Below are 54,106 nucleotides of genomic sequence, written 5' to 3'. Positions count from 1 at the left end.
CGTTCTTCCAACACATGCGTGTAGATTTGTGTTGTCGAAATGTCCGAATGACCGAGCAGTTCCTGCACGACGCGCAGGTCGGCGCCATTTGCGAGAAGATGGCTGGCAAAGGCGTGGCGCATAACATGCGGAGAGATCATCGAGGGCGTCAGGCCGGCACGGATGGCAATATCCTTAAGATCGCGGGCAAAGACCTGCCTCGGCAGATGGCCTTCCTTTGATGCGGCCGGGAAAAGCCAGGGGCTGTCGGGCACCGGTTCCTTGGCTGCGGCGTTTTCGGCCTCCTTCGCCCGGCCATAGGCCTTGAGTGCGGCAATTGCCGATTGGGACAGGGGCACGAGGCGCTCCTTGTTGCCCTTGCCGCGGATCATGAGGAAGCGACCTTCCTGCGCCAGCACCTTGGCGGGCAGGCAAACCAGCTCGCTGACACGCATGCCCGTCGCATAGAGAAGCTCCAGCAGGGCCAGCATGCGCATCCGCTGCATCTGATGCGCTCCCGGTTCGGCCGCTTCCTTCTCTGCCTGGGACAGCAGGCGGGTCACCTCGTCGACACCCATCGTCTTCGGCAGGGCGCGACCCTTCTTAGGCGCGTCGATGATGCCGGTGGGGTCGTCGGTGCGCAGGCCTTCGGCGTAGAGAAACTTGTAGAATTGCCGCATGGCGGAAAGCCGCCTTGCCTGCGAGGAGGGCTTGAAACCCTGTTTCGACAGACCGGAAAGATAGGCGCCGAGATCGCTCGAACCGGCATCCGTGATGCTGACGCTGCGCTCTGCCAGAAAACCGTGGAGGTCGTCGAGGTCGCGTTCATAGGATTGCAGCGTGTTGACTGCAGCGCCCCGTTCGGCGCTCATCATCTCCAGAAAGGCTTCGACATGGGCGCGCCCGAGATTTTTCATGGCGTCCTTTCCCGCGTCATGGCTTGACCGCGCCGGTTGGCGGAGGATTGACACGTTCGGGGGGAATACGAATGGTCACGTCGCGCGGCTGCGGCTCGACCAGGAGAACCAGCGCCCACATCGCCCCATAGATCGATCCGGCGATTACCGCGCAGATGATAAGGAAGCGGAAAAGGGTGGGCATTCAGCAGTCTCCTCGGTCCGTCATTTGCTCGGACATTACAATATAAGTTACGAACAACCTTTATCCGAAGGATATTGCGGACGAGTTTATGCCGCGGCGACTTGACGCTACCTGTGCATTTGACGATACCGTTTACAAACAAACTGTGAATGGGCCTATGACTGAACCAGTTCTGATCCTTGCCGAAAGCCTTAGAGACAGGGCGCGGAGCGCGTTGGGCCAGCGCAACCTCGTTTTGGTCGGCCTCATGGGCGCCGGCAAATCCTCGATCGGCAAGATTGTCGCGGGCCAGTTGAACATCCCGTTTGTCGATACCGATGCCGAGATCGAGCGCGTATCGCGGATGACGATTTCCGAGCTTTTCGCCTCCTATGGGGAGGATGAATTCCGGGCCTTGGAGGCGCGGGTCATGAAGCGGCTCCTAAAAGGTGGCCCGCGCGTGGTCTCGACAGGTGGCGGTGCCTTCATCAACGATCAAACCCGCCGGCACATCAAGCGCGGCGGCCTGTCGATCTGGCTGAAGGCCGATCTCGATGTTCTCTGGGAACGGGTCAACAAGCGCGATACAAGGCCGCTGCTGAAGACCGAGAACCCGAAACAGACCCTCGAAAATCTAATGAACGCGCGCTATCCGATCTATGCGGAAGCCGACCTTACGGTCCTGTCGCGCGACGTGAACAAGGACGCGATGGCGAAGGAGGTTCTTGCCGCCATCGTCGCCGGGAAACAGGAAAGCTTAGTTCCATGAATGCGATCACCTCCACTTCTGCCGAGCGCCTCGTTCACGTGCCGCTCGGCGAACGGGCCTACGATATCCTGATCGGCCCCGGCCTCATCGCAGGCGCAGGTAGGGAAATCGCCGCACGGCTGAAGGGGCGCAAGGCTGCAATCGTGACCGACGAGAATGTCGCGCCGCTTTATCTCGATGCACTGGTTGCGAGCCTGGAAGCAGCAGGGATTGCCGCGTCGAGCCTTGTTCTGCCGGCCGGCGAGAAGACCAAGAGCTTCGAACACCTGATGACGGTCTGCGATGCGGTTCTGGAAGCCCGCGTCGAGCGTAACGATGCCGTCATCGCGCTCGGCGGCGGCGTGATCGGCGATCTCGCCGGCTTTGCCGCCGGCGTTGTTCGGCGCGGCGTCCGTTTCGTGCAGGTGCCGACATCGTTGCTCTCCCAGGTCGACTCTTCCGTCGGCGGCAAGACCGGGATCAACACGCGTCACGGCAAGAACCTCGTCGGCGTATTCCACCAGCCGGATCTGGTGCTTGCCGACACCGACGTGCTGAACACATTGAGCGAGCGCGAATTCCGCGCCGGATATGCTGAGGTCGCCAAATACGGTTTGATCGACAAGCCGGAATTCTTCGCTTGGCTGGAAGCGAACTGGCAGCAGGTTTTTGCTGGAGGTGCTGCCCGCATCGAGGCGATCGCTGCAAGCTGCCAGGCAAAGGCGGATGTGGTCGTTGCCGATGAGCGCGAGACCGGACAGCGGGCGCTGCTCAATCTCGGCCATACGTTCGGCCACGCGCTGGAAGCCGCTACCGCCTATGACAGCAGCCGGCTGGTGCATGGCGAAGGCGTTTCGATCGGCATGGTGCTGGCGCATCAATTCTCGGCCCGGCTTAATCTTGCGAGCCCGGACGATGCCGGTCGCGTCGAGGCGCATCTGAAGGCGGTCGGTCTTCCGACGCGTATGGATCAGATACCGGGCGCGCTGCCGCCCGCCGAAGTGCTGATGGACGCGATCGCGCAGGACAAGAAGGTCAAGAGCGGCAAGCTCACCTTCATCCTGACGCGTGGCATCGGCCAGTCCTTCGTCGCCGATGACGTGCCTGCTTCCGAAGTCCTCAGCTTTCTCAGGGAAAAACATCCGAAATGACGCTCGAAGGCACAATTGCGGCTTTGATCGAATATTGGCCGGAGATCATTTCGATCGTCATCCTGGTGCTGCTGTCTGCCTTTTTCTCAGGTTCGGAGACGGCGTTGACCGCCGCGTCCCGGAGCCGCATCTACACGCTGGAAGCCAATGGTGACGAGCGGGCCAGCATTGTCCGGAAATTGATCGAGCGTCGCGACCGGCTGATCGGCGCGCTCTTGATCGGCAACAACCTCGCCAACATCCTGTCGTCTTCGATCGCGACCAGCCTGTTCCTCGGGCTCTTCGGCAATTCGGGCGTGGCGCTCGCCACCCTTGCGATGACGGTTATCCTCGTCATATTTGCGGAAGTGCTGCCGAAGAGCTGGGCGATCTCGACGCCCGATCGCTTCGCGCTCAATGTTGCAGGCACCGTCAATCTCTTCGTTGCCGTCGTTGGCCCGATATCGAGCTTCGTCAATGCCATCGTTCGCTGGCTGCTAGGCCTCTTCGGCATCAACCTTTCCAAGGAAGTGTCGATGCTTTCCGCGCACGAGGAGCTGCGCGGCGCCGTCGACCTGCTTCATCGCGAGGGATCTGTCGTCAAGGCCGACCGCGACCGGCTCGGCGGCGTTCTCGATCTCGGCGAGCTTGAGCTCTCGGACATCATGGTCCACCGCACCGCCATGCGCGCCATCAATGCCGACGATTCGCCTGAAGCGGTGGTGCGCAATATCCTCGAAAGCCCCTATACGCGCATGCCGCTCTGGCGGGGCACGATCGACAATATCATCGGCGTGATACATGCCAAGGACCTGTTGCGTGCGTTGGCCGAGCCGAATGTCGAGCCGGAAAACCTCGATATCGTCAAGATCGCGCAGAAGCCCTGGTTCGTGCCTGACAGCACCAATCTCGAGGACCAGCTCAACGCCTTCCTGCGCCGCAAGCAGCATTTCGCCGTCGTGGTCGACGAATATGGCGAAGTGCAGGGCATCGTGACGCTGGAGGATATCCTTGAGGAAATCGTCGGCGATATTTCCGACGAGCACGATCTCGATATCCAGGGTGTGCGCCAGGAAGCGGACGGCTCGATCGTGGTCGACGGCACGGTACCGATCCGCGACCTCAACCGCGCGCTCGACTGGGATCTGCCGGATGAGGAGGCGACCACCATTGCCGGCCTCGTCATTCACGAATCCATGACCATTCCCGAGGAACGGCAGGCCTTCACCTTCTATGGCAAGCGCTTCATCGTCATGAAGCGGGAAAAGAACCGAATCACCAAGCTGCGCATTCGTCCCGCCGATATGGAAGAGACGAAGGCGACGTAGCGCCTACCAGCGCGTCTGCTCGCCCGGTGCGGCCGGTTCGACCGCAAGCGCGTGCAGCCCCGCGTCGAGTTCCGGCTTCAGAAGCTCGGTGATCGCGCGATGGCGTGCGAGTCTTGGCATGCCGGTGAATTTCGCCGAAACGATCCTGACCCGCATGTGGGTTTCGCCTTCGCCCGTTATGTCGGGCTGATGCCCGGCATGCATGTGGCTTTCATTGATGACGGCCAGGCGTTCGGGCGCGAAGGCGTTGCGGAGTTTTTCCTCAATGCGGGATTGAAGTGTCATCGGCGGCACTCTCGTTGTTTTTGTCATTGGCGAAAACCGGGCACAAAGCCAGCAACATTCCCATTTGTCAATTCTTGTTGTGAAGCGCTCGCGGCCCCATAATTAGCGGCATGGGACTTGATTCAAAATATTTCGACCGCATCCGCACTCGCCGGAAGCGGGCGCCGGAAGCCGAGCAGGCCGCGCCGACGTGTCAGTGGGATGGCTGCGACAAGCCAGGGGTGCATCGTGCGCCCGTGGGACGGAATGCGGAAGGCCAGTTCTTCCTTTTCTGCTTCGAGCACGTGAAGGAATACAACAAGGGCTACAATTATTTTTCCGGCCTTTCGGACGGCGAGATCGCCCGCTACCAGAAGGAAGCGATTACCGGTCACCGGCCGACCTGGACCGTTGGCGTCAACAAGGCTGCCCGAAACAGCCCGCTTCAGTCAGACATCCGGTCGGGTTCGCATTCGCGTATTCGCGATCCGTTCGGCTTTGTCGCCGAGGGGCGTGGCAATGGGCCGCGCTTCGAGCCGCAGGCGCGCAAATTGAAGACACTCGAGGCGAAAGCCTTCGACACGATGGGCCTTGGCGCCAATGCGACCGCCAAGGACATCAAAACACGCTATAAAGAGCTGGTGAAGAAGCATCATCCTGACGCCAATGGCGGCGACCGTGGCTCGGAAGATCGCTTCCGTGAGGTCATCCAGGCGTACCAATTGTTGAAGCAGAACGGATTTTGCTAAACGGCGTCCTTGCTCTGCCGGTTAGATGAGGTATGGTCCAGATCGGCCAGGATTGCGAGGCAACCGAGGGGTAACCTTGTGCGTTCGCCTTTTCGATCCCGAGCCGACCTTCCGGACGTGGCGTTTCTTGTCCGGGACACTGTTTAGAATGCTCGGCAGTCCGGCTTTTGGCCGCATCGAGGTTTCGCTTCAGTCCCGGAGAAGAATCGCCAACGTCCCGACGTATCCGGTCGGGCGGACGACCGCCTGCGGGATACGGTTGCGAAACTGGATATGACAATACGGCCGGGTGGCGATCATCCGCCTTGGAGACATGATGAGCAAGATTGACCTTGATATTTCCGAATTGCCCGACACCACCGTTTCGGTACGGGAAGTCTTCGGGATCGATTCCGATATTCGCGTTCCGGCCTACAGCAAGGGCGATGCCTATGTCCCGGATTTCGATCCGGATTACCTTTTCGACCGCGAGACGACGCTCGCCATCCTGGCTGGTTTTGCCCATAACCGCCGCGTCATGATCTCCGGCTACCACGGCACCGGCAAGTCCTCGCATATCGAGCAGGTCGCAGCCCGCCTCAACTGGCCCTGCGTGCGTATCAACCTCGACAGCCATGTCAGCCGTATCGACCTCGTCGGCAAGGATGCGATCGTCGTCAAGGACGGTTTGCAGGTCACCGAATTCAAGGACGGCATCCTGCCCTGGGCCTACCAGCACAATGTCGCGCTCGTCTTCGACGAATACGATGCGGGCCGCCCGGACGTGATGTTCGTCATCCAGCGCGTGCTGGAATCCTCGGGCCGCCTGACGCTGCTCGACCAGAGCCGCGTCATCCGTCCTCACCCGGCCTTCCGCCTGTTTGCGACGGCCAACACGATCGGCCTCGGCGACACGACCGGCCTCTATCATGGCACGCAGCAGATCAACCAGGCGCAGATGGACCGCTGGTCGATCGTGACCACGCTGAACTATTTGCCGCATGATCACGAAGTGAACATCGTCGCCTCCAAGGTGAAGAGCTTCGGCAAGGACAAGAACGGCCGCGACACCGTCTCCAAGATGGTCCGTGTTGCCGATCTGACGCGCGCTGCCTTCATGAACGGCGATCTGTCGACCGTCATGAGCCCGCGTACCGTCATCACTTGGGCCGAGAATGCCGAAATCTTCGGCGATATCGCCTTTGCCTTCCGCGTCACCTTCCTCAACAAGTGCGATGAACTGGAGCGTCCCCTGGTCGCCGAGCACTACCAGCGCGCCTTCGGCGTGGAGCTGAAGGAAAGCGCCGCCAATATCGTTCTGGAAGCCTGAGAAGGCTGAAAGCAGATGGCAGGTCGCGGAGACAACTCGAAAGCTAAGCCGGGCGCACCGGTGGACATGGAGCCATTGCGCCGGGCGATTACCGGCTGCGTGCGCTCCATTGCCGGTGATTCCGAAGTGGAGGTGGCGTTCGCCAACGAACGCCCCGGCATGACGGGCGAGCGCATTCGCCTGCCCGAGCTCTCCAAGCGGCCAACGGCGCACGAGCTTGCGGTTACGCGCGGTCTCGGCGATTCCATGGCGCTCAGGCTCGCCTGCCATGACGATCGCGTCCACGCGACCATGGCACCGCAGGGTACGGACGCCCGGGTCATCTTCGACGCCGTCGAGCAGGCGCGTGTGGAATCGATCGGCGCGCTGCGCATGAGCGGCATGGCATCCAATCTCGCGGCGATGAATTCGGAGAAATATTCCAAGGCGAATTTCTCCGGCATCGAGCGGCAGGAAGATGCGCCTATCGGCGAAGCCATGGCCATGATCGTGCGCGAGAAGCTGACCGGCCAGAAGCCGCCGGCAAGTGCCGGCAAGGTGCTCGACCTCTGGCGGCCATTTATCGAGGACAAGGCCGGAAAGCAGCTGGACAATCTGACCGGCGCCATCAACGACCAGCAGAGCTTTGCCAAGGTCATCCGCAACATGCTGTCCGCCATGGAAATGGCGGAGGATTACGGCGACGACGATCTCGACGAGAACGAGGAAGAGACCTCGACCGACGAGGATCAGCCGCGCGGCGAGGAACAGGACCAGGAAGACGTCGAGGAAGATGCCGGCGATGATGCCGCTCCTGCCGAAGATAGCGAGCAGTCGGAAGAGCAGATGGAAGACGGCGAGCAGGACGGCGCCGAAATCTCCGACGACGATATGCAGGACGAGGGCGAGGACGATTCCGAGACGCCTGGCGAAACCCGCCGTCCGAACACGCCTTTCTCCGATTTCAACGAAAAGGTCGATTATCACGTTTACACCGAGGAATTCGACGAGACGATCACGGCGCAGGAGCTGTGCGACGCCGCCGAGCTCGAGCGCCTGCGCGCCTTCCTCGACAAGCAGCTGGCGCATCTGCAGGGAGCTGTCGGGCGTCTTGCCAACCGCCTGCAGCGCCGCCTGATGGCGCAGCAGAACCGGTCCTGGGATTTCGACCTGGAAGAGGGCTATCTCGACCCGGCGCGTCTGACGCGCATGATCATCGACCCGATGCAGGCGCTGTCCTTCAAGATGGAACGCGACACCCAGTTCCGCGATACGGTCGTGACGCTGCTGATCGACAATTCAGGTTCGATGCGCGGGCGGCCGATCACTGTCGCCGCCACCTGCGCCGATATTCTGGCCCGTACGCTCGAGCGTTGCGGTGTCAAGGTCGAGATCCTCGGATTTACGACCAAGGCCTGGAAGGGCGGTCAGGCGCGCGAGAAATGGCTCTCCGGCGGCAAGCCGCAGACGCCGGGCCGTCTCAACGACCTGCGCCACATCATCTACAAGTCGGCCGACCAGCCGTGGCGGCGTTCGCGCACCAATCTGGGCCTGATGATGCGCGAAGGCCTGCTCAAGGAAAATATCGACGGCGAGGCGCTGATCTGGGCGCATAACCGCCTGCTCGCCCGCCGCGAACAGCGCCGCATCCTGATGATGATTTCGGATGGTGCGCCGGTCGACGATTCGACGCTGTCGGTCAATCCGGGCAACTATCTCGAGCGGCACCTGCGCGCCGTCATCGAGCAGATCGAGACGCGCTCTCCGGTGGAACTGCTGGCGATCGGTATCGGCCATGACGTGACGCGCTATTATCGCCGCGCCGTGACGATCGTCGATGCCGATGAGCTGGCAGGCGCCATGACCGAGCAGCTGGCCTCGCTCTTCGAGGACCAGTCGAGCCTGCCTCGCGCCGGCCGCATGCGTCGCGCAGGCTGACGCCTCTACCGTATTTCTTCGCATCGGCCGCCCGGCCGATGCCCGATCCCGACGACATGCCGTTCAACTGGATGCAGGGCCTCCCATGAAGCGTCTTTGCCGCGTGACCATGCTGTTCGTCCTGCTCGCCGGCTGTGCATCGGCGACAACGGGGCCGGCGGGCGGCCCTGCTCCAATCCATGGGACTGTCATCTCGAAGTTTCGCGTCGGGTCCGACCAGACGATCTTCGGTTCGCTGGAATTTCTGGGCGGGCTGTCGCTCAGTTCGAGCAACCCGCTTTACGGTGCCGTCTCGGCGATCCGCTTCAGGCCGGACCAGCGTCATTTCATTTCCGTGCTGGATACCGGACATTGGCTGACCGGCGCGATCGAGCGCGATGCGGATGGCAAGCTGGCCGGGATTTCCGATGCCGCCATCACGCCGATGCAGGATCGCTTTGGCCAGACCCATGAGGGCAAGGGTGCCATGGACGCCGAAGGCGTGGCACTGCGCGATCATACCGTGCTTGTCAGCTTCGAAGAGTACCACCGCGTCGACGTCTATCCCGACCCGGGTTTCGAAACCTCACCGCCGACGAAGACATTGCCGATCTGGATTCCGAAAAATCAGCTTCGCGGCAATCAGAGCCTTGAGGCAGTCATGATCGCTCCACCGTCCAGCCCGCTCGCCGGATCCGCTGTCATCGTCACGGAACGAAGCCTGGACAAGGATGGCAACATGCTCGCTGCGATCCTGGACGGGCCGCAGGCAGGACGATTTGCCGTGCGGCACTACGACGATTTCGACGTCAGCGACGGCGTGTTCCTGCCTGACGGCGATCTATTGCTGCTCGAGCGTCGCTTCGATCTTGCCCACGGTATCGGCGTGCGCATCCTCCGCATCGCTGGCGGCGATATCAAGCCGGGCGTGCTGGTGGATGGAAAGATCATCTTCGAGGCCGATGGGAGCGACCAGATCGATAATCTGGAGGGGCTGGACGCCTTCCGCGCAGAGGACGGCACCATTCATCTCATCATAGTGTCGGACGACAACCACTCGATCCTGCAACGCAATCTGATGCTGGAATTCCGGCTGCGGGATGGATCGCCGGCAGCCAAGCCCGCGACGACCGCGAGCCTCAGCGTTCAACATTAGATTATGTTGGCAATATACGGGCAACGTGCCCGCAAAGTCGGAGAGCTACGTGTCATTTCCGGAAGAAAAGATATGGGACGAGATCAACAACGGCTGGTCACGCATGTCTTTCAAACAGCGCTTTCTTTGGGAGACGATGAAGCGTCTCCCCGAGGAATGGCAATTGCGGGGCTATGGGAAATGTTGGGTCGTGGCCATCATCGGCTCGACCGTCATCTATTATAACCAGTACGAGCACGGCTTTAATTTATCTCTTTGGGTCAAATACGGACACATCGAGCAATATCAGTCTCTGCAATATGGGCTTGAAGAAGCCGTCGAGCGCATGCTCAAGGTGATAGAAACTGGATATGATATCGGGCCGTGGGGCGGGCCTCCGATCCCCGGAAAGTATCCGGGATCATAACTTCAAACGCTCTTTTACTGCGTCAACCATGGCGAACAGAGACTTGCCGTAAGAGAGACGCAGGGCGACGTTGTGCAGTTGAGCCAAGCGGGCCGCAGCAGAGCGCTGGCGGCCCTTGGCTCGATCAGGCAGCCGGAACAGCCTGCATCGGCTTGAGCCGGTTCATCAGCGCGCCGTAGGGGATCAGCATGACGAAGCCGACGATCGTCTTGACGGCGAAGTCGCCGAGCGCCCAGGAGATCCAGCGCGGAGCTTCCGTCGAGAACATGCCGAGGAGTGGCGCCTGTTCCAGCGCGAAGGGGACGTTCGGGCCGAAGAAGACGAAGAAGGGTGCGAAGGCGAAGGAGAAGAACATGACAGTGTCCAGCGCCGTGCCGACCAGCGAGCCGACGAGCGGTGCGTGCCACCAGGCCTGACGGCGCAGGCGGTTGAACAGCGAGATATCGAGCAGCTGGCCGGCAAGATAGGCCGAGCCTGAAGCAATCGCGATACGCGGGTCAGATGTCACGAAGGAAAGGCCAACGCCGACGACGAAGCCGCAGAAAACCACCTTGCGGGCGGCCTTGGGGCCGAACTGGCGATTGGTGAGGTCGGTAACGAGGAAGGCGACCGGATAGGAGAAGGCGCCCCAGGTCAAGAGGTCGGAGAGGTTGACGCCCGATATCGTGATATCCAGCGGAAACTGGACCAGAAAATTGGAGGCGACGACGACGACCGTCATCAGGAAAACGTAGATAAGGGTATGGCGTAGGGTCAGCATTTTTTTATCCTGGGTGATGCCACCAGTTGGACGGAACGCGCCGCCTTCGAGCAATTCCAGCAAAGTGTGTAACGCTTTTGCGTTCGGAATTGCGACAATCGAAAGGATTGGCCGAAAGGATTGGCGCGCGGCTAAATTCAGGCAAAGCAAAAGGCCTGTCCGGAAGTTATCCGTGCAAGCCTTCGATGCCTCAGACGATGAAATGCAGGCGCTTAGGCAGCGACGGCAGCTTCAGCAGACTTCTTGACGATCTGGCGACGCAGCAGGCGAGCACGCATGGACAGCTCGTTTTCGCTTGCCTTGATCAGGAAAGCGTCGAGGCCACCGCGGTGCTCGACAGAGCGCAGGGCGTGCGCGGAAACGCGCAGACGATAACGCTGGCCGAGAACGTCAGAAATCAGCGTGACCTGGCAGAGGTTCGGAAGGAACCGACGCTTGGTCTTGTTGTTGGCGTGGCTGACATTATTGCCCACCAGGACGGCCTTGCCGGTCAATTCGCACATGCGGGACATGGGTACACCTATGTTCGTTTTTCTAAGCCACTGGATAGCCGTTCCGGGCAACACCCGGTTTGCAATCCAACAGGCCATGATTGGAAAGTTGCGGTTCTATAGTCAGAGGAGCCGCCCACGTCAAGCCAAACCTTGGCCAAACCTTGGACTTTCCCGCAATTCCGTCAAAAAGCTTGTGTTTCCTGCTTCTCGCAGCAAGCGTATAAAGCCCCTATATATGATGGCTGCCACCTCATAAAGGCTCGCCCATGTCTCGTTATCAAAAATGGATTCTGATTTCCGCTCTGGCAACCTTCGGGCCGACCCTTGGCCATGCGGAGGATTTGCATCATGAGACGCGGTATCGTGTGGCGCTCGCCGGATTTCCGATCGCGAGGGCAGATTTCCGCACCGAGGTGAAGGACAAGCATTTCACCATCCGTGGCGACATCGATTCCGCCGGTCTTGCCGATCTCGTCACGACCATCGAGGCGAAGGCGGATGTCTCCGGCACCGTCGGGCCGCAGAGACTGCAGGCCGCGCACTACACGCTCTACTACAAGAGCGGCCGCAAGCAGCATACCTATGACGTCGTCTACCAGGACGGCAACGTGACCTCGACCACCACGACGCCCGAACCAAAACGGCCGAAGAACTGGATACCGATCACGGAAGGAGACCTGCGGTCCGTCCTCGATCCGATCTCCGGGCTGATTTTTCCCGTGGGAACCAATATCTGCTCGCAAAATCTTCCGATCTATGACGGCGAGACACGAATGGATCTGAAGCTGTTTCCCAAGGGATCGCATCCCTTCTCGACGGATGGTTTCAGCGGCATAACCGTTTCCTGCGGCGTGCATTTCACGCCGAGATCGGGCTACAAGCAGAGCCGCGACGATTTCCAGTATCTGAGCAAGAGCGAAGGCATGGAGATCTGGTTTGCCAAGGCGGAAGCCATGAATGTCTACGCTCCGGTTTATGTCCGTGTCCCCACGAAGTATGGAACGGTGACGATAACCGCCGTGAAATATGGCAACGACTGAGGCTGAAAGTCTTCTTGGTCATTCCGTTTCCGGCCTGAGGGCAGGAACAGCATGAATCTTCGTGCGACGTTAATCGGATTTTCCGCCATTCTCATGTGGTCGTTCCTGGCGCTCTTTACCGCGGCCTCCGGGAGAATCCAGCCGTTTCAGCTTTCTGCGATCTGCTTTGCGATCGGCAGCCTGCCGGGCATCCTTGTGCTCGCGCTGAAACCTGAACGGCTGAAGCTTCTGCGGCAGCCCGTCAAGGTCTGGATATCAGGCATTCTCGGTCTTTTCGGCTATCATTTCCTCTATTTCACGGCGCTCAGAAATGCGCCGGCGGTCGAAGCCGGGCTCATCGCCTATCTCTGGCCGCTGCTGATCGTCGTCGGTTCGGCACTTCTGCCCGGCGAGCGGCTGCGCTGGTATCACGTGGCCGGGGCGGTCTTGGGTCTTGCCGGCACGGTTCTTATCGTCGGTCGCAACGGCTTTCATTTCGAGGGCGCCTATGGGCTCGGCTACGGAGCGGCCTTGCTCTGTGCTTTCACGTGGTCGGGCTATTCCCTGCTCACCCGGCGCTTCGATGCCGTCTCGACCGATGTCGTCACCGGTTTCTGTCTCGCGACATCTGTTCTTTCGCTTGCCTGCCATGTCGGGCTCGAGGCGACGATCTGGCCGGAAACGCCGTTCCAGTGGATCGCCATCGCCGGCCTCGGCCTGTTTCCGGTCGGTGCCGCATTCTATGCCTGGGACTACGGCGTCAAGAACGGAGACATCCAGATATTGGGTGCTGCGAGCTATGCCGCCCCGCTTCTGTCGACGATGATCCTGATGCTGTTCGGCTTTGCCGAGTCGAGCTGGGGGATCGCGATCGCCTGCCTGCTGGTGACCGGCGGGGCGGTCCTTGCCGCGCATCGCATGATCCTTCGCCGCTCGCCGGCCGAAGAGGCCGCTGCCGTAGCGGAGTGACTATTTAGTCGGCTACAGGCTTCCAGTCGGGCGCGGCCATTTCGAAGCTCGAGAACTGGAAGCCGGGCGATACGGTGCAGCCGACCAGCGTGAAATCGCCGAGCGTTTCCGCCGATTGCCACCAGTCGGCCGGGACAATCGCCTGTGGTCTCTCGCCGTTCAACAGGTTCGTTCCGAGCACGATCGTGTCGCTGGTTTCCCCGTCTGCGGAACGATGGAGCGCCAGGGGGGCGCCCGCATAATAGTGCCAGGCCTCGGCCGCATCGCGGACGCGGTGCCAATGCGACCGCTCGCCCTTCTGAAGCATGTAGTAGATCGCGGTCGAATGGCCGCGGTCGCCGCCATTCTCGTCCCGGAAAGTCTCGACATACCATCCGCCCTCGGGATGCGGCTGCATTGCGAGGGCCTGGATGATATCATCAGGCGTCAGATCAGGTTGAGGCATTGTGTCTTCCTGGGTGTCTTTCCGGTCCCGCTTCCTGCGATCGAGGCTTTGCGCTTAGAAATTGTCCTTGCGCTTGCGGATCTCGGCAAAGACTTCCTCGTTGCTGCGGCTTTCCATCAGCAGGTTGCGACGGATCGAGGGATCGGCGGCGCGCAGGAAGGGGTTGGTTTCCTTTTCAAGCGCAAGCGTCGTCGGAATGGTGAATTTTCCTTCCGCCCTCAGTACCTCGATATCGGCGGCGCGCGATTTCAGGCGCTCGTTGTCCGGATCGATGGTGACGGCGAAACGGGCGTTGGAAAGCGTATATTCGTGGCCGAAATAGATGGCGGTTTCATCCGGGAGGACTGCCAGCTTCTGCAGCGAATGCCACATGTCCGTGGCCGGACGTTCGAAGAGCCGGCCGCAACCCAGCGCAAAGAGCGTATCGGCGGAAAACAGCAGCTTGTCGTCTTCGAAATGGTAGCAGACATGGCCGGCAGTATGGCCGGGCGTTTCGATGACATTGACCGTGTGGCCGCCGAATTCAAAACTGTCGCCGTCGCCAACCGCGCGGTCGAGGCCGGGAATGGCCACGGCTTCGTTGACCGGCCCGATGATCACGCAGCCGAACTGCTCCTTCAATGCCAGATTGCCTTCGACATGATCGGTGTGATGATGGGTGGTCAGGATATGCGTGATGTCCCAGCCACGACGCGTCGCAGCCGCGAGTATGGGCGCTGCCTCAGGTGCGTCAATGCAGGCGGTGAGGCTCGTCTCCGGATCGTGCACCAGTACGCCGTAATTATCGGAGCGGCAGATAAAAACTTCTATTTCCAAAGGTTTCATGACTGAAATCATCCCATATCCCTAGTCGCTTCGGGCAAATGTAGAGGCTTCGGCCTTGAAGTCCAACTGCCTCCTGATAACATTTACCGCAATGCACGCCGATATCGTCGATCTCCGCCAGTTCTACCATTCCGAGCTCGGTCGCTTGGCCGAGCACTCTATCGTCATGGCTCTTTCGTCGATCTGGGCGCGGCTTCCGGAAGAGCGATTGGTAGGCCTTGGCTATTCCGTTCCCTATCTCGACCGCTTTCGCGTCGATACCGAGCGCACCTTCGCCTTCATGCCGGCCGGGCAGGGGGCGGTGAACTGGCCGATGGGGTCAGCCTCTTCGACGGCACTGATCTTCGACGAGGAACTGCCGCTGCCTGATTCTTCGATCGACCGTGTGCTGATGGTTCACTCGCTGGAATTCGCAGAAAGCCCACGCGAGACGCTGAAGGAGTTGTGGCGAGTGCTGGCACCGGGCGGGCGGCTTGTCATCGTGGTGCCGAACCGCCGCGGCGTCTGGGCACGGATGGAGCACACGCCTTTCGGCTCCGGCCGGCCCTATTCGCGCGGCCAGCTGACCCATCTGCTGCGCGAGACCAATTTCACCCCCGGCGCGACAGCTGAAGCGCTGTTCTTCCCGCCGTCCAAGCTGCGCGCCGTGCTAAGCCTTCGGCGCGCATTCGAGCGGGTAGGGCGCACGCTGTGGCCAGCCTTTTCAGGTGTTATTATTGTCGAGGCACAGAAACGGCTTTATCAGGGACTGCCGGTCGCGGTGCGCGCATCCCGACGCGTCTTCGTTCCGGTTCTTGCGCCGCGTGGCGTGCCGACGACGCGGTTGTGAAAGACCCCTCCCCAACCCCTCCCCACAAGGGGTAGGGGTTTGTCGGCCGCGCTGCCGAGGCCTTTGATAGAGCCGAGGCCGTGCCGCGAACCTTCTCCCCCTTTGCGGGGAGATGGCCGGCAGGCCAGAAGGGGTCTTTTGTATATGCAATTACCTCCAGCTAAATCCGCAAACCCTCGACAAAAGCGCGCTTCACCGCTATTGCGACAGAACTATTTCATCCCAAGGTCGATCCCATGAGCACTGACATGACCAAGCCTGTTCCGCGTTCCGGCATTCTCGATATCGCCGCCTATGTGCCGGGCAAGGAGCATGCGCCGGGCGTCGCTAGGGTGTTCAAGCTGTCCTCCAACGAAACACCGCTCGGCGCCAGCCCGAAGGCCATCGCAGCGGCGCGCGCTGCGGCCGATCATCTGGAGCGCTATCCGGACGGACAGGCGAAGGAATTGCGGCAGGCGATCGCCGACGTGCACGGTCTCAACCCAGCCAATATCATGTGCGGCAACGGCTCGGACGAACTGCTCGCCCTCTTGTGCCACGTCTATCTCGGAACCGGTGACGAAGCCATCGTCACCGAACACGGCTTTGCCATCTACAAGATTCAGGCCATGGGTGCCGGCGCGACGCCTGTAACCGTCAAGGAGAAGGATTGCACCGTCGATGTCGATGCGATCCTTGCCGCCGTTACCAAGAAGACCAAGATGGTCTTCATTGCCAATCCGGGCAATCCGACTGGCACCTATGTTCCGGTGAGCGAAATTCGCCGCCTCCAGGCAAGCCTGCCCAAGAACGTCATCCTGGTGCTCGACGCAGCCTATGCGGAATATGTGCGCCGGAACGACTATGAGGCGGGTATCGAACTGGTGTCCTCGAACGCCAATGTCGTGATGACCCGTACCTTCTCGAAGATCTATGGCCTTGCGGCCTTGCGTATCGGATGGATGTTCGCGCCGGCTGATATCATCGATGCGCTCAACCGCGTACGCGCTCCGTTCAACATGAATGCCGTGGCGATTGCGGCCGGTGCTGCCGCTATGCGCGACCAGGCTTTCACCGAGACGGCGGTAACCTACAATCTTCTCTGGATCGACAAGGTGACGAGCGCGCTTGAAGCGATCGGGCTCAAGGTGACCCCGTCGGTCGCGAATTTCGTCCTCGTCCATTTCCCGGATGCCGAGGGCAAGCGGGCGCCTGAAGCCGACGATTTCCTGACGAGCCGCGGTTATATCGTGCGCGCGGTGCGGGGCTACGGTTTCCCGAATGCATTGCGGATGAGCATCGGCACGGAAGAGGCCAATCGCGGCCTCATCGAGACGCTCGGCGAATTTATGGGACGGACGGCATGAGTGAGATCCAGTTCGACCGCATCTGCCTGATCGGCATCGGACTGATCGGCTCCTCGATCGCGCATGATCTGCGAAGGCTCGGCCTGACCGGGGAAATCATCGTCGCGGATCATGGCGCCGCAGCACTCAAGCGAGCGGAGGAACTCGGGCTCGGCGATCGCTATTTGGCATCTGCCGCCGACGCGGTCAGGGATGCCGATCTGGTCATCGTCTGCGTGCCCGTGGGCGCTTCCGAAAGCGTGGCGAAGGAAATCGCCGGCAGCCTGAAGCCGGGCGCTATTGTTACCGATGTCGGGTCCACCAAGGCGTCGGTCATTGCGCAGATGCAGCCGCATATGCCTGACAACGTCAATTTCATTCCCGGCCATCCGCTGGCGGGCACTGAAAAATCGGGACCGGATGCCGGTTTTCCGGGCCTCTTCGAGGGCCGCTGGTGCATCTTCACGCCCCTTCCCGGCACTAACGAGGATGCGCTTAGGAAACTTCGCCGTTTCTGGGAAACGCTCGGGTCCAAGGTCGATGAAATGGATGCGGAGCACCATGACAAGGTGCTGGCGATCGTCTCCCATCTGCCGCACCTCATCGCCTATAATATCGTCGGTACGGCCGACGATCTGGAAACGGTGACGGAATCGGAAGTCATCAAATATTCCGCCTCCGGTTTCCGCGACTTCACGCGTCTGGCCGCTTCCGACCCGACCATGTGGCGCGACGTCTGCCTGCACAATCGCGATGCCATCCTGGAAATGCTGGCGCGCTTTTCTGAAGATCTCGCATATCTGCAGCGCGCGATCCGTTGGGGCGAGGGCGACAAGATCTTCGACCTCTTCACCCGAACCCGCGCCATCCGCCGCTCGATCGTGCAGGCCGGTCAGGACGTGGACGCTCCGGACTTTGGTCGTCCTCACGGGCTGGAGAAGAAGTAGGATTCCAAGCCGCCACTAGGTTTGGCGGCAGGCGAATGAGGGGGCACGGTATAACAGTCAGGTTTACTAACCGATCCGTACCTCAAATCGGCGGGATCTGCCCGAGCGGAATGAAGCCGCTCAAGAAGACGTTGCCATGATCGGCCGTCAGGTCGACGGAGACCTTGTCGCCGCCGGCTGCGAGTGCCTTGAGGATCTTCGATGCTGAATCGATGATGTGCTTGGCGGCGGGGATGGTTTGCTTGAGGCTGTCGCGCCAGGGGCCGATCTGTTCGATCTCCAGCTTGAACTGGCCGGAGACCAGCCCCTGGTCGTCGATCGAGAACGGGCCGGACAGTGTCATGACGCGGCCATCGCCGATATCGGCAACGACGCGATGCAGAGTGCCCGATGCGCCCAGCAGGCCGCCCTTGTCGCTGCCGTCGAGAAGACCGGCCTTGTCGGCGAGCGTAATGTCGGCGCTGGCTGACAGCGTCGGCAGGGGCTGCGGAAAATCCTTGATGACGGTGTTGGATTTTTCGACGCCGACCGTTGCCTCGAGATTCGGGCCGTTCTGGCGGACATGAATTTCGGTGTGATCGGCTGACACATCGAAGTTCTGGCCGGTGAAGGATGAAGCGATACCGGCCTTCAGGCCCTCTATCACGGTCCGGCCTTCCTCGATGCCGTTGCCCTTGGTGATGAGGGTGGACTGCAGATCCTTCCACTCGGCCGACACGCTCAGGCCCTGTGCGGTGCGGATTTCGGCGGGCGAATTCAGATTCCAGCTGATGTTGCCCGGTGCGTAGACATGTGCCGATGCGTTGAGGTCATCGAAGGAGCCCGACACGCCGTTCACATGGTCGTCGATATCCACCTTGGAGCAGGAGAGGCCGATACGGAAGGGAAAGCCTTGCAGGGAAAGGTCGCTGCATTGCCCGGTAATGCCGGCCGCGTTCTTGTCTCCGAGCGCGCGCATCACATTGGTCTTCAGCGCGGCCGCCGCATAATACCAGCCGCCGGTATAGAGGGCCGCGATGATCACGATCAGCGCGATCCCGAACAGCCACATCCTTTTGCCCGTGCTGGATGTGCCGGTCTGGCTTGACGCTGCCATGATGTTCTCCAATGGTGAGTCGGTAGATTTCTTTTGATTTGGCTTTGGATATGGACGAATTTTGGGTGTTTGGCTACGGATCACTGATGTGGAATCCGGGATTTGACTTTGTGGAAAAATCCGAGGCCCTGATTTTCGGATATCGCCGCGCCCTCTGTGTCCACTCCTGGGTACATCGCGGCACGGAGGCGAGCCCCGGTCTCGTGCTCGGCCTCGATCGTGGCGGCTCCTGCCGGGGCATGGCCTTCCACGTGGCGCCGAAAAGCAAGGCCGCGGTGCTGGACTACCTGCGCGAGCGCGAACTTGTCACCAAGGTCTATCTTGAGCGCATGCTGCCGATCCGCCTGACCGGTGGGCGGCGCGTGACAGCCGTCGTCTATGTCGTCGACCGGAGCCACCGGCAATATGCTGGCGCGCTCGGTGCCGTCGATGCAGCGCGCATCGTCAATTTCGCCAAGGGGCAATCAGGCCCGAACGACGCCTATGTTTTCAATACGCTGGAGCATTTGCGGCAGATGGGCATCCGAGACCAATGGCTCGAAGATGTGGGCGACGAAATCGTGCGGATGCGCGAAGCCTCGTAGTCCGGAGCCTATACCGCCTTGGCAGCGATTTTCTGAGCATCGAGTTCGGCCAGGCGCTTGGTTGCCGTCGGCGGCACGGGGAGTTTCGGATTGTTGGCGATGGTTTCGACGAGAAGCTCGTCGCTTGCCTTCTCGGTTTCCTCGATCAGCTTTGCAAAGAAAGTGTCGGGATCCATGCCCGGCTGGAGCGGCGGCAGGATACGCACCTTGAGATGGCCGGGATAGCGCTGAAACGTCCGGCGCGGCCAGAAGAGGCCGGGATGCATGGCGACAGGCACGACCGGGATATTCAGATCGCGGTACATACGGGCGATGCCATATTTATAAATCGGCTCGGCGCCCGGCGGCCGGCGGGTGCCCTCCGGATAGATGATGAGTTGCCGGCCGTTTTTGAGCTCCTCCTGGGTGCGTTTCATCACCTCCACCATCACCTTGCCGCGGGCGCCGCGGTCGACCGGGATCATCCGCTGCTTCTTGGCATACCAGCCGAAAAGCGGGATCCACATCAGCTCGCGCTTGAGGATATAGGCGGGATCGTCAAGGTAGGGCAGGAGCGCAAAGGTGTCCCAGAAGGACTGATGCTTCGGGGCGAAGATGTAGCTGCCCTTGGGAAGGTTCTCCAGTCCCTCGATCTCGAAGGTCGTGCCGACGATGACCTTCATCAACCAGACGCTGGATGCCGCCCATGCTTTCGGGATAGCGTAGGCGGCTTTTCGCGGCATGAAGAAATAGATCGGGGAAAGCACGATCATGCGAATGATCAGATTGGCGTAGAAGGCGGTATTGAATAGGATCGAACGCACGGTATTCATGGAAGCTTCCCTGGCGCGCCGGACGCCCGGGCGCTTCACCGAGTGCCTACACGAAATCCGTGTCAATAAAAAGCGGACGCTTGTCGGAAGGGCATGAAAGTCAGATGTGGCTCTTGCCCGTTGCCTCGTCCGGCTCCTCCGATCGCAGGCCGACAGGACGCCCAAAGCCCGTCAGGTTTCTGGCCCCGGCGAGCAGCACCTTCGCATATTCGGAGAGGATGGTGCGCAGCGCATTCGGATCGGTGAACCATGCCTTCGTCTTGAGGTCGGAATTGACCACGGGATAGGGAATGAAATCGGTGGCCGGGTCGACATATTTCAGCTCGGCGATGCTGCGGGGCATATGATAGTTGTTGGTGACGACAAGCACGTGCTTGTAGCCATTGCTGTGAATCCAGCGCACCGCCTCGCGAGCATTGCCGATCGTGTCCAGGGCATCGTAGCCGATATCGACGCAGCAGGAGAAGAGGTTGGCAGGGCTTTGTGTCAGCCTGCGGATCTGCGTGCGGGTCGTGGTCGGATGGACGCCCGATATCAGCAGCCGGTTACCGGCCCCCTGGCGCAGCAATTCCACCGCCTGGTCGATACGCTGGTAGCCGCCGGTCAGGACCACGATCGCATCCGCCTTGGGATCGAGAGGCGGCTTCAATGTGGTGATCGAGTCGGCGAAATGCAGGAAGCCGCCAAAGAGTATGGCCATGAGGAGGATCGAGCCGAAGCCGCCCCAGCGAAGGATCCTGCGGAAGAGGCTGCGACGCGGCGAGCCGCCATTTTGGGATTGCTCCCGCAATGTCGGCGGCAGAGAAGTATTATGCGTCATCTGGCCCATGGTCATGAATCATCAGTAGCCGCAGATTGCGGCAAGGAACAGGCTGTTTGATGGCAAAACGCCATGGGTAAGACCGTCAGTTCGGGACACTGTCGGATCTTGCAGGATCAGACCTTATCAGGTCGATCTCGTAAATGGTTCGCATGACAGTAAACCGCGCCGTGACCGTCGTCAAAAGCGCGATGACGATCATCGTCACGAAGATGCCGACATAGCCGAGCGCGCCTACCGAAAAGGTGCCGAACAGGGCGGTCGCCTGGTCGGTTTGCGGCGTGGCGATAGTATGGCTCTGGACGATGCCGGCGCCGGCGAAGAACAGGGCGGCAAGCGCCGATCCCACGGCCGATCCCTTGAGGCTGATCTTCAGGAAATGCTTCTGGAATTCCGTGGCGACGAAAGAGCTTTCAGCGCCGACGAAATGCAAGACCTCGACGATATGGCGATTGCCTGACAGCGTACCGCGGGTGGCGAAGACCACCGTCAGAACCATCGCCGTGAAGACGAGGAGAAGGACGCCCGTGCCGATCATAACCGTCGTATGCGCCATGGAAACCAAGCGATCGACCCAGGTGCGATGGTCGTCCAGCGATGCCTGCGGAATGGAATCCTTGAGCAGCGCGCGCATCGCCTCGAAATCCGGCGGATGGGTCTCGTCGATGGTGATGATGACGAGGCGCGGCACCGGCAGTTCCTTCAGGTCCAGACCCGCCCCGAGCCACGGTTCGAGCAGACGTGCCGTCGCCGCCTCGTCGACGATCTGGCCGGTCTTGGTGCCGACGAAGCCGAGCGCGATGTCGCGCGCCTGCGTCAGGGCCTTCTCCATGTCGAGATTGTCGTCGGGCTTGATCTGGATGGTGATCTCGCGGGAAATCTGGCTTTCCCAGCTTGCCGCCGTCGAACGTACCATGCTGACGGCGCCGAGCGTCAGGCAGGCGAGAAACGCCATGATGGCGATTACCACCATCAGCGCATTGCCCTGGATGTTGGAGGGCGGAACGATAGGAGCGGTCGGGCGCACGCGCATTTCCGGCCGCTTCTTCTCGGGCGTACCACCTGCGGGTCGCCCGCTTCTTGCCGAGGCCGGATCAGTCATAGATATCCAGATGCCCCCCTGACAAAATCATGCGCCTGGCCTCGACCTGATCCATCAAGGTCAGATCGTGGGTGGCGATGACGACTGCGGTGCCCAGGCGGTTCAGCTCAAGAAAAAGATTGAGCAGCCGGCGGGCCATTGGAGGGTCGACATTCCCCGTCGGTTCATCGGCGAGCAGAATCTCCGGCCGGTCGATGAGTGCGCGGGCAATCGCCGCCCTCTGCTTCTCGCCGCCCGACAGCACCGGCGGCAAGACATTGATGCGCTCGCCGAGGCCGACCCATTTCAGGAGTTCCAGCACGTCAGTGCGATAGGAGCTTTCCTCCTTGCCCCGGACGCGCAGCGGGAGGGCGACATTCTCATAGGTCGTCAGATGTTCGAGAAGACGGAAATCCTGAAAGACGATGCCGACACGGCGGCGGAGCAGAGGCAGCTCGTTGCGCGGGATCGAGGCGATGTCGCGGCCGAACATGCGGATGAGCCCGCGCGTCGGCTGCAGCGACATGAAAAGCAGGCGCAGCAACGTCGTCTTGCCAGCGCCCGAGGGGCCGGTCAGGAACTGGAAGGATTTCTTCGGAATGTCGAAGGTCAGGTCCCGGAGGATTTCCGGGCCCATGCCGTAGCGCAAACCGACATTTTCGAAATGGATCAACGGGCCGTCCAGTCTGTGCGCGTTCTCGATAAGCCGACTTGTTAACCAAGTCCGTTAACAGTCGGTAAATTTTGCCGAAAGGACGTCCGGTTTACGGCGGTCTTTGCGAAGCATTAACCATTAAAATTTACTTCTGGGACGGATTCGTTTCAATGCCCAGATTTCGTCGGGGCGTGAAACCATGTGGACACCGAAGAGGACGTCGTCATGGGTGCATTCCGCTATCGCCAGCAGCAGACGGGATTGGTCTATGATCTTCTTCCGCCCGAGCGGATAACAGGTCAAAGATCGCACGGCTTCTTCGACCGAAAGCCTGATGTCACGGATGCGGAATTCGTGACCGTACTGCCGGTTCGCGGATCGGCCTTCTCGGCGAAGAATTTCAAAGCCAACCATTCCCATGTCGTTTCCAAGCCTCCCGCGTTTCCTCCGGCGATTGCGGCACTTGCGGTCTATCTGCGTATTGCCGAGCAGTGGCTGCAACGCGCTTCCGGTCGGGTCTTCGCCGTTCTCGTTGTCGCAATGTTCGTTCTGGTGTTCGGCCTTTCGGGCGGGTTCTCCGGCCTTTCGACCGATCAGGCCGCGATTTCCGATCCTTTGCAGTTCAGCCATGTCACGCTCACGCCGCGCGATGCCAACGGCATGCGCATTCTCGTTCTGAACGGTATCATCGAAAATCAGGGCGAATCTGCGATCTCGCTGAAGCCGGTGCGGGCTGATCTTGTTGTCGATGACAGAATCCTCTCGACGATCGTCGTTGCACCGCCGGTTGACCGGATCAAGGCTGGAGAGAGCCGCGGATTCATGGCGCGACTGCAATATCCCGGCGGAAAAATGCCGGAAGCACGGCTTTCCTTCATGCCTTAGGGTGCTTCGGGCGCTCGTTTGTGCTAACGAGCGGGGCTTAATCGGCGGATGTCCGCCGCACAGCCTATGGAGCATGCCCTTAATGCCAGTCGTTCGCGGAAAGATCATCGAGCCGCTTTTCACCGCTGAGCAGATCGCCGAGCGCAATCTGTCTATGGCGAAGGAGATTTCCAGCGGTCCCACAAAGGACCTGCTGGTCATCGCGATCCTCAAGGGTTCGTTCATTTTTGCTGCCGATCTTCTGCGCGCCCTGCACGACACCGGCCTTGCGCCCGAAGTCGAATTCATCACGCTTTCGAGCTACGGCACCGGCACCACGTCACAGGGCGTGCGTATCGTCAAGGACATCGACAGCGACGTGAAGGATCGCGATGTCCTTCTGATCGACGATATTCTGGAGTCCGGCCGCACGCTGCGCTTCGCCAAGGAACTGCTCTATGAGCGCGGCGCACGCAACGTCACGCTTGCCGTTCTGCTCGACAAGAAGGTGAAGCGGAAGGAAGAGCTGGAGGCCGATTATGTCGGCTTCGAGTGCCCGGACTATTTCGTCGTCGGCTACGGCATGGATGTCGCCTATGCCTTCCGGGAACTGCCCTTCGTCGGCGTCGTGACCGGCGATGCCTGATCGTTAGAGCGCTTCTGCTTTTCTTCGAATAGCGAAAGCGCCCTAACTATTTGATTTCCCGAAACTCCGAACGCAAAACCGCTGTACACTTTTGCTCGAATTGCTCTAGGCCCTTCGGATATGCAGACGGCTTGTTAACCATTGGCGGGGTTCCTTTGCGTCGTTTACCGATCGCAAAGGAAAGTCTGGTGATTTCGCTCTACCGCATAATTCCCCAAGTCGAAATCGACTTGAGGAAAAATTATGCGGCAACTTGAAAGTGCTCCAGCGTCCTTTGCGCGTCATATCTGACGCGCGGCGCTGTAGGACATGACGGACCGACGGAGCGATGAAAATGGCCAAAATCCTGATTACGGAAGACGAAGATTCCTTGAGAAGCTTCGTTGCTCGCGCTCTGCGTCTGGATGGACATGAGACCGAAGAAGCCGCCGATGGCGCGGAAGGGCTGGAAAAGCTGAAGCTCGGCGGTTTCGACCTGTTGCTGTCGGATATCCGCATGCCCGTCATGGACGGCATCGAACTGGCGCATCAGGCTGCCTCAGGTTGGCCCGACATGAAAATCCTTTTGATGACCGGCTATGCCGAGCAGCGGGAACGCGCCGACGACCTCATGGAAAAGATCGTCGATGTCGTCTCCAAACCCTTTGCGCTGCCTGACATCCGCAAGGCGGTCGCCCGCGCGCTGGCGGCTTGATCGCTTCCGCTATCAGATTGCTTCTACTGAATATCGAGCAGGCGTTCGAGATAGCGCCGCTCTTCCTCCTGGGTCGGATTGTTGCCCAGTCGCTGGCGAATGGCGTCGAGGATTTCGCGAGCCCGCTGCACATCGATCTCGTCGGGAATTTTCGGTCCGTCGTCGCTTAGCGGCCCGTCGTTTGTCTCGCGCATCCGTCCAAGGGGGTCGCGACCGTTCTGGTTGCCCTGGCCGAACTGGCCCTGCTGATTGCGGCCGCCTGCCTGCCCGTTCTGCTGCATTGCCTGCATCATCTGGCTCATCATGTCGCGTGCGCCCTGGCGCAAGGCTTCCAGCGCGCGGCCCTGGCCCTGTAGTGCCGGTTCGCCGTGTCCCTGACCCAATTGCCCGGCCGCGCCTTCCATCTCCCGCTGGGCCTGACCGAAACCGGGACCAGGCTTGACACCGAGCTTGCCGAGCCCTTTTTGCAACTCGCCGAGTTGCTTGCCGAGCTCCTCCTGCCTCTGGCGCAATTGCTTTAGGGCTTCGCGCAACTGATCGGCCGTCATGTTGTCGGTCGGCGATTGCCCCTGCTGGCTCTGTTGTCCCTGCTGTCCTTGTTGCCCTGGCTGTTGCTGCTGCTGGCCCTGTTGTTGCTGCTGGCCGTTCTGGCCGGGCATGGGCTGGCTGAAAGGATCGTCGCCGTCCTCGTTGGGATCGCCGCGCTGCATGCGGTCCTTCATCGCCTGGTCGAGCTTGAAGGTCTCTTCCATCAGCTTCTGCTGGTCGCGCAGGATCTGGCCGAGCTTGTCCATCTGCTGCTGGGCTTCGCTGTTTTGCTGCCCCTGCTGCTGGCCGGGCTGCGGCCTGCCGGCCTGCAGGTTGTTCATCATGCGCTGCAGTTCGGACAGCATCTGCTGGGCCGCGTCGCGATTGCCCGAGCGAGCGAGGTTCTCGATCTGATCCATCAGGCGCTGCAGGTCCTGCTGCCGCAGGACATTCGCGGACCGCTGGTTGGGCTGCATCGGCGCATTCTGCATGCGCTCGGCGAGCTCCTTCATATAGTCGTTCATCGCCTTGCGCAGCTCGTCCATGAGCTTCTTGATCTCGGCGTCAGGCGCGTTGCGTTGAAGCGCATCGGATAGTTTCTGCTGGGCGTCCCGCAGCTTTTTCTGCGCGTCGGAAAGCTGGCCGTCCTCCATTCCTGTCGCAATCTGCCAAAGGTAATCGGCAGTGTCCTTCAACGCGTCGTCGCTACGCGCAAGCTTCATGCGCGAGCGCGCCGACTGCAGCAGCAGATAGTTGGTCAGGCTCGGAATGGTTTCGTCGGCGCGAAGGGTCAGCGCCTCGTTGAAGGCGATCGCCTCCGGCATCTTGCGGGTGTCGAGCGTAAAGACCTGCCGCTCTTCGGCGACGGCTCCGGCGAGCGGTTCGGTGAAGTTGCGGGCGGGCAGCGTCATCTCGTAGGGTGGGCTGCGGCCCGTCTGGCCGGCACCATCCTTCGCGACAAGCGTTACACGGACGCGCTTGCCGGCGAGCGGATCCTTCGTCAGGTCGTGGCTCGCCAGACCTTTGACGTCTCGCCGGTTGCGGCCGGGGATATCGAGCTTGTATTCCGGAAGCGCATAAAGCGGGGTGGCCTGAGGATCGCGGTCGACAGGCACGATCTCGGCATGGGCCTCCTCGATGCCGTAATCGTCCTTCGCCTTGAAATTGATTTCCAGGGCGCCATTGACGCTGCTGCGCGGCAGGCCGTCGAAGGCGATTTCAGGCGCCTTGTCGGCGAGCACTTTGAAGGACCACTGTTGTCCGGCGACGGAGAGGATGCCGCCCTTTTCCAGCTTCAGCAGATGCGTGCGTGCAGCAAGGGGACTTGCGTCGGCGGTGGTAGCGCCATTAGGCGCTGGTGGCTGGGGCGCTGCCGGCGCCGGAGCCTTGGGGGCGTTGCCCTGGGCGGGTGCAGCCTGTGCCTGCTCGGGCGTTTGTGCTGCAATATCCGTCGGCTGGTCGCTGCCCGTTGCCTGGAAGGTTACCTTCTCATCGCCCTGGCCGCCGGTCACTCGGACGGTCAAATCGGAGAATTGCGGAATGCTGATTGCGTTTTGCGCAAGCGCGCTGTTGCCGGTCAGATAGGTAGGCGCCTGGCCGGTATAATAGGGAGGGGTGACCCAGGCGTCGATGCGCAGGTCGGGGTTCTGGGCGCCTCGGCTCGAACTGTTGAACGCATCGGTAATCGACCCGCCGCTGTTCGATGCCGAGAAGCTGAAGGCCGTCACAAGCAGAAGGGCGGGAATGGCGCGGAGCGCAAAACGGTCGTAGCGGGCGATATCAGGGCGCGGCAATCCGGCATCGAGAGCGGCGATTTTTGCCGCCATGCGCGCCTGATGCTCACGCCATAGGGCACGGGCAAAAGGCGTATCGAAGGCGGGCTCGTCTTCCTGAACGGTGACGGGCTGGTGCGCAAGGCCGTTGCGCTCTTCCAGAAACCGATCGGCCTCCGATGTTGCCGGCCAGCGAAGGCGGCGGAAGGGAATGAGCGACGCGGCGAGAGCCAGGGCAAAAACAGCCAGAAAAGCCCATCGCACGGGATCGGAGGCGATGCGGAAAAGCCCGAACCAGGAGACGGAAAGATAAAAAGCGATGACCGAAAGCGGGGCCAGCAGCATAGGAAGCAACTGCTCGCAGAAAAGCACCAGCCGGGCCAGCATACGCTTGATCGCCACCAACCGCGCAAGCGCTGGGCGATCCGCAAAGGCGCCCTTTCTTCCGTTGCTGGAGCTAGTCATCGATCAGGCTCTCTCCGTTCTCTCGTTGCTGACGGGCACACATCCCCTGAACCGTCTTCGGCCAAGCGGGAATGATGCGCCATTCAGTCCTCAATTTCATCCTGTCCAACCTGGATCAGAATAGAGTCATGACGCTATCGCCGGGCGCCCGGCACGGCGCCCGCTATCTCAAAGGATAACATTCTTTGTGGCGAAGGCGAGGGCAAGCACCCGTTGCAGGCGTTTTTTCGGGATAATTCGCTAAAATGTGAACCTGGCTCTCAGTCGAGCCAGGCCGGTATGGAATCGAGGCCGATGAGCTGCTCATAGGTGCCGCGAGGCCGGATCACATGGAATTCTGCGCCCTTGACCAGCACCTCGGGCACCAGAAGACGGGTATTATAGGTGCCGGCCTGAACGGCGCCATAAGCACCGCCGGAGCTGATCGCCAGGAGATCGCCAGCCTTCGGCATCGCCATTTCGCGATCGAGAGCCATGTAGTCGCCGGTCTCGCAGACCGGGCCGACGACATCGGCCTTGATGCGCGGCGCGCTGGCGGCCGTGACCGTGACGGGGCGGATTTCGTGATGGGCCTCATAGAGCGTCGGACGGATGAGGTCGTTCATGGCCGCATCGACGACGACGAAGCTCTTGGCGCCCCCATCCTTCACATAGACAACCTCGGTCACCAGGATGCCGGCATTGCCGACAAGCAGCCGGCCAGGCTCGGTGACGATCTTGCAATTCAGGCCACGAAGCTGGTTCGTGACGACTTGGGCATAGGCTTCCGGTGACGGCGGCGGATTGTTATCGTCGCGATAGGGTATGCCGAGGCCGCCGCCGACATCCACGTGGTGAATGTCATGGCCTTCGCCGCGCAGCGTGTCGACGAGATCGCGCAAAAGCTTGAAGGCATCCTCGAAGGGCTGAAGCTCGGTGATCTGGCTGCCGATATGCATGTCGATACCGGTCACCTTGATGCCCGGCAGTTCGGCGGCGCGCGCATAGACGGGACGGGCGCGTTCATAGGCGATGCCGAACTTGTTTTCCTTCTTGCCGGTCGAGATCTTCGCATGGGTGCGGGCATCGACATCGGGATTGATGCGGAAGGATACCGGCGCGACCTTGCCGGCGCGCAGCGCCCGCTGGTTCAGCACTTCCAGTTCCGGTTCGGATTCGACGTTGAAGCAGTAGATGCCGGCCTCGAGCGCGACGTCCATCTCGGCGGCGGTCTTGCCGACGCCGGAGAATACGATTCTAGACGCGGGGATGCCGGCTGCGAGCGCGCGGTGAAGCTCACCCACGGAGACGACGTCGACGCCGGCGCCGAGGCGGCCGAGCATCTTCAGGACCGCCTGGTTGGAATTTGCCTTCATCGCATAGCAGACCATCGCGTCAACGCCCGAAAAGGCTTCGGAAAAGACGCGGTAGTGTCGCTCCAGCGTTGCGGTCGAATAGCAGTAGAAGGGCGTGCCGACGGCCTTGGCGATTTCGGGAACGGGTACGTCCTCGGCGTAGAGAATGCCGTCGCGATATTGAAAGTGGTTCACGGAACTATGCCTGTCTCAGAGCAGCGGATCGAGGAGGAAGTGCCTGTCTTCCGTGCCCGGCTGTTTGGTCTTCTGGTTCACATCGCCGCCCTTCGTGGCATTGGCGCTCGGCGGATCGAGGTCGCCCTTGCGGCCACATCCGGCAACGGCGAGACCGACGAAGGAAACGACGAGGGTCAGGCGGAGAATCTGCGGCACGTTGATCTGCATCTATGTCCTCTTGGGCAGGCGACAGGCGGGTGGCTTCTTCATAGCGAAGTTTATTTGCCTTGTGCACCCTGATTGTTGAGCGATCGCGTCCGGCTTAAGGCCCTCTCTGCCCTGCCGGGTATCTCCCCCGCCGGGCATCTCCCCCGCAAGGGGGGAGAAGACTCGTGGCATCGCCTCGCTAAATTTAGGAACTTCGGCGGTGCGGCTGGTAAGTCCCTCCCCCTTGTGGGGAGGGATTGGGGAGGGGCCGCCAAGGCGATTGCGATAGCCATGCTGATTGGCCGATATCAAAGGCCGCGGTTTGGCTCAATTCTTGCCACGCCAATACGCGATCTGCTTGCGTACTTCCGACGGCGCCGTGCCGCCGAAGCTCTTGCGGCTGGCGACTGATGCTTCGACCGTCAGCACCTCGAAGATCTTGTCGGTGATGTCGGGATGGATCGCCTGAAGATCGGCGAGGCTGAGTTCTGCGAGATCGCAGCCCTTGCTTTCCGCAAGCGCGACCGCCCGACCTGTCACGTGATGGGCATCACGGAAGGGCAGGCCGGCTTCGCGTACAAGCCAATCGGCAAGATCGGTTGCGGTCGCGTAGCCGGAGCCGGCGGCGGCCTTCATGCGGGCGGTGTTGATGGTGATATCCTGGATCATGCCGGTCATGGCGGCAATCGCAAGCTCGAGGCTCTCGGCTGCATCGAAGACCTGTTCCTTGTCTTCCTGCATGTCCTTGGAATAGGCGAGCGGCAGGCCCTTCATGATCGTCAGGAGTGCTACCAGCGAGCCGTTGATGCGGCCGGTCTTGGCGCGCACCAGCTCGGCGGCGTCGGGGTTCTTCTTCTGCGGCATGATCGAGGAGCCGGTGGAGAAAGCATCGGAAAGGCGCACGAAGCCGAATTGCGGCGTCGACCAGATGACGATCTCTTCGGCCAGGCGCGACAGGTGCATGCCCGCGATCGCAGCAATCGACAGGAACTCGATGGCGAAGTCGCGGTCGGAGACCGTGTCGATCGAATTGCGGGTCGGTTCGCGGAAGCCGAGCGCCTTTGCCGTCATGTGGCGGTCGATCGGGAAGCCGGTGCCGGCCAGCGCCGCAGCGCCGATCGGGGACTCGTCCATGTGCTCGATGGCGTGGCGCACACGCGAACGGTCGCGGCCGAACATTTCGACATAGGCCATGCAATGATGGCCGAAGGTGACCGGCTGGGCAGTCTGCAGATGGGTGAAGCCGGGCATGACGGTATCAGCATGCTCTTCGGCGCGGTCGAGGAAGGCGGCGATGAGGCCAGTCAGCGCCTGTTCCGTCTTTTGCAGCTCTTCCTTCACCCACATGCGGAAATCGAGCGCCACCTGGTCGTTGCGCGAGCGGGCAGTGTGCAGGCGACCGGCGGCTGGGCCGATCAAGGTGGCCAGTCGCGACTCGACGTTCATATGAATGTCTTCGAGCTTGCGCGAGAATTCGAAATTGCCACTTTCGATCTCTGACAGGATCGTGTTCAGGCCGTGAACGATCTTGTCTTTATCGTCTGCCGAAATGATGCCCTGATGGGCAAGCATGGTGGCATGGGCGATGGAGCCGCGGATATCCTGTGCGAAGAGTTTCTTGTCGAAACCGATCGAGGCGTTTATCTCCTCCATGATTGCAGCGGGGCCTGAGGCGAAACGTCCGCCCCACATCTTGTTGGAGGAGTTGGTGTCCGTGGTATCTTCAGCCATGCGATGCCTACCTGGAGAATGAAATGACAGCGAAGAAGCCGTTCGGTCTGCCGTCCGTGAAACTGATCCTGATCGCAGCCGTCGCGGGCGTGCTCGCGGGTGCGGCAGCGGTATACGTGAAGGAAGAGGGGTATGGCAATGGCAACGCTCAGACAGCCGCCCTTTCAAGCGATTGCGAGGGGGCCAAGGACCATTCGGCAGCGCTGACGCCATTCACCAAGGGGCAGGTCGCCGCCATGGTTGCGGCACAGAAGCCGGTCTCGCTGCAGAACGTCTCCTTTAATGGACCGGAGGGAAAACCGCTTTCGGTCCAGGACTTTGCCGGCAAGACGGTGCTGCTCAATCTCTGGGCCACATGGTGTATCCCTTGCCGCGAGGAAATGCCGGCGCTGAACGCGCTGCAGAAGGAGATGGGCAGCGACAAGTTCGAGGTCGTCGCTGTCAACATCGATACCGGCGACGACGAGAAGCCGAAAGCCTTCCGCACTGACTACGGCATCGACGCCCTCGGCTACTATCGCGACGGCACGATGGGCGCATTCAATGCGCTGAAGAAGAACGGCCTGGCATTCGGCTTGCCGGTCACCTTGCTGGTCGGCCCCAAGGGCTGCCTGCTCTCTGCCATGAACGGCCCCGCTGCCTGGGACAGCGAGGACGCCAAGGGTCTGATCAAGGCTGCGATCGGGTCCTGAGTTCGTCCGCTTGCCTCAGCGCCAGCCGAGTGCAGGCGCGACATGGGTGAGGATCGACTCGATGACATGCGCATTGTAGTCGACGCCCAGCTGGTTGGGCACGGTCAGTAGAAGTGTGTCCGCAGCGGCAATCGCCTCATCCTTCGCCAGTTGCTCGATCAGTGCATCCGGTTCGGCGGCATAGCTGCGGCCGAAGATCGCGCGTGTGTTCGCATCGATGAAGCCGATGGAGTCAGCCTCCTTGCCGCCACCACCGAAATAGGCGCGGTCGCGCTCGTCCACCAGCGCAAAAATGCTGCGGCTGACCGAGACGCGTGGCTCGCGTGTGTGACCGGCTTCCTTCCAGGCGTCGCGATAGGCACGGATTTGTGCCGCCTGCTGCACATGGAAGGGCTCGCCCGTCTCGTCGTCCTTCAGCGTCGAACTCTGTAGGTTCATGCCGAGCTTGGCGGCCCAGACGGCCGTTGCGTTGGAGCCGGCACCCCACCAGATGCGCTCGCGCAGGCCTTCCGAATGCGGTTCGAGGCGCAGAAGGCCCGGCGGGTTCGGAAACATCGGCCGCGGATTGGGTTCGGCGAAGCCTTCGCCTTTCAGCACCTGCAGCAGGACCTCGGCGTGACGACGGCCCATGTCGGCATCGCTCTGGCCTTCCTCGGGGCCGTAGCCGAAGTAACGCCAGCCGTCGATCACCTGTTCCGGCGAGCCGCGACTGATACCGAGCTGTAGCCGGCCGCCGGCAATGAGATCGGCGGCGCCTGCATCCTCAGCCATGTAGAGTGGGTTCTCATAACGCATGTCGATCACGGCCGTGCCGATCTCGATGCGGCGGGTCCTTGCGCCAACCGCCGACAGCAGCGGAAAGGGCGCGGCCAGCTGGCGGGCGAAGTGATGCACCCGGAAATAGGCGCCATCCACCCCCAGCTCTTCGGCGGCAACCGCCAGATCGATGGATTGAAGCAGCGCGTCGCCGGCAGAGCGGGTTCCCGATTGCGGCGAAGGCGTCCAGTGTCCGAACGACAGGAAACCAATCTTCTTCATGATTTTTCTCGCTTCAGGATGTGTCGATGACGTTTCATCGCATAAATCCGGAACGGGATATAGTTGACGTTCCATAGACGGACCGTCTTCGGCCAGGCTCAAACCCGGGCCGGCTTGGCCGGCGCATCCGAGAGGCGCCCCTCGCGGGTGGAGACCGTGTCGGACTGCGGCTGCGCGAGGATTCCATAAAGTTCCGGCCGCCTTATCTTGAGCCAGCGCCGTCCCTGGCTCATCGGCAGCAGATCAAGGTCCAGATCTGCGATCACCATCTCATCGTTGGCCGCGCATGTCTCCTGCAGAATCCGCCCATAGGGGTCGATGATCATGGCATTGCCTGTCCGCACCTCGCCGGTGTCTTCTCCGACTCCGTTGCTGAACACAACGAACATCCCGTTGTCGCGGGCTCGCGAAGGCAGCCATCGCATCAGCCATTCGCGGCCCTTCGGCCCCAGAATTTCGCGCTCGATCGCTTCCGGTTCCTTGTCACGATTGCGCCAGATCTCGACATCGATCAGGCCCATCGCGTGCGGGCTCGGCGAATTGCAGCCGCCGGTCTGGTGAGGAGCGAGCAGCACGTCTGCGCCCATGAGCGCCGTCGCCCGGGCATTTTCCACGAGGTTGTTGTCGTAGCAGATCAGAATTCCGATGCGGATGCCCCAGGGCGTGTCGAAGACCGTGTATTTGTCGCCGCTGCGGATTTCGTCATGTTCGAAGGCGTGAAGCTTGCGATGCACATGGGCGTCACCGTTCGGCAATGCCACGAAATAGCTGTTGAACAACTCGCCATCCGCCGAGCGTTCGAGCAGCCCCGCTCCGATCCCGATGCCGAGGTCTACCGCAAGCTGGCGGACCTTGCGGGCGGACGGGCCATCGGGCAATTCCTCGCTCAGCTGGTCCAGTCCGGCCCGATCGAGCCCGGGAACATGCCAATATCCGCTGATGCACATTTCCGGCATTGCGACCAAGTCAACGCCCTGTTCGGCCGCTTGCCTCGCGAAAAATTCAAACCTCTCCATGTTGTAGGATTTGTCGCTCGGACGATGCTGGAATTGGACACTGGCAACACGAACCACATTCTTCACGGCTCTTCTCCTGCTCTTTGGCCTGGCGTCGTCAATTAATCAGGTGGGTACGGCGACCGGCGGTTTTCGAAACACGCTTGCACGTTTCCACACAATTGTGCATAAACGTGCAAAGGAGTCAACGATGAGCCAGGAAGCGACGCCGGAAGAGCGGCAGAAATTCATAATCGAGACGCTTGAAGCCAAAGGCCGGCTCAATACGAGCGAGCTCTCCGAGCATTTCCAGATCTCTGAGGATACGGCGCGGCGCGACCTGCGCGAGATGGCCTCGGCCGGACTCGTGCAGCGGGTTCATGGCGGCGCCCTGCCGGTCTCGCCGGCGGGACTGCCTTTCGTCAAACGCTACCGTATTGCCAACGAAGAGAAGGTGAGGCTTGCACGCTGCGCAAGTCAGCTGATCTCACCGGGTCAATTGGTCGTCATGGATGGAGGCACCACGAATCTGGAGCTGGCCCGCCAGCTGCCGCGCGATCTGGCCGCGACTATCGTGACGAATAGCCCGCGGATTGCGACCGAAACCTCCGAGCATCCGCTCCTCGAGGTCATTCTTCTCGGCGGCATTTTCGACAAGCGCAGCCAGATGACGCTCGGCGCGCATGTGCTTAGCGAACTAGCGCTCGTCCGGGCGGACCTTTGCTTTATCGGGGTTCACGGCATTCATCCGGAGGTTGGTCTGGCAACGGCGGGTCTCGACGAAGCGACGATCAAGAAAGCGATGATGAATGCGTCAGCGGAGGTCGTAGCGCTGGTAACGGAAAGCAAGTTCGGTACGGCCGCTGCTCACAAGTTCGCGGAAGTCTCCGACCTCGACTTTATCGTTGCCGAGGATACGGTGATTGCACGGCAGTTTTCCGAGCAGGTGAGCAAAAGCACGAAGTTGCTCTTTGCCTAAAAGCCGGCTGGGCTGCAATCCATGTTGCAGCCGGCCATCATCTTCCGGTTCTACCCAATGGGTGCCGCGCTTAGCGTGTCGGAACCGGGGTCTCGCCGCGATAGTCGTAGAAACCACGGCCGGATTTACGACCGAGCCAGCCGGCTTCGACATATTTCACGAGCAGCGGGCAGGGGCGGTATTTCGAGTCCGCCAGGCCATCGTGCAGCACCTGCATGATCGACAGGCAGGTGTCGAGGCCGATGAAGTCGGCCAGTTGCAGCGGGCCCATCGGGTGGTTGGCGCCGAGCCTCATGGCCGTATCAATCGCGTCGACCGTGCCCACGCCTTCGTAAAGCGTGTAGATCGCCTCGTTGATCATCGGTAGCAGGATGCGGTTGACGATGAAGGCCGGAAAATCCTCGGCGACCGTTATCGTCTTTTCCAGCGAGCTGACGAATTCCTTGGCGGCATTAAAGGTCGATTCATCCGTCGCAATGCCGCGCACCAGTTCCACGAGCTTCATCACGGGCACGGGATTCATGAAATGAATGCCCATGAAGTGTTCCGGCCGGTCGGTCGCGGCGGCAAGCCGGGTGATCGACAACGAGGAGGTGTTGGTGGCGAGGATCGCTTCCGGCTTCAGGACCGGACAGACCTGCGCGTAGATCTTGCGCTTGACGCACTCGTCTTCCGTCGCCGCCTCGATGACGAGGTCCATCGGCGCCAGATCGTTGATGTCGCCGGAACCGGAAATATGCGCCAGCGTCGCCTTACGGACTTCGTCGGTCATCTTGCCCGAGGAAACCTGGCGGGCGAGATTGCCGTTGATCGTGGCAAGACCGCTCTCGATACGATCCTGCGACAGATCGTAGATATGAACCTTATATCCGGCTGCGGCCGAAACGTGGGCGATCCCGCAACCCATCTGACCCGCGCCGATAATCCCGATATTCTTCAGCACCGTACTCATCGCCAACTCCCCCGCGGTACGCTTTGCTGTAGGACCGCTTTATTCGCAAATTTGCCGGGCCATTGCTGGCCCGGCAAGATTGATAGACCGATAAATGACAATTTTCCAGTCATTCGCAACTGCGAAGAGCGGGTAAGGCGCTTATAGTGCCTTTTCGAGTTCCGGCAGGGCTTCGAAGAGGTCGGCGACGAGGCCGTAATCGGCGATCTGGAAGATCGGGGCCTCTTCGTCCTTGTTGATGGCGACGATGACCTTGCTATCCTTCATGCCAGCCAGATGCTGGATCGCACCTGATATACCGCAGGCGATATAAAGCTGCGGCGCGACGACCTTGCCTGTCTGCCCGACCTGCCAGTCGTTCGGTGCATAGCCGGCATCGACGGCGGCACGGCTTGCGCCGACGGCGGCACCGAGCTTGTCGGCAACCGGCAGGATGACTTCCCTGAACTTTTCTGCCGAGCCGAGCGCGCGGCCGCCTGATATGATGATCCTGGCCGAGGTCAGCTCCGGACGGTCGGAGGTCGACAGCGCATCCTTGACGAAGGTCGACAGAGCAGGGTTGGAAACGGCCGGGATGGTCTCGACCGATGCCGAGCCGCCCTCTGCCGCAGAGGCAAAGGACGCGGTACGCACGGTGATGACCTTCTTGGCGTCGCTGGACTGAACCGTCTGGATGGCATTGCCGGCATAGATCGGGCGCTTGAAGGTGTCTGATGAAACCACCTCGATGATTTCCGAGACCTGGGCGACGTCGAGCAGCGCTGCGACACGCGGCATGACGTTCTTGCCGACGGAGGTGGCAGCCGAGATGATGGTGTCGTAGTTGCCGGCCAGCGAGACGATCAGGTCGGCCAGCGGCTCGGCCAGATTGTTGGCAAGCTCGTCGCTTTCGGCCAGCAGAACCTTGGAGACGCCGGCAAGCTTGGCTGCGGCATCGGCAGCGCCCTTGGCGCCCTTGCCGGCCACGAGGACGTGGACGTCGCCGCCAATCTTGGCGGCTGCGGTCAGCGCCTTGGCGGTCTGGTCGGAAAGGCTTGCATTGTCGTGGTCAGCCAGAAGAAGAATGGTCATGATAATTGCTCCTGTTCCAGCCTGATCACAGCACGCCGGCTTCGTTCTTCAGCTTGTCGACGAGTTCGGCGACCGACTTCACCTTGACGCCCGCCTTGCGGCCGCCCGGCTCCTCGGTCTTCAGAACCTTCAGCCGCGGCGTGGTGTCGACGCTGAAATCGGCAGGGGTCTTCTTGTCGAGTGGCTTCTTCTTCGCCTTCATGATGTTCGGCAGCGAGGCATAGCGCGGCTCGTTCAGGCGCAGGTCCGACGTGACCACGGCAGGGAGCTTGATCTCGATCGTCTGCAGGCCGCCATCGACTTCGCGGGTCACCTGTGCCTTGCCGTCACCGATCTCGATCTTCGAGGCGAAGGTCGCCTGGGCCGAGCGCATCAGGGCTGCCAACATCTGGCCGGTCTGGTTGCTATCGTCGTCGATCGCTTGCTTGCCGACGATTACAAGGCCGGGTTGCTCGGCATCGACTACGCCCTTGAGGATCTTGGCGACGGCGAGCGGCTCGACGGCATCGTCGGTTTCAACAAGGATCGCCCGATCGGCGCCCATGGCGAGCGCGGTGCGCAGCGTCTCTTCGGCCTTGGCCGGGCCGATCGACACGACGACCACTTCTTCCGCCTTGCCTGATTCCTTGATGCGAAGCGCTTCTTCCACCGAGATTTCGTCGAACGGGTTCATCGACATCTTGACGTTGGCAAGCTCCACGCCCGAACCATCCGGCTTGACGCGGATCTTTACGTTGTAATCAACAACCCGCTTCACGGGGACGAGAATCTTCATGGAATCCTTCCTTCAACATGATCGCCCGAGAAAATGCGCCGAGCGACGCCTTTCCATTTGTCGAATGGCGACATGGATACGCGTTTTTTCTCCAAACACAACGCTCCCATGTCGCAAAAAGCGAAAATGCTTTAGGTAGTGATATAATCTTTACGTAAGCGTCAATGTTGTGCTCACCGGGATGGCTGGAGGGCTATCAGCGGTTCTTGCCGGGCACCCAGAGAACATCCGCTGCGCCGCCGTCATTGGCATGACGCGCGGCAACGAAGAGGAAATCGGACAGTCTGTTGACATATTTCAGCACCGCCGCACTGACGCGTTCTCCATCGGTCCGCGACAGCGCCACCATCAGCCGCTCGGCGCGTCGCGCAACGGTGCGGGCGAGATGGAGATGTGCGGCGGCAGGGGAGCCGCCGGGCAAGATGAAGGAGGTCAGCGGCTTCAATTCGGCGTTCAACGTGTCGATATCGCGTTCGAGACGTTCCACCTGGCTTTCGACGATGCGCAGCGGCTCATAGGCGGGCGGTTCATCGGTCTCGGGCGTCGAGAGATCGGCGCCGAGATCGAAGAGGTCGTTCTGGATCGCGGCAAGCATGGCGTCGAGATCAGGCATGACCGACGTATGGAGCCTAGCCACGCCGATCACGGAATTGGTCTCGTCGATCGTGCCATAGCTTTCGACGCGCAGATCATGCTTCAGGCGGCGGGGACCCGCGACAAGGCCCGTGGTGCCGTCATCTCCGGTCTTGGTGTAGATCTTGTTGAGCTTGACCATTCGTTCCGTCTCAGTGCGGCCTTCCACCGCCGGTCAGCCACAGGGTGGCCATGATGAGGATAATCGCGATTGCCTGCAACAGCACGCGCATCTGCATCAGCTTGTTGGAAAGGCTTGGATTATCGCCCTTCATCATGTTGAAGAGACCGCGCACGAGCACGATCGCGACAAGGCCCATGACGATGATGGCAAGCGTATAGGTAAATGTGGACATCGATTACGCGCTTTCGTCTTTCAATCAAGCCGGCGCATCAGACGGTAGAAGACATCTGCCGGCAACAGACGCTTCAGCCACACGCCCTGCTTTGCAGGGGTGGTGACAACATAATGGGGACGTGGACTCCTCGCACTCAATGCATGCTTTAGCACAAGATAAACGGCTTCGGGCCCCAGTTTGTGCCTGTTGATCGGGCCTGTGCCATTCAGCCGCGCCAATTGCCGTTTATATTCCGCGGCATGGGCCGAGCCTTCGAGATCGATATGCTCCTTGATCTTGGCAAGCGCATTGGCGGTGAAACGCGTGGCGATCGGCCCGGGCTCGATCAGGCTCACATGAATGCCGCTGCCCTGGAGTTCCATGCGCAATGTCACGCTGAGGCCCTCGATTGCGAATTTTGAGGCCGTGTAGGCGCCGCGAAAACGATAGGGGACAAGGCCGAGAATGGAGGAGCATTGAACGATCCGGCCTTCTCCCCGCTCTCGCATCAACGGGATGACCTGCCGCGTCAGATCGTGCCATCCGAAGACATTGGTCTCGAACTGCGCCCGCAGCACATCGGTCGACAGGTCCTCGACGGCGCCAGGCTGGCCGTAGGCGCCGTTGTTGAAGAGCGCGTCGATGCGCCCTTGCGTCCGCTCGCTGACCGTTGTCACCAGCGCCGAGATCGTCTCCGGCCTCGTATAGTCCATGATCAGTGCTTCGATGCCATCAGTCGCAAGCGGCTCGAGATCGGCTTCCTTGCGCACCGTTGCAAAGACACGCCAGCCATCGGCCTTCAGGGCACGGGCACAATGGGCGCCGATGCCGGAAGAGCAACCCGTGACGATGATAGTGCGTTGATCCGCCATCCCATTGTTTCCTGTACAAAGCAGGACTCGTTTCCCATATTCATCGAAGCGACACAATCGACAAACAAACGGCAACAAACCGGCGGCGAATAACCGGCGGGAGGCTTCAGATCTTAGCGGAGATGGAATGCAGAGAATTCTTCGCACCCTCTACAAGGTGATCTACGATGCCGTATTTCATTTTATCGAGGACGACGGTTTTGCCATGGCGAGCCACGTGGCGCTGTCCACCCTGCTTGCCGTCTTTCCATTCCTGATCTTCGGCACGGCGCTTGCGAGCTTTCTCGGTGCGAGCCAATTTTCCGGTACCGCCATCCATCTGATCTTCGATACATGGCCCGAGGCAATTGCCAAGCCGCTGGCCGACCAGGTCATCGAGGTGCTGACGATCCCCAGGGGCGGGCTGCTGACCATTTCGGTGCTGGCGGCCGCATATTTTGCGTCCAACGGGGTGGAGGCACTGCGCATCTCGCTCAATCGTGCCTACCGGATGACGGAAACGCGCCCCTGGTATTTTACGCGTCTTGCGAGCCTCGGCTTTGTCCTGATTGCGGTCCTGATCTTTGCCGCCATCAGCCTTCTTCTTGTCGCCGTGCCCGTCGTCGAGAATTATACACGCCAGTGGCTGCCGTGGCTCGCCGATACGCTTGCCGTGGTATCGAACTGGCGGATCTACGGCACGCTGTTCGTGCTGACCGCCGGGCTGCTGATCGTCCATCTCTGGCTGCCGGCGGGGCGACGCAAGGTGCTCGACGTGGTGCCCGGCGTGTTGCTGACGATGCTCGCCTGGCTCGGGGGTGCGCTGATCTTCGCCTATTATCTGCAGACTTTTGCCAATTATACCGCGACCTATGCGGGTCTTGCCTCCGTGATGATCGTGCTGATCTTTCTCTATATGGTTGGGGTGATCTTTATTATGGGCGCCGAGATCAACGCGGCACTGCTCAAGTTCAGGGTGCGCCGCATTCTTACGCGGCTCTATGAGGCCGAGGAGCGCAATGCTTCAAAGGCCAATAAGGCGGCGGATATCCGCCGTTGAGAGACCGGCTTGCCGCAGATCGGCGATGCCCGTGTCTCCCTGGCTTTTCGACAGCTTCTTGCCGTCGTCGCCGAGAACCAGCCGGTGATGGTGATAGATCGGCTGCTGAAGGCCGAGCAACGCCTGCAGCAGGCGGTGGATCGACGTCGCATGAAACAGATCGAGCCCACGAACAACGTGGGTGACCTCCTGCAAGGCGTCGTCGATCACGACGGAGAGGTGGTAGCTCGACGGCGCGTCGGATCGCGACAGGATGACGTCGCCCCAGGCGGCCGGATCGGCTTTGATTTCACCCCGTTCGGCATTTCCGGTTTCGATCCAGGAAAGCGTCTCCCCGACTTCCGGAAGGGCGCGGCCCATGTCGAGCCGCCAGGCATGCCTGACGCCTGATGTCAGCAATTCCTCCCGCTCCGGGATGCCGCGCAGACGATCATCCGGCGGATAGAGCGGCGTGCCGTCGGGATCGCGCGGCCATGATTTTCCCTCAGCCTCGGCAGCGGTTACCCGCGCCTTGACCTCCCCCCTGGTCATGAAGGCCGGATAGACGAGGCCGCGGCCGATCAGGGATTGCAGGGCATCGGCGTAGTCGGCGAAATGGTCGGATTGCCGCCTGACGGGCTCATCCCAGCCAAGGCCCAGCCAGGAAAGATCGTCATGGATCGCCTTTTCGAAATCGGGTGTGCAGCGGGCAAGATCTATGTCTTCGATGCGCAGCAGGAAACGGCCGTCCGATGCCTTCGCCATATCGTGGTTCAGAATGGCGGAAAGTGCATGGCCGAGATGCAGCATGCCATTCGGGCTGGGGGCGAAACGGAAGACGGGTTTTTGACGGGGGGAAGCGATCATGCTTTCTTCTGCCATGGAATCGCGGCTTCGGCCATGCGTGAGGGAATGAGGGACGATGCATATCATTCGGGGCGACGACGATGTGAGGAAAGGGCTGGAGGCGCTTCTTGAGATCGATCCCCGTCTGCGGCAGATTGCCTCGGATGTCGGTCCCTTGCCGCTTCGCCTCGTCGAGCCCGGCTATGCCGGCCTTGCGCATGTTGTCGTGTCACAGTCCGTCTCGCGGGCAAGCGCTGAGGCGATATGGGCGCGCATGCTCGCGTCAGGCGAAAAGCTGACCGCGGAAAGCTATATCGCCCTTCATCCCGAGGCCTGGCGGGAGTTCGGCCTCTCGCGCGGCAAGGCCGAGACCTTGACCCGCATCGCCCAGGCGGTGGTGGAGGGCGCGCTCGATCTGCGATCCCTCGGGGAGAAGGATCCGGCCGAAGCGCTCGCAAGTCTCACCGCCATCAAGGGTGTCGGGCCGTGGACCGCTGAGGTTTACCTGATGTTTTCGGCCGGTCACGCAGATGTGTTTCCTGCCGGCGATGTGGCGTTGCAGGCGGCGGTCGCAATGGCCTTCGACATGGAGACCAGGCCGCAGACCAAGGCATTGGCGGCATTTGCAGGCGTTTGGGCGCCCTGGCGCTCGATTGCCGCACGCCTGTTCTGGGCCTACTATGCCGTGCGCGTGAAGCGCGACATCATGCCGATTGGCTAATCTGCAACGCGCTTCGCAATTGCCGCTATGCCCTGAATTTATTGGACTTCACAATCCTGTAACAACCGGCCTAATATACAGGAGCAGATGCCGAATCGATCAGGAGGGTTCCTTGACGATTGCAGTCTCACCACAGGCCCTGCCGGCGCTCGTTCTGAACGCTGACTACCGGCCTTTGAGTTATTATCCCTTGTCGCTCTGGTCCTGGCAGGACGCGATCAAGGCGGTCTTCCTTGACCGTGTGAATATCATTGCCGAATACGACCAATCGGTCTCGTCGCCGAGCTTTTCCATGCGACTGCCGAGCGTGGTATGCCTGAAGACTTATGTTCAGCCTTCGCGCAACCCGGCCTTTACCCGTTTCAACGTCTTCCTGCGCGACCGTTTCGAATGCCAGTATTGCGGCGCGCATGACGACCTGACGTTCGACCATGTCATCCCGCGCGCCCATGGCGGCGAGACGACCTGGGAAAACGTGGTAGCAGCATGCTCGCCCTGCAATCTCAGGAAAGGCAGCAAGCTGCCGAAGCAGGCTGCCATGTTCCCGGCCCAGAAGCCCTACCAGCCGACCGTGCAGGACTTGCATAATAACGGCCGACTGTTCCCGCCGAACTATCTTCACGACAGCTGGCTCGACTATCTCTACTGGGATACCGAACTGCAGCCGTAAGCGATCTTTCCCTGACGATCCCTACGCTGTCTTGCGGACGCCGGTGAAGGCGATCGCGGCAAGGATGGCGCTTGCGATGACGTTCATGCCGGCCATGGAGACGCCGAAGATGCGCAGGGCTGCCGCGTCGCAGGACGGGCCCTTGATCGTGTTCAGCTGGGTGAGCAGATCGCCGGCATTCTTCGTCATGCTGCTTGCCGTGGTCGAGCAGGCCGTGGGGCCAGCCCAGAAATGCCACTCGACGCCGGCGTGATAGACGCCGATCCCGCCGCCGACCAGCATCATGATACCGCCGATTGCGAGCAGCGCCCGGGTGATCCAGGAAGGAGCGCCTGCCAGTGCTGCGATTGCGCCGACGAGAACCACCGGGATGCCGTAGTAATAAGGCTGGCGTTGCAGCAGGCAGAGTTCACAGGGAATATAGCCGCCGATATACTGGAAGCCGAGCGCGGAACCCACCACGGCCGCCATGCCGATCGCCAGCACAAGCGAATATCCGAAGCCGGCGCGTGTTCGGGTCGAGGTCTCAGTCATGTCATGGCTCCGTCAGGTTGTCTCAATGCACCAGCAGATGGAAGGCGATATAAAGCAGGATGAGGACGGCGGCCACCGCAGTTACGATTATGCCGAGGCGCTTTTCGATGAAATGCCGGATCGGCTCGCCATAACGGCGCAGCAGCCAGGCAAGGAAGAAGAAGCGCGCGCCGCGGGCAATGATGGCCGAGATGATGAATAGGCCGAGATTGATGTTGGCGACGCCCGACAGGATCGTGACGACCTTGATCGGCGGCAGATGTGCAAAGCCCGACGTGACCAGCAGGAGCACAACGGTTTCGTAGGTGACGCCCTGGCGCAGCTTATCGAAGGCGTCGAGCTTGCCGTAGAATTCCAGGATCGGCTTGGCGATGGTCTCGAAAGCGTAATAGCCGAGCATCCAGCCGGCGATGCCGCCGAGAACGGAGGCGACCGTCGCGACCAGGGCATAGCGCCAGGCGCGCTGAGGTCTTGCAAGCGACATTGGGAGGAAGAGAACGTCCGCGGGGACCAGGAAGATCGAGCTTTCCACGAAGGCGATGACTGCGAGCCATATTTCGGCTGTCGGACGACCTGCCAGCGACATGGTCCAATCGTAAAGTCTGCGGAGCATTCAATCCCTTTCCGTTGCGGTGCAAGAGCATTAGGTGCGGCAAATGTTGCTGTAAATGCCCGATGCGTGAAGGACGTGCCTGAAAACGAAAATTTTTCGTGAAGCGAAATTTCTTCGGTCGGCAAACTATGTGGCAAACATGACACTTCGCTGAACAGGCATCCCATTTCCGTGCCCAGGCGCGGTCCTGGTGCATTGCGAGGCGATCAATCCCTTCGCAAGCTGGATGCCATGGCGAATCTCAGGGAGTTTAAATGAAGCTGTTTGTCATAGAGGGCGGTACCAGTGTTGCGCCGGATTCCGTATTCGAAATCGGGCCTGCTGCTCCCACGCGCGAAGACGTCAAGGCCGAGGCCGCACGACGTGTCCGGCAAAGCGGCTATGAGGACTGGCGCGTTAGGCAATTCGTGACTGGCGTGGCCATGCCTGTGGCACTCAGATACCTGCAGATGCAGATCAGTTTCGTGGCCGAGGCGCTATCGCGCCTGGAGCGTATTCCGGACGATTTCCGTTCCGATACATATTGGCCATCCCTTTGAAACCATGAGTTAACTACCCCTGTTGACCGGATATTCGGGTGTTTCCTGTAGGTTGAACCCAACAATATAAAACAGGGTCAGGTTATGGAAAAAATTCGCATCAAGTCGCGTATCATTGTCGGCCTGCAATACGACAAGGAGCGCCAGCAGCTCAGCCTGGAATTCAAGAATGGCGAGCGTCGCCTCTTCGCCGGTGTGCCGCGCGATATCGTCCGGGAGATGGTAAAGGCGCCGTCCCCAGGCGAGTTCTACATCACCAACGTTCGCACGCAGTTCGAGCGTCTGGCTGCCTGAGCTTCCGTCTCTCTCGTTTTAAACCTGGCGATCGCGATCCGTCTCATAACGGATCGTGGACCGGTGGATATTATCGATTTGCTATCCCTATCCGATTGCTCCGGATGGACCCGTCGCCTTTGCGAGGGGCACATACAGGATGCCGTTCCACACCCCCTTTGATGGGCGGCGCGGAGGCCCGGCGTCACGAAGTGGTGGCCGGGTCTTCTTCTGCCTTGATGGGCTGCCCGGGGTGCGGCCTACACAAAAATACGCAGCGCAAGCATAGTGAGCCGTTTCCCCACGCCCTCCGGTGTGCGGCGGAGAGGCCCTGCCGGATTGCCTTGGCAATTCCGGGTCTATCCCATTTTCCATGAACGCCAGAGATCGCAGGGAGCGTGTCGCTACCCCGGACGCACAAAGGCATTGAGACGCATAACGGCGGTAACATATTGGCCGTTGGGCAGGTGCCTCTTCACGGGCTGATTGCCCGTCTCCAGGACTTTTTCCGAAATTATGCTTGTGTGTCGGCCATTGGACTGGTTGCCTCCGACGACGACAATCTGGCCATTTTCAGAAATGCGGCGAAAGAACGCGACGTGGCCCAATCCCATGTCGGCGTCGCTTGACGGGGAATAGCAGGTAAAGACCGCCAGATCGCCTTCCTCGGGCTGTGTCACTTTTTCAAATGGGGGCGCCAGAAATGATTGTGACCAGGCGCTGTTGCTTCCCGCTCCTCCGTTTCGCTCGATGCAGAAGTTCACGAAGGCAGCGCACCAGGGGATGATGTCGTCTTGCCCTGAGAAGCGCCCGGCGGGTTTGATGAACTCCGAGATCAGTGGATTGGGAGCTGCAGGCGGCGATGGTTGCGATATCGCCGCGGGATTTGCGCGAGAGAACCGGTCGACAAAACTTTGCGCGATATCGATTGGTCGCGGGCCATAGGGGGTTCGGCTGACGATTGCGCGCGCAAAGAGGATCTCGGCCGCCGACGGTTTCCGCCGCTCCTGATGGGGCAGGTTTTGTGACGGGAAGGGGGGAGGATACTGGAGTTGCGCAATGTTCTCGCGACCCAGCTTTTGAGCAACGGCATATCCCGGTATGCCGACCATGGCGGCGGCAAAGTCCAAAACGAATGTGCGTCGACTTAGCATAACTTGCCGCCCTAGCCGTAAGATTACATTCCTTCATTGCTGGTTTGAAACACCCCGATGGCCTCAATAACTCTCTTCGGGCGAATATTGTTTCGCCGTTTACAGATTAAATATTCTTGCGGGAGGGGTTTTATTCGAAGCTGGCTCGCCGCAACCGTCGCGGAGGCGGTCGCGCAGCAGTTTCCTGATTTCAGAATGATCATTTGGAGAGGTGGTGCCCCATGCCGGCATCCAATTGAAATATCGAACAAAATCGAAGATTCTTAAATAGTCTCACGATCCCTCGGCGTGGGCTTGTTTCCTGTTTCGTTCTCGTTCATTGTGTCTCGATCATTCTCGCTGTATCGTACCCTCAAAGGTGGATAGAAGGGTGGATCGGAAAATGGCACGTCCGCTTAACAAGCTGTCGGCTGTAGAGGTCAAAAACGCGACGGCCGGTAAACACTCAGACGGCGGCGGTCTATGGCTTGTCAAGCGCGAAGATGGCGGCGGACAATGGGTGCTCCGGATCACGATTCACGGGCGCCGGCGCGAGATGGGTTTGGGTTCTGCTTCCGAGGTTTCGTTGAAGGAAGCCCGCGACGCTGCCGACAAATGGCGGGCGGTCACCCGATCGAACGTTGACCCGATCAAAGAGCGCGAGCGGCAGAAGCGCGAGGCCGCAAAAAAGCTCCACCTGTTAAAGGAGATTGCCGAAGATGCTTTCGAAAGCCGGAAAGCCGAACTGAAGGGCGATGGTAAGGCAGGCCGATGGTTCACGCCTCTTGAGCTGCATGTTTTGCCGAGGCTTGGGAAAATGCCGGTTGCTGAGATCGACCAGACCGACATTCGCGACGCGCTCTCGCCGATCTGGCACTCGAAAGCCGAAACCGCCCGAAAGGCACTCAATCGCCTAAGCATCTGCATGAAGCACGCCGCGGCACTCGGGCTCGACGTTGATATTCAGGCAACGGAGAAGGCGAGGGCGTTGCTTGGCAAGCAGCGGCACAAGGCCAAGAATATTCCCGCCATGGCCTGGCAGGACGTTCCCGAATTTTATGCGACACTGTCGGAAGGAACCATCACCCATCTTGCCCTCCGCCTGCTAATATTGACCGGCGTCCGCTCCGGCCCCCTGCGGTACATCCGAGAGGCTGAGATCGAGGGCGATGTCTGGACGATCCCTGGCGAGGCGATGAAGGGCAGGAAAGATGCGACGCCTCCGTTCCGCGTTCCTCTCGTTCCGGAAGCAATGGAGATCATCGAGCAAGCCAAGAAGTTGGCTCGTGGGGGCTATCTCTTCCCGAGCGTCCGCAAGGGCGTCATATCCGACATGACCATGGGTAAGCACATGGAACGCGCCAAGCTCGCTGCTCGCCCCCATGGTTTTCGATCGAGCCTGCGGGATTGGATCGCAGAGACCACAGACACTCCCCACGACATCGCCGAAACGACGCTGGGCCACACTGTTGGGCAGAAGGTCGAGCGTGCATATCGACGAACAGATTTCCTCGATCAGCGCCGCAAGCTCCTCGAAAAATGGGCTCGACACGTAACCGGGCAGGGAGCGCAAATAATTCAGCTGGTGGCCGAAGCCTGATCTTAATTTCAAATCCGCAGGGATAGGGGGCGCCCGACAAGCCGATCAGCACCATCGGTTTCCCTGCGGTCATACTGGTGCATCGCAGGTGCGCGATGACGATGAATTTAAAGGCTCTGGCAGTGACACAAGAGCGCGCGCAAAGGAAGCGCGAGCTTGTGGAGCAGGTGGAGGATGGGACACTTTCGCCTGGACAGGCGCAGGCGGAAGCTGACCGGCAGAATCTCGGGCGGCTTGAGATGTTTGCTGATAAGAGCCGCTTTCCGGTTGCGCATGAGCCTGTCTGGTCTCCTATCATGACGCTTGCGTGGATGTTCTGGCGTGACTACGAGCTGGTCACGGACTTCTATGATCCTTATCGAAAATCATGTCAGGTATGGCGCATGGTTCCCCGAGAGCCGAATGTGTTCGGCCGCCCTCCTGTGCGCCCAAAGCCAGATCGGTTCCTTCTCGGTTCAATGGCGCCTGCCTCGCTGAGCGGTTTGAAAATAGCTGCCGATCACAACAACAGATCAGGGCTGTTCAATCACTTCCCGGACTTTGCGAAGGGCAGCGGCGAATTTCGTACCGCTCTGCGTAACGGCAAAATCGACGCGACTGGCATACGCGCGACAAATGGAGAGCTTGAGCGCATCGACTCCTTTCGATGGTCTGTCCTTGATTTTATCGAGCCAGGGCAGACGCTGAATAGCAGCGCCGGCCCCGTTGATATCCGCAATTTCCAATTCGTGGAGAAACACAAGCCGGGCGAGATCTACTATTCGGATGTTCATCTTTCGAGATTGGATATTGAAGCGCTATGGCCGCCAGCTCCGTCAGCCGAAAAGCTGCTATTGCGGGAAGCGTCCGCGACGTCGAATTCCGGAGTAGAAGCGCCGATCGAGATCTGGAAAAGGATCATCGACGCAAAGCAAAACAGGCCCGATCTGAGACGGGCAGGTATAGCAGAATTGTTTCCTAATCTTTCTACTAGAGAATTTGATCGACATTGGAAAAGAGCGACAGAGCATGATTCGGAATTGGGCAGAGTAGGGCGTCCGAAGAAAACCTCGCAATAAATCCCAGCAGAAATCCTCGCACTTTTTGAAATCCTGTCAGCTATTTAGGTGATACTTTCCTCCTCATTCTCGTCTTGTTGAAATCAATCGCGATGCTTCTCAAGAAGTCGCATCGCCGAAAATGAGGCGAGAATGACCCAAATCATCGATAAGCTTCTTACCGCGCGCGAAACCGCCAAGGCGCTCGATATGAGCGTTCCCACATTCTACCGCCACCTCAAGGACGGCAAGCTGCCGAAGCCGATCCGCATCGGAGCTCATCCGCGTTGGCCCGAATCCGAAATCATTGGCGTCATTGAGACCGCTAAACAACAGCGCGCGGCGTGAGGTGCGGCCATGATAAAAAGCAAAAACCCGGGGCGCGGGGGCGCTCACCGGGTTTCGAACGTCAAAGCTTTGTCCACCAGCATCGACTATCGAAACCCTACCGATATCTCTCCTGAAGTTCAATCTCAATCGCTCGCAATCCAGTCCGTCTTGAGACGATTTCCGGTCTCGATCGCACACGCAAAAGTCATCTGCGAGCTTTCCGGACTTGGAGGCCGCGCATGACGAAACGCCTTGTCATTGTTGCTCGCATTCTTCCCGATGGGCGAACGGTCCGCGTGGTCGGCCGAGACGCATGGGCGTTGCGGAACCTAGTTCTCGCTGGCGACACAGGTTGCACGCCAATCGACCATCCTGGTCCACGTTGGAGTCACTACGTCTTTAAGCTTCGAGGCTTTGGATTCGCAATTCAAACGTTGGACGAAAAGCACGGTGGGCAATTTGCCGGCACCCACGCTCGTTACGTACTCCGATCTGAAGTCGAAATCATTGATGACGACGAGAAAGCGAGGGCCGCATGAGCGAGACCCCTGCCGCGAACGTCGTTGCCGCCGCAATGTGGCTGTCAGAGCAAAAGGAATCGCCCGCAAGGGCGGTTCCAACCATTCGAGAGCGTTTTGGTCTGTCGATGAAGGAAGCGTGCGACGCCTGCGCACTTGCGCAACTGTATCGTACGAACCGGAGGGCACTCGGATGACGGCCGCTCGTTCAAAAAAGCCCGAAAAGACGAATACCAGTTTCACGACATGGAAAATCCAACTGGAAAACACGGTCAACGCCGATCCCATGGCGGACGGTGAGTGCTTGAAGATTGTGCGCGCCTACCTCGACTTCATGGGAGAGCCGACGGCTCGACCTTACCGGTCTCTCATTGACCTGCAGGTCGCCACGGGGTTGGCCGAGAATACGATCATTCAGCGTCGCCGCAAGCTCGTTACGCTCGGGTATTTCAAGCCCGATGGCGTCACGAGCGACGGCGCGACCCGATACCAACTTGTCAACGCGCGCGAAAATATCGTTCTCGATCATCAGACGATTGCCCGGGAAACTCTTCGGCGTCTTGAGGCTGAAAAGAAGGAGAAGGTTCGATTACGACGCCAATCGCGATCGGTCAGCCCCTCACGGTATGAGGGTCCCTTGCCCCCCTCACGGCATGAGGGGCTGAAAGGCGTTTGGCCCCTCACCGCACGAGGGACAGCCCCTCACCGCATGAGGGTAATAACGTATATAACTCCGTGGATGCTATTAGTATGGAGAGGGAAGAACTCCTTACTGATGCTGTCTTCGAAGCTGAAACTGATCTCGAAATCGGCAATTTCGATCCCTCCAGAAAAATCGGCCCATCGCAGGAAAACGGATATCTCGCCGCGTCCAATGGCGACGATGATCCGGATGCGCCGTTGCCGATCCCGGAGTCCGAGCAGGAAGCCGAGGATATGATGGATCTCATCTGCGAGGGCTATCGGGTCCATCCCTCTGTGCGCCGCCAGCTAACCCAGATGTTGGGGATAGGTTTCCTGACCCCGGCGAAGGTGAAAAACATCCTCGGACGGCGGGAGGATGCGGCATGAGTCCCGAATCCGACGTTGTTATCGAAGCCAGTCACCGGTTCCAGCACAAGGCGACGCAATACCTGCTTGCCCTTGTCGCCGGATATCGGCCGCCTCGTCGCGAAACCGTAATTGTCGACCTGACCGCGCACCGCCGGCAGAAGGAGGCAGCATGAAAACGAAACTGACACCTCTGCCGATGGACTTCAAAGTCGGCCTTCACGTCTTCGCAGACGGCACCTGCCATCCCAATCCGGGCGCCGGCGGCTGGGCTTTCGTCGTCTACCAGAACGGCAATGAGATCCACCACGAGTCTGGAGCTGCCAGCCGCACCACGAATAACCGCATGGAGCTGAGCGCGGTCCTCGCAGCGCTGGAGTGGATTGGCAAAAACGTTACCGCGGAAACCGCGTCTTTGCATTCCGATAGTTCGTACGCCGTCCTAGGCTGTAACAAGTGGCGGAAAGGCTGGAAGAAGAGAGCTTGGCGAAAGGGCGGAGCCGAAATTCCGAACGCCGACCTTTGGAAACGTCTTGACGAAGCGCTGGCGGTAACGCCGATCCAACTCAATTGGGTTCGAGGGCATTCCGGCATCCGCGGTAATGTCAGGGCAGACCGCCTTGCAGAAAAGGCTTGCCGCTCCCCATCCAAGGAGGCCGCATGAAGCAGATTCAACCTGCAGTAACGGTGCCTATGTTCCGGGATGATATCATTGATATCGAAGAATGCATGCGACGAACGGGCCGATGCGATCGAACTATTCGTGACTGGTGCCGGGACCACGGGATCGGGAGAAAGCCCTTCCAGTCGGGTCGATGGGAAGTCTCTGGCCCCGCACTGGAGATCCTGATCCATGGAGACTTCGAGGCTCTGGAAATGCTTCGACGAGGCGAGCGCGATACACCCCAAGTCAGACGCTGGATAGATCATCATCTGAACCACGGGCTTGCCCAGAGTTAGAAAAAAACTTTGAAAATCTTCCGGCGGCTTCCGCTGGTTTCCGCTGACTTCAAGTAGTCAAGCAATTGATTTTATGCGATATTCTCGCATCCATGAAGGAGATTGCGATGAGCGACGCCGATACTACTCAGCAGGAAAGACGAGAGCGCTCCGTGCCCGTTGCGCTCCGTGGCGCTCGCGTCATGGAAACCTTTAGGGAAAGCCTTTTCGACGCTGCGAACCGGGCGGGAATGACTCCAAACGAGTTTTGCCTGCTTGCGGCGGCAGAGAAGTTGCATCGATCCGGGAGGCATTTTTCCGGCGTTTTCCATACGGGAGATATTGTAAATGGGAGGCACGGCCATTGAGTTTGCTCACTATAATCCAGAGCGCATGCGCGGAACTTTCCATTACAGTTCCCGGCCTTGTAGCTGCAAATACTGATCCGACGATTGCGCAATTGAAATTGCTATGCCAGCGGGCAGGGGACGAACTCGCTCGAGACTATGATTGGTCCATCCTGCGCGTCCCGACCTCGTTCACCTGCACAGGTGCCATCCCTGAGCCAAATCAGCCGCCCAGCGATTGGGAACGGTTCGCCGATGCCTCGAAGATCTGGAATAATTCTCGCCTCTGGCAATTGAACGGCCCGGTCGATGCCCAGACGTGGCAGCGAAACGTCATCATCAACACCAATCCTGTTCCGCAGATATGGCGCATGATGGGCGGAAAGCTCGCCATTTACCCGAATGCGGCCGGCGAGACAATTTCCTACGAATATGTCTCGAATGCCTGGATTTTGGTCAATGGCACTGGCTCGACCTATGCCGCGACCTGGGCAAACGACGCCGATACTTCCCGAATTTCCGAACGCCTTCTGGAATTATCGCTAATCTGGCGGTGGAAGCGGTCGAAGGGACTGGATTACGCCGAGGAATTGGAGAATTTCGGCCGCGCCAAGGAGTCGGAAATCGGCTCGGATCGCGCTTCTGAAGCTTTTTCGCTGTCAAAACCAAACCGAGGCAATATTCCCGATAATTATTGGCCCGGAATTATTCAGGTCAATCCGTAATGGTGAGAATGCCGGCAAAACTCCGCTTCGTTCGCCAAACCGGTACCTCTGCCGGCGGCATTGGTTCCTTCCTTCGAGCCCTTGGGGCAGCAGAGAAATTGATGGCGGGATCTCGCCGCTTCAGCACCGTCATGTTCTTCCTGATGATGTCGAGGAGATAGGAATGTCTTACATATTCGGCGCTGGAACGGGCGAGACGCAGGAGAGCATTACCGATGCCCGCAAGCGGCTGGCGTTGGCTATGCTGCAGCAGGGCTACGATACCAGCCCAATCAAATCACCCTGGCAGGGTGCCGCTCGCCTCGTGCAGGCTGTCATGGGGGGCCTCGACCTCCACCGGCAGGACCAACAGCAGAAGGAAACCGACGCTCGGGATCTGGCTGAACTTACGGGGCAGCCATACACGCCGCCGGCGGAAACTCCTGGCCTTTTCAGCGGTCTCTTTGGCAAGAGTTCGTCCGGCACAGACCGCACGATCAGCAGTTCAGTCGCGGCAGCTTCTCCAGGCTCCGAGTCCGTTTCCACGTCTCCGGCAGCTATTCCGCCCGGCACGGCCAACGACATCCAGAAGCAGTTCCTCGACACCGTGAAGAACGGTTATGAGAGCCCGAACGGCAAGGTCGCAGGCGTGAGCAATCCTTATGCGCTCGCTGCCATTGCGTCGACGGGACAGGCCGAAAGCGGCTATTCTCCTCAGAATGCAGGCGGCAGCTGGGCAGATGGCAGGAATCCTGCGGGTGGCATCATGTCGTGGAATGGCCCGCGGTTGGCTGCTCTCCAGCGATTCAATGGCGGCGGCAATGGCACGCCACAACAGCAGGGCCAGTATTTCCTTCAGGAAGATCCGCATCTCATTTCGGCCCTGAACAATGCCAAGAGCGTCGAGGAAGCCCAGAACCTCATGAATAACGCATGGGCTTTCAAGGGCTATAACGTTCCAGGTAATGCCAATGCTGCGCATCGCCTTGCCTTGGCGAAGGGGTTTCTCCCTGAGTTCATGCAGGCAAGCGCTTCAACCGCTGCGCCCGTTCAAGACGTTGCGTCTGTTGCACCTGTGATGCCGGTCTCCGCTCCAACGCCGATCGCGCCTCCTCAGACTGTGACTCCCGCTAATCAGCCGACACAGGTTGCTTCGCTCGACCCGCGTGCCGGGATGGCATCGGCGATCCCTAACGATGCATCCGTCACACCGCCGCCGTCGCCAACCGCGCAGCCCAGCGATTTCAGCAATGTCTCACCAGCGCTGCTGCAGGCTTTGCTCGGTCCTCAACCGACACCGGGATATCACGATCCATTGGTGACGACAGCTTATGCACAACCATCCACGCCGAGCCCTGCAGCTCAGGCAATCGATCAGCGGGTTCCGCTGCCCGATCCGCAGTCTGCCTCCATCGCACCACAGCCGAACGCACCGCCTGTGGCCGCGCCGGCACAAAGCCAACAAACGGGTGCGCAGCGACTTTCAGCAGCGGTGGACGCCGCCAACAACGCCCAGCCCAGCAATCCATTCTCGAACAATCCCCGCGCTCAGACACTCGCCCGTGTCATGATGGACCGCAATGCGTCTCCAGGCGTTCGGTCGCTCGCCGGCGCTTTGCTGCAGCAGACGATGAGGCCGAACGACTACGGTTTTCAGACACTTCCAGACGGGACCATCATGCGCACCGATCCGAGGACCGGAACCGTCACGCCTGTCTATCAGGCGACGCCAAAGCCGGTGGAAGTCAATGGAAGGTTGGTCGAT

Annotated in this window: 63 protein-coding genes (2 of these 63 running past the window's edge); 34 read left to right on the top strand and 29 right to left on the bottom strand. The window is 60.1% G+C overall.

Annotation, left to right across the window (positions count from 1 at the left end; translation table 11 throughout):
* Both xerD and DTW90_RS37110 read right to left on the bottom strand, forming a co-directional pair.
* Positions 1–896, bottom strand: partial view of a site-specific tyrosine recombinase XerD gene (gene xerD / locus DTW90_RS12280; protein ID WP_149338634.1) — the 5' portion only. It extends 61 nt beyond the left edge of the window; only the first 896 of its 957 coding nucleotides appear in the window; its start codon is at positions 894–896; the stop codon falls past the left edge of the window.
* 16 nt (positions 897–912) lie between these two features.
* Complete coding sequence (locus DTW90_RS37110; protein WP_165927797.1) at positions 913–1,080, bottom strand: hypothetical protein; 168 nt, start codon at positions 1,078–1,080, stop codon at positions 913–915.
* A gap of 157 nt (positions 1,081–1,237) precedes the next feature.
* Between DTW90_RS37110 and DTW90_RS12275 the strand changes: the two genes are divergently transcribed.
* Genes DTW90_RS12275 through DTW90_RS12265 form a run of 3 tightly spaced genes read left to right on the top strand, consistent with a single transcriptional unit; the run spans position 1,238 to position 4,265 of the window.
* Positions 1,238–1,828: a shikimate kinase gene (locus DTW90_RS12275; protein ID WP_132521833.1), complete on the top strand. Its 591-nt coding sequence runs from the start codon at positions 1,238–1,240 to the stop codon at positions 1,826–1,828.
* Positions 1,825–2,958 (top strand): 3-dehydroquinate synthase, encoded by a 1,134-nt coding sequence (gene aroB / locus DTW90_RS12270; RefSeq protein ID WP_149338632.1) that lies wholly within the window; start codon positions 1,825–1,827, stop codon positions 2,956–2,958. The genes DTW90_RS12275 and aroB overlap by 4 nt, the downstream gene beginning before the upstream one ends.
* Entirely contained in the window at positions 2,955–4,265 is a 1,311-nt protein-coding gene (locus DTW90_RS12265; protein WP_149338631.1) for an HlyC/CorC family transporter, read from the top strand. Before aroB ends, DTW90_RS12265 begins: the two co-directional genes overlap by 4 nt.
* A 3-nt stretch (positions 4,266–4,268) precedes the next feature.
* On the opposite strand, the gene DTW90_RS12260 is transcribed toward DTW90_RS12265, so the two are convergent.
* On the bottom strand, positions 4,269–4,550 hold the full coding sequence (locus DTW90_RS12260) for a BolA family protein (protein WP_132521827.1): 282 nt from the start codon (positions 4,548–4,550) through the stop codon (positions 4,269–4,271).
* A 110-nt stretch (positions 4,551–4,660) separates the two neighbouring features.
* Here DTW90_RS12260 and DTW90_RS12255 point away from each other — a divergent pair, with 110 nt between their 5' ends.
* The 5 genes from DTW90_RS12255 to DTW90_RS12235 all read left to right on the top strand — a co-directional run bounded on the left by DTW90_RS12255 (position 4,661) and on the right by DTW90_RS12235 (position 10,045).
* Complete coding sequence (locus tag DTW90_RS12255; protein ID WP_149338629.1) at positions 4,661–5,278, top strand: J domain-containing protein; 618 nt, start codon at positions 4,661–4,663, stop codon at positions 5,276–5,278.
* A 316-nt stretch (positions 5,279–5,594) separates the two neighbouring features.
* Positions 5,595–6,587 (top strand): cobaltochelatase subunit CobS, encoded by a 993-nt coding sequence (gene cobS / locus DTW90_RS12250; RefSeq protein WP_132521823.1) that lies wholly within the window; start codon positions 5,595–5,597, stop codon positions 6,585–6,587.
* Between the two features lie 15 nt (positions 6,588–6,602).
* The gene (cobT, locus tag DTW90_RS12245) at positions 6,603–8,504 is read left to right on the top strand and encodes a cobaltochelatase subunit CobT (RefSeq protein WP_149338627.1); all 1,902 of its coding nucleotides are present in this window, start codon (positions 6,603–6,605) and stop codon (positions 8,502–8,504) included.
* Positions 8,505–8,589: 85 nt separating this feature from the next.
* A complete protein-coding gene (locus DTW90_RS12240) occupies positions 8,590–9,639 on the top strand; it encodes an esterase-like activity of phytase family protein (RefSeq protein WP_149338625.1) in 1,050 nt (349 codons plus the stop codon).
* A gap of 49 nt (positions 9,640–9,688) precedes the next feature.
* Complete coding sequence (locus DTW90_RS12235) at positions 9,689–10,045, top strand: hypothetical protein (protein ID WP_149338623.1); 357 nt, start codon at positions 9,689–9,691, stop codon at positions 10,043–10,045.
* Positions 10,046–10,169: 124 nt separating this feature from the next.
* On the opposite strand, the gene DTW90_RS12230 is transcribed toward DTW90_RS12235, so the two are convergent.
* Both DTW90_RS12230 and rpmB read right to left on the bottom strand, forming a co-directional pair.
* Entirely contained in the window at positions 10,170–10,805 is a 636-nt protein-coding gene (locus DTW90_RS12230; RefSeq protein WP_132521815.1) for a VUT family protein, read from the bottom strand.
* Between the two features lie 212 nt (positions 10,806–11,017).
* Positions 11,018–11,317: a 50S ribosomal protein L28 gene (rpmB, locus tag DTW90_RS12225; RefSeq protein WP_132521813.1), complete on the bottom strand. Its 300-nt coding sequence runs from the start codon at positions 11,315–11,317 to the stop codon at positions 11,018–11,020.
* Positions 11,318–11,565: 248 nt separating this feature from the next.
* Here rpmB and DTW90_RS12220 point away from each other — a divergent pair, with 248 nt between their 5' ends.
* Both DTW90_RS12220 and DTW90_RS12215 read left to right on the top strand, forming a co-directional pair.
* On the top strand, positions 11,566–12,339 hold the full coding sequence (locus DTW90_RS12220) for a DUF3108 domain-containing protein (RefSeq protein WP_149338621.1): 774 nt from the start codon (positions 11,566–11,568) through the stop codon (positions 12,337–12,339).
* 51 nt (positions 12,340–12,390) lie between these two features.
* Positions 12,391–13,287 (top strand): EamA family transporter, encoded by an 897-nt coding sequence (locus DTW90_RS12215; protein WP_132521809.1) that lies wholly within the window; start codon positions 12,391–12,393, stop codon positions 13,285–13,287.
* Positions 13,288–13,291: 4 nt separating this feature from the next.
* On the opposite strand, the gene DTW90_RS12210 is transcribed toward DTW90_RS12215, so the two are convergent.
* Positions 13,292–13,717: a cupin domain-containing protein gene (locus DTW90_RS12210; RefSeq protein WP_149339114.1), complete on the bottom strand. Its 426-nt coding sequence runs from the start codon at positions 13,715–13,717 to the stop codon at positions 13,292–13,294.
* A gap of 69 nt (positions 13,718–13,786) precedes the next feature.
* Positions 13,787–14,557, bottom strand: coding sequence for a hydroxyacylglutathione hydrolase (gene gloB / locus DTW90_RS12205; protein ID WP_149338620.1), 771 nt, complete (start codon positions 14,555–14,557; stop codon positions 13,787–13,789).
* A 55-nt stretch (positions 14,558–14,612) separates the two neighbouring features.
* Between gloB and DTW90_RS12200 the strand changes: the two genes are divergently transcribed.
* The 3 genes from DTW90_RS12200 to DTW90_RS12190 all read left to right on the top strand — a co-directional run bounded on the left by DTW90_RS12200 (position 14,613) and on the right by DTW90_RS12190 (position 17,658).
* Entirely contained in the window at positions 14,613–15,386 is a 774-nt protein-coding gene (locus DTW90_RS12200) for a class I SAM-dependent methyltransferase (protein ID WP_149338618.1), read from the top strand.
* A 236-nt stretch (positions 15,387–15,622) separates the two neighbouring features.
* Positions 15,623–16,732 (top strand): histidinol-phosphate transaminase, encoded by a 1,110-nt coding sequence (gene hisC, locus DTW90_RS12195; protein WP_149338616.1) that lies wholly within the window; start codon positions 15,623–15,625, stop codon positions 16,730–16,732.
* A complete protein-coding gene (locus tag DTW90_RS12190) occupies positions 16,729–17,658 on the top strand; it encodes a prephenate/arogenate dehydrogenase family protein (RefSeq protein ID WP_149338615.1) in 930 nt (309 codons plus the stop codon). Before hisC ends, DTW90_RS12190 begins: the two co-directional genes overlap by 4 nt.
* Positions 17,659–17,740: 82 nt before the next feature.
* On the opposite strand, the gene DTW90_RS12185 is transcribed toward DTW90_RS12190, so the two are convergent.
* Entirely contained in the window at positions 17,741–18,754 is a 1,014-nt protein-coding gene (locus DTW90_RS12185; protein WP_132521799.1) for a DUF2125 domain-containing protein, read from the bottom strand.
* Between the two features lie 50 nt (positions 18,755–18,804).
* Here DTW90_RS12185 and DTW90_RS12180 point away from each other — a divergent pair, with 50 nt between their 5' ends.
* The gene (locus DTW90_RS12180; protein ID WP_149338613.1) at positions 18,805–19,338 is read left to right on the top strand and encodes a gamma-glutamylcyclotransferase; all 534 of its coding nucleotides are present in this window, start codon (positions 18,805–18,807) and stop codon (positions 19,336–19,338) included.
* Between the two features lie 8 nt (positions 19,339–19,346).
* On the opposite strand, the gene DTW90_RS12175 is transcribed toward DTW90_RS12180, so the two are convergent.
* The 4 genes from DTW90_RS12175 to ftsE all read right to left on the bottom strand — a co-directional run bounded on the left by DTW90_RS12175 (position 19,347) and on the right by ftsE (position 22,724).
* Positions 19,347–20,150, bottom strand: a complete 804-nt coding sequence (locus DTW90_RS12175) for a 1-acyl-sn-glycerol-3-phosphate acyltransferase (protein WP_132521795.1) — start codon at positions 20,148–20,150, stop codon at positions 19,347–19,349.
* A 100-nt stretch (positions 20,151–20,250) separates the two neighbouring features.
* Entirely contained in the window at positions 20,251–20,850 is a 600-nt protein-coding gene (locus DTW90_RS12170; RefSeq protein WP_246664947.1) for a YdcF family protein, read from the bottom strand.
* A 205-nt stretch (positions 20,851–21,055) separates the two neighbouring features.
* Positions 21,056–22,003, bottom strand: a complete 948-nt coding sequence (locus tag DTW90_RS12165) for an ABC transporter permease (protein ID WP_246664946.1) — start codon at positions 22,001–22,003, stop codon at positions 21,056–21,058.
* A gap of 61 nt (positions 22,004–22,064) precedes the next feature.
* Entirely contained in the window at positions 22,065–22,724 is a 660-nt protein-coding gene (ftsE, locus tag DTW90_RS12160; protein WP_132521793.1) for a cell division ATP-binding protein FtsE, read from the bottom strand.
* Between the two features lie 183 nt (positions 22,725–22,907).
* Here ftsE and DTW90_RS12155 point away from each other — a divergent pair, with 183 nt between their 5' ends.
* The 3 genes from DTW90_RS12155 to DTW90_RS12145 all read left to right on the top strand — a co-directional run bounded on the left by DTW90_RS12155 (position 22,908) and on the right by DTW90_RS12145 (position 24,910).
* Complete coding sequence (locus DTW90_RS12155) at positions 22,908–23,591, top strand: hypothetical protein (RefSeq protein WP_246664938.1); 684 nt, start codon at positions 22,908–22,910, stop codon at positions 23,589–23,591.
* Between the two features lie 82 nt (positions 23,592–23,673).
* Complete coding sequence (gene hpt / locus DTW90_RS12150) at positions 23,674–24,216, top strand: hypoxanthine phosphoribosyltransferase (RefSeq protein WP_149338609.1); 543 nt, start codon at positions 23,674–23,676, stop codon at positions 24,214–24,216.
* Positions 24,217–24,550: 334 nt separating this feature from the next.
* Positions 24,551–24,910: a response regulator gene (locus DTW90_RS12145; protein WP_132521789.1), complete on the top strand. Its 360-nt coding sequence runs from the start codon at positions 24,551–24,553 to the stop codon at positions 24,908–24,910.
* 23 nt (positions 24,911–24,933) lie between these two features.
* Here the strand turns inward: DTW90_RS12145 and DTW90_RS12140 are convergent, their stop codons facing one another.
* The 4 genes from DTW90_RS12140 to argH all read right to left on the bottom strand — a co-directional run bounded on the left by DTW90_RS12140 (position 24,934) and on the right by argH (position 31,124).
* Positions 24,934–27,675 (bottom strand): TIGR02302 family protein, encoded by a 2,742-nt coding sequence (locus DTW90_RS12140; protein ID WP_149338607.1) that lies wholly within the window; start codon positions 27,673–27,675, stop codon positions 24,934–24,936.
* A 260-nt stretch (positions 27,676–27,935) separates the two neighbouring features.
* Positions 27,936–29,204, bottom strand: coding sequence for a diaminopimelate decarboxylase (gene lysA / locus DTW90_RS12135; protein ID WP_149338605.1), 1,269 nt, complete (start codon positions 29,202–29,204; stop codon positions 27,936–27,938).
* A gap of 15 nt (positions 29,205–29,219) precedes the next feature.
* A complete protein-coding gene (locus tag DTW90_RS12130) occupies positions 29,220–29,414 on the bottom strand; it encodes a lipoprotein (protein WP_149338604.1) in 195 nt (64 codons plus the stop codon).
* A gap of 306 nt (positions 29,415–29,720) precedes the next feature.
* Positions 29,721–31,124 (bottom strand): argininosuccinate lyase, encoded by a 1,404-nt coding sequence (argH, locus tag DTW90_RS12125; protein ID WP_149338602.1) that lies wholly within the window; start codon positions 31,122–31,124, stop codon positions 29,721–29,723.
* Positions 31,125–31,147: 23 nt separating this feature from the next.
* Between argH and DTW90_RS12120 the strand changes: the two genes are divergently transcribed.
* The gene (locus DTW90_RS12120) at positions 31,148–31,816 is read left to right on the top strand and encodes a TlpA disulfide reductase family protein (protein ID WP_149338600.1); all 669 of its coding nucleotides are present in this window, start codon (positions 31,148–31,150) and stop codon (positions 31,814–31,816) included.
* 15 nt (positions 31,817–31,831) lie between these two features.
* On the opposite strand, the gene DTW90_RS12115 is transcribed toward DTW90_RS12120, so the two are convergent.
* Complete coding sequence (locus tag DTW90_RS12115) at positions 31,832–32,854, bottom strand: LLM class flavin-dependent oxidoreductase (protein WP_149338598.1); 1,023 nt, start codon at positions 32,852–32,854, stop codon at positions 31,832–31,834.
* Positions 32,855–32,952: 98 nt separating this feature from the next.
* Entirely contained in the window at positions 32,953–33,936 is a 984-nt protein-coding gene (locus DTW90_RS12110; protein WP_149338596.1) for a nitrilase family protein, read from the bottom strand.
* Positions 33,937–34,060: 124 nt separating this feature from the next.
* Here DTW90_RS12110 and DTW90_RS12105 point away from each other — a divergent pair, with 124 nt between their 5' ends.
* Positions 34,061–34,828: a DeoR/GlpR family DNA-binding transcription regulator gene (locus DTW90_RS12105; protein WP_149338594.1), complete on the top strand. Its 768-nt coding sequence runs from the start codon at positions 34,061–34,063 to the stop codon at positions 34,826–34,828.
* A gap of 70 nt (positions 34,829–34,898) precedes the next feature.
* Here the strand turns inward: DTW90_RS12105 and DTW90_RS12100 are convergent, their stop codons facing one another.
* The 6 genes from DTW90_RS12100 to DTW90_RS12075 all read right to left on the bottom strand — a co-directional run bounded on the left by DTW90_RS12100 (position 34,899) and on the right by DTW90_RS12075 (position 39,469).
* Complete coding sequence (locus DTW90_RS12100; protein ID WP_149338592.1) at positions 34,899–35,780, bottom strand: 3-hydroxybutyryl-CoA dehydrogenase; 882 nt, start codon at positions 35,778–35,780, stop codon at positions 34,899–34,901.
* Between the two features lie 141 nt (positions 35,781–35,921).
* On the bottom strand, positions 35,922–36,851 hold the full coding sequence (locus tag DTW90_RS12095; RefSeq protein ID WP_149338590.1) for an electron transfer flavoprotein subunit alpha/FixB family protein: 930 nt from the start codon (positions 36,849–36,851) through the stop codon (positions 35,922–35,924).
* A 25-nt stretch (positions 36,852–36,876) separates the two neighbouring features.
* Positions 36,877–37,626, bottom strand: coding sequence for an electron transfer flavoprotein subunit beta/FixA family protein (locus DTW90_RS12090; RefSeq protein ID WP_149338589.1), 750 nt, complete (start codon positions 37,624–37,626; stop codon positions 36,877–36,879).
* Between the two features lie 196 nt (positions 37,627–37,822).
* Positions 37,823–38,401 (bottom strand): cob(I)yrinic acid a,c-diamide adenosyltransferase, encoded by a 579-nt coding sequence (locus tag DTW90_RS12085; protein ID WP_149338587.1) that lies wholly within the window; start codon positions 38,399–38,401, stop codon positions 37,823–37,825.
* Between the two features lie 10 nt (positions 38,402–38,411).
* On the bottom strand, positions 38,412–38,615 hold the full coding sequence (locus DTW90_RS12080; protein ID WP_132521763.1) for a twin transmembrane helix small protein: 204 nt from the start codon (positions 38,613–38,615) through the stop codon (positions 38,412–38,414).
* A 20-nt stretch (positions 38,616–38,635) separates the two neighbouring features.
* Positions 38,636–39,469 (bottom strand): SDR family oxidoreductase, encoded by an 834-nt coding sequence (locus DTW90_RS12075; protein ID WP_149338585.1) that lies wholly within the window; start codon positions 39,467–39,469, stop codon positions 38,636–38,638.
* 127 nt (positions 39,470–39,596) lie between these two features.
* Between DTW90_RS12075 and DTW90_RS12070 the strand changes: the two genes are divergently transcribed.
* On the top strand, positions 39,597–40,508 hold the full coding sequence (locus tag DTW90_RS12070; RefSeq protein ID WP_132521759.1) for a YihY/virulence factor BrkB family protein: 912 nt from the start codon (positions 39,597–39,599) through the stop codon (positions 40,506–40,508).
* Here the strand turns inward: DTW90_RS12070 and gluQRS are convergent.
* Entirely contained in the window at positions 40,473–41,354 is an 882-nt protein-coding gene (gluQRS, locus tag DTW90_RS12065; RefSeq protein WP_132521757.1) for a tRNA glutamyl-Q(34) synthetase GluQRS, read from the bottom strand. The genes DTW90_RS12070 and gluQRS overlap by 36 nt on opposite strands.
* Positions 41,355–41,409: 55 nt before the next feature.
* On the opposite strand from gluQRS, the gene DTW90_RS12060 reads away from it, so the two are divergent.
* Both DTW90_RS12060 and DTW90_RS12055 read left to right on the top strand, forming a co-directional pair.
* Positions 41,410–42,054, top strand: a complete 645-nt coding sequence (locus DTW90_RS12060) for a DNA-3-methyladenine glycosylase (RefSeq protein WP_132521755.1) — start codon at positions 41,410–41,412, stop codon at positions 42,052–42,054.
* A gap of 112 nt (positions 42,055–42,166) precedes the next feature.
* The gene (locus DTW90_RS12055; RefSeq protein WP_132521753.1) at positions 42,167–42,724 is read left to right on the top strand and encodes an HNH endonuclease; all 558 of its coding nucleotides are present in this window, start codon (positions 42,167–42,169) and stop codon (positions 42,722–42,724) included.
* A 21-nt stretch (positions 42,725–42,745) separates the two neighbouring features.
* Here DTW90_RS12055 and DTW90_RS12050 read toward each other — a convergent pair whose 3' ends face one another.
* The gene (locus DTW90_RS12050; protein WP_149338583.1) at positions 42,746–43,258 is read right to left on the bottom strand and encodes a disulfide bond formation protein B; all 513 of its coding nucleotides are present in this window, start codon (positions 43,256–43,258) and stop codon (positions 42,746–42,748) included.
* A gap of 22 nt (positions 43,259–43,280) precedes the next feature.
* Positions 43,281–43,871, bottom strand: coding sequence for a YqaA family protein (locus tag DTW90_RS12045; RefSeq protein WP_132521739.1), 591 nt, complete (start codon positions 43,869–43,871; stop codon positions 43,281–43,283).
* A gap of 254 nt (positions 43,872–44,125) precedes the next feature.
* Here DTW90_RS12045 and DTW90_RS12040 point away from each other — a divergent pair, with 254 nt between their 5' ends.
* Positions 44,126–44,410, top strand: a complete 285-nt coding sequence (locus tag DTW90_RS12040) for a hypothetical protein (RefSeq protein WP_149338581.1) — start codon at positions 44,126–44,128, stop codon at positions 44,408–44,410.
* 84 nt (positions 44,411–44,494) lie between these two features.
* Positions 44,495–44,704, top strand: a complete 210-nt coding sequence (locus DTW90_RS12035) for a KTSC domain-containing protein (protein WP_132521735.1) — start codon at positions 44,495–44,497, stop codon at positions 44,702–44,704.
* 383 nt (positions 44,705–45,087) lie between these two features.
* Here DTW90_RS12035 and DTW90_RS12030 read toward each other — a convergent pair whose 3' ends face one another.
* Positions 45,088–45,837 carry a CHAP domain-containing protein gene (locus DTW90_RS12030; RefSeq protein WP_149338579.1) on the bottom strand — a complete coding sequence of 250 codons (750 nt, stop codon included), beginning with the start codon at positions 45,835–45,837 and terminating at the stop codon, positions 45,088–45,090.
* Between the two features lie 382 nt (positions 45,838–46,219).
* Between DTW90_RS12030 and DTW90_RS12025 the strand changes: the two genes are divergently transcribed.
* From DTW90_RS12025 to DTW90_RS12010, 4 genes are all read left to right on the top strand, one after another.
* Positions 46,220–47,416: a site-specific integrase gene (locus DTW90_RS12025; protein ID WP_149338577.1), complete on the top strand. Its 1,197-nt coding sequence runs from the start codon at positions 46,220–46,222 to the stop codon at positions 47,414–47,416.
* A 95-nt stretch (positions 47,417–47,511) separates the two neighbouring features.
* A complete protein-coding gene (locus DTW90_RS12020) occupies positions 47,512–48,474 on the top strand; it encodes a hypothetical protein (RefSeq protein WP_149338575.1) in 963 nt (320 codons plus the stop codon).
* A 132-nt stretch (positions 48,475–48,606) separates the two neighbouring features.
* Positions 48,607–48,801 carry a helix-turn-helix domain-containing protein gene (locus tag DTW90_RS12015; protein WP_149338573.1) on the top strand — a complete coding sequence of 65 codons (195 nt, stop codon included), beginning with the start codon at positions 48,607–48,609 and terminating at the stop codon, positions 48,799–48,801.
* Between the two features lie 221 nt (positions 48,802–49,022).
* A complete protein-coding gene (locus tag DTW90_RS12010; protein ID WP_149338572.1) occupies positions 49,023–49,322 on the top strand; it encodes a hypothetical protein in 300 nt (99 codons plus the stop codon).
* A gap of 187 nt (positions 49,323–49,509) precedes the next feature.
* On the opposite strand, the gene DTW90_RS12000 is transcribed toward DTW90_RS12010, so the two are convergent.
* The gene (locus DTW90_RS12000; protein ID WP_149338569.1) at positions 49,510–49,830 is read right to left on the bottom strand and encodes a hypothetical protein; all 321 of its coding nucleotides are present in this window, start codon (positions 49,828–49,830) and stop codon (positions 49,510–49,512) included.
* A gap of 221 nt (positions 49,831–50,051) precedes the next feature.
* Between DTW90_RS12000 and DTW90_RS11995 the strand changes: the two genes are divergently transcribed.
* The 6 genes from DTW90_RS11995 to DTW90_RS11975 form a co-directional block, all read left to right on the top strand.
* Positions 50,052–50,372 (top strand): hypothetical protein, encoded by a 321-nt coding sequence (locus DTW90_RS11995; RefSeq protein WP_149338567.1) that lies wholly within the window; start codon positions 50,052–50,054, stop codon positions 50,370–50,372.
* Positions 50,369–50,527, top strand: coding sequence for a hypothetical protein (locus DTW90_RS37105; protein WP_188079934.1), 159 nt, complete (start codon positions 50,369–50,371; stop codon positions 50,525–50,527). The genes DTW90_RS11995 and DTW90_RS37105 overlap by 4 nt, the downstream gene beginning before the upstream one ends.
* Positions 50,524–51,015 carry a ribonuclease H gene (locus DTW90_RS11990; protein ID WP_149338565.1) on the top strand — a complete coding sequence of 164 codons (492 nt, stop codon included), beginning with the start codon at positions 50,524–50,526 and terminating at the stop codon, positions 51,013–51,015. The genes DTW90_RS37105 and DTW90_RS11990 overlap by 4 nt, the downstream gene beginning before the upstream one ends.
* 403 nt (positions 51,016–51,418) lie before the next feature.
* The gene (locus tag DTW90_RS11985; protein WP_149338564.1) at positions 51,419–51,658 is read left to right on the top strand and encodes a hypothetical protein; all 240 of its coding nucleotides are present in this window, start codon (positions 51,419–51,421) and stop codon (positions 51,656–51,658) included.
* Complete coding sequence (locus DTW90_RS11980; RefSeq protein WP_149338562.1) at positions 51,655–52,362, top strand: hypothetical protein; 708 nt, start codon at positions 51,655–51,657, stop codon at positions 52,360–52,362. Before DTW90_RS11985 ends, DTW90_RS11980 begins: the two co-directional genes overlap by 4 nt.
* A gap of 163 nt (positions 52,363–52,525) precedes the next feature.
* On the top strand, positions 52,526–54,106 hold the 5' portion of the coding sequence (locus DTW90_RS11975; RefSeq protein ID WP_149338560.1) for a hypothetical protein. The gene runs 864 nt beyond the window's last position; 1,581 of the gene's 2,445 nt are visible here — the first part of the coding sequence; it begins with the start codon at positions 52,526–52,528; the stop codon falls past the right edge of the window.

It is taken from the genome of Neorhizobium sp. P12A, assembly GCF_008365395.1.
Lineage (GTDB): Bacteria > Pseudomonadota > Alphaproteobacteria > Rhizobiales > Rhizobiaceae > Rhizobium.
This window is presented reverse-complemented; position numbering and strand designations above follow the sequence as displayed.

Coding starts and splice junctions, on each gene's coding strand:
- DTW90_RS12015 (WP_149338573.1), top strand. CDS start 48,607: ATGACCCAAATCATCGATAAGCTTCTTACCGCGCGCGAAACCGCCAAG.
- DTW90_RS12070 (WP_132521759.1), top strand. CDS start 39,597: ATGCAGAGAATTCTTCGCACCCTCTACAAGGTGATCTACGATGCCGTA.
- DTW90_RS11985 (WP_149338564.1), top strand. CDS start 51,419: ATGAGCGACGCCGATACTACTCAGCAGGAAAGACGAGAGCGCTCCGTG.
- rpmB (WP_132521813.1), bottom strand. CDS start 11,317: ATGTCCCGCATGTGCGAATTGACCGGCAAGGCCGTCCTGGTGGGCAAT.
- DTW90_RS12130 (WP_149338604.1), bottom strand. CDS start 29,414: ATGCAGATCAACGTGCCGCAGATTCTCCGCCTGACCCTCGTCGTTTCC.
- DTW90_RS12030 (WP_149338579.1), bottom strand. CDS start 45,837: ATGCTAAGTCGACGCACATTCGTTTTGGACTTTGCCGCCGCCATGGTC.
- DTW90_RS12240 (WP_149338625.1), top strand. CDS start 8,590: ATGAAGCGTCTTTGCCGCGTGACCATGCTGTTCGTCCTGCTCGCCGGC.
- cobS (WP_132521823.1), top strand. CDS start 5,595: ATGAGCAAGATTGACCTTGATATTTCCGAATTGCCCGACACCACCGTT.
- DTW90_RS12175 (WP_132521795.1), bottom strand. CDS start 20,150: ATGAATACCGTGCGTTCGATCCTATTCAATACCGCCTTCTACGCCAAT.
- gluQRS (WP_132521757.1), bottom strand. CDS start 41,354: ATGATCGCTTCCCCCCGTCAAAAACCCGTCTTCCGTTTCGCCCCCAGC.
- DTW90_RS12010 (WP_149338572.1), top strand. CDS start 49,023: ATGACGAAACGCCTTGTCATTGTTGCTCGCATTCTTCCCGATGGGCGA.
- DTW90_RS12040 (WP_149338581.1), top strand. CDS start 44,126: ATGAAGCTGTTTGTCATAGAGGGCGGTACCAGTGTTGCGCCGGATTCC.
- DTW90_RS12165 (WP_246664946.1), bottom strand. CDS start 22,003: ATGCGCGTGCGCCCGACCGCTCCTATCGTTCCGCCCTCCAACATCCAG.
- DTW90_RS12115 (WP_149338598.1), bottom strand. CDS start 32,854: ATGAAGAAGATTGGTTTCCTGTCGTTCGGACACTGGACGCCTTCGCCG.
- DTW90_RS12100 (WP_149338592.1), bottom strand. CDS start 35,780: ATGAGTACGGTGCTGAAGAATATCGGGATTATCGGCGCGGGTCAGATG.
- DTW90_RS37105 (WP_188079934.1), top strand. CDS start 50,369: ATGAGTCCCGAATCCGACGTTGTTATCGAAGCCAGTCACCGGTTCCAG.
- DTW90_RS12020 (WP_149338575.1), top strand. CDS start 47,512: ATGACGATGAATTTAAAGGCTCTGGCAGTGACACAAGAGCGCGCGCAA.
- DTW90_RS12045 (WP_132521739.1), bottom strand. CDS start 43,871: ATGCTCCGCAGACTTTACGATTGGACCATGTCGCTGGCAGGTCGTCCG.
- DTW90_RS12080 (WP_132521763.1), bottom strand. CDS start 38,615: ATGTCCACATTTACCTATACGCTTGCCATCATCGTCATGGGCCTTGTC.
- DTW90_RS11995 (WP_149338567.1), top strand. CDS start 50,052: ATGGAGAGGGAAGAACTCCTTACTGATGCTGTCTTCGAAGCTGAAACT.
- DTW90_RS12050 (WP_149338583.1), bottom strand. CDS start 43,258: ATGACTGAGACCTCGACCCGAACACGCGCCGGCTTCGGATATTCGCTT.
- DTW90_RS12095 (WP_149338590.1), bottom strand. CDS start 36,851: ATGACCATTCTTCTTCTGGCTGACCACGACAATGCAAGCCTTTCCGAC.
- gloB (WP_149338620.1), bottom strand. CDS start 14,557: ATGAAACCTTTGGAAATAGAAGTTTTTATCTGCCGCTCCGATAATTAC.
- DTW90_RS12190 (WP_149338615.1), top strand. CDS start 16,729: ATGAGTGAGATCCAGTTCGACCGCATCTGCCTGATCGGCATCGGACTG.
- DTW90_RS12120 (WP_149338600.1), top strand. CDS start 31,148: ATGACAGCGAAGAAGCCGTTCGGTCTGCCGTCCGTGAAACTGATCCTG.
- DTW90_RS12060 (WP_132521755.1), top strand. CDS start 41,410: ATGCATATCATTCGGGGCGACGACGATGTGAGGAAAGGGCTGGAGGCG.
- hpt (WP_149338609.1), top strand. CDS start 23,674: ATGCCAGTCGTTCGCGGAAAGATCATCGAGCCGCTTTTCACCGCTGAG.
- DTW90_RS12035 (WP_132521735.1), top strand. CDS start 44,495: ATGGAAAAAATTCGCATCAAGTCGCGTATCATTGTCGGCCTGCAATAC.
- argH (WP_149338602.1), bottom strand. CDS start 31,124: ATGGCTGAAGATACCACGGACACCAACTCCTCCAACAAGATGTGGGGC.
- DTW90_RS12230 (WP_132521815.1), bottom strand. CDS start 10,805: ATGCTGACCCTACGCCATACCCTTATCTACGTTTTCCTGATGACGGTC.
- DTW90_RS12140 (WP_149338607.1), bottom strand. CDS start 27,675: ATGACTAGCTCCAGCAACGGAAGAAAGGGCGCCTTTGCGGATCGCCCA.
- DTW90_RS12255 (WP_149338629.1), top strand. CDS start 4,661: ATGGGACTTGATTCAAAATATTTCGACCGCATCCGCACTCGCCGGAAG.
- DTW90_RS12090 (WP_149338589.1), bottom strand. CDS start 37,626: ATGAAGATTCTCGTCCCCGTGAAGCGGGTTGTTGATTACAACGTAAAG.
- DTW90_RS12025 (WP_149338577.1), top strand. CDS start 46,220: ATGGCACGTCCGCTTAACAAGCTGTCGGCTGTAGAGGTCAAAAACGCG.
- DTW90_RS12185 (WP_132521799.1), bottom strand. CDS start 18,754: ATGGCAGCGTCAAGCCAGACCGGCACATCCAGCACGGGCAAAAGGATG.
- DTW90_RS12170 (WP_246664947.1), bottom strand. CDS start 20,850: ATGGCCATACTCTTTGGCGGCTTCCTGCATTTCGCCGACTCGATCACC.
- DTW90_RS12260 (WP_132521827.1), bottom strand. CDS start 4,550: ATGACACTTCAATCCCGCATTGAGGAAAAACTCCGCAACGCCTTCGCG.
- hisC (WP_149338616.1), top strand. CDS start 15,623: ATGAGCACTGACATGACCAAGCCTGTTCCGCGTTCCGGCATTCTCGAT.
- DTW90_RS12180 (WP_149338613.1), top strand. CDS start 18,805: ATGGACGAATTTTGGGTGTTTGGCTACGGATCACTGATGTGGAATCCG.
- DTW90_RS12215 (WP_132521809.1), top strand. CDS start 12,391: ATGAATCTTCGTGCGACGTTAATCGGATTTTCCGCCATTCTCATGTGG.
- DTW90_RS12145 (WP_132521789.1), top strand. CDS start 24,551: ATGGCCAAAATCCTGATTACGGAAGACGAAGATTCCTTGAGAAGCTTC.
- cobT (WP_149338627.1), top strand. CDS start 6,603: ATGGCAGGTCGCGGAGACAACTCGAAAGCTAAGCCGGGCGCACCGGTG.
- DTW90_RS12085 (WP_149338587.1), bottom strand. CDS start 38,401: ATGGTCAAGCTCAACAAGATCTACACCAAGACCGGAGATGACGGCACC.
- DTW90_RS12000 (WP_149338569.1), bottom strand. CDS start 49,830: ATGATCGAGAACGATATTTTCGCGCGCGTTGACAAGTTGGTATCGGGT.
- DTW90_RS12105 (WP_149338594.1), top strand. CDS start 34,061: ATGAGCCAGGAAGCGACGCCGGAAGAGCGGCAGAAATTCATAATCGAG.
- aroB (WP_149338632.1), top strand. CDS start 1,825: ATGAATGCGATCACCTCCACTTCTGCCGAGCGCCTCGTTCACGTGCCG.
- DTW90_RS11990 (WP_149338565.1), top strand. CDS start 50,524: ATGAAAACGAAACTGACACCTCTGCCGATGGACTTCAAAGTCGGCCTT.
- DTW90_RS37110 (WP_165927797.1), bottom strand. CDS start 1,080: ATGCCCACCCTTTTCCGCTTCCTTATCATCTGCGCGGTAATCGCCGGA.
- DTW90_RS12275 (WP_132521833.1), top strand. CDS start 1,238: ATGACTGAACCAGTTCTGATCCTTGCCGAAAGCCTTAGAGACAGGGCG.
- DTW90_RS12265 (WP_149338631.1), top strand. CDS start 2,955: ATGACGCTCGAAGGCACAATTGCGGCTTTGATCGAATATTGGCCGGAG.
- DTW90_RS12075 (WP_149338585.1), bottom strand. CDS start 39,469: ATGGCGGATCAACGCACTATCATCGTCACGGGTTGCTCTTCCGGCATC.
- DTW90_RS12220 (WP_149338621.1), top strand. CDS start 11,566: ATGTCTCGTTATCAAAAATGGATTCTGATTTCCGCTCTGGCAACCTTC.